Source organism: Neobacillus nitrireducens, assembly GCF_030915405.1.
Lineage (GTDB): Bacteria > Bacillota > Bacilli > Bacillales > Cytobacillaceae > Neobacillus.
On sequence record NZ_CP133262.1, the window covers coordinates 115,344 to 173,014 of the forward strand.

56 protein-coding genes, 2 pseudogenes and 2 riboswitches (2 of these 60 cut by a window edge) are annotated in these 57,671 nt (G+C 38.4%); of the genes and pseudogenes, 40 read left to right on the forward strand and 18 right to left on the reverse strand.

Features of this window, described 5'->3' with window-relative positions; all coding sequences use genetic code 11:
* From RCG22_RS00600 to RCG22_RS00630, 7 genes are all read left to right on the forward strand, one after another.
* A protein-coding gene (locus RCG22_RS00600; RefSeq protein ID WP_308105255.1) for an amidohydrolase crosses the window boundary here: on the forward strand, nt 1–677 show its 3' portion. Its footprint begins 460 nt before the window's first position; the window shows 677 of its 1,137 coding nt (coding positions 461–1,137); its start codon lies beyond the left edge, outside the window; its stop codon occupies nt 675–677.
* A 19-nt stretch (nt 678–696) separates the two neighbouring features.
* Nucleotides 697–1,485: a transporter substrate-binding domain-containing protein gene (locus tag RCG22_RS00605; RefSeq protein WP_308105256.1), complete on the forward strand. Its 789-nt coding sequence runs from the start codon at nt 697–699 to the stop codon at nt 1,483–1,485.
* Between the two features lie 12 nt (nt 1,486–1,497).
* A complete protein-coding gene (locus tag RCG22_RS00610; RefSeq protein ID WP_308105257.1) occupies nt 1,498–2,154 on the forward strand; it encodes an amino acid ABC transporter permease in 657 nt (218 codons plus the stop codon).
* Between the two features lie 50 nt (nt 2,155–2,204).
* Entirely contained in the window at nt 2,205–2,927 is a 723-nt protein-coding gene (locus RCG22_RS00615; protein WP_308107056.1) for an amino acid ABC transporter ATP-binding protein, read from the forward strand.
* Nucleotides 2,928–2,955: 28 nt separating this feature from the next.
* Nucleotides 2,956–3,795 carry a GNAT family N-acetyltransferase gene (locus tag RCG22_RS00620; RefSeq protein WP_308105258.1) on the forward strand — a complete coding sequence of 280 codons (840 nt, stop codon included), beginning with the start codon at nt 2,956–2,958 and terminating at the stop codon, nt 3,793–3,795.
* 1 nt (nt 3,796) lies between these two features.
* Nucleotides 3,797–4,906: an o-succinylbenzoate synthase gene (gene menC / locus RCG22_RS00625; protein ID WP_308105259.1), complete on the forward strand. Its 1,110-nt coding sequence runs from the start codon at nt 3,797–3,799 to the stop codon at nt 4,904–4,906.
* 246 nt (nt 4,907–5,152) lie between these two features.
* Nucleotides 5,153–5,854, forward strand: a complete 702-nt coding sequence (locus RCG22_RS00630; protein ID WP_308105260.1) for a YoaK family protein — start codon at nt 5,153–5,155, stop codon at nt 5,852–5,854.
* 99 nt (nt 5,855–5,953) lie between these two features.
* Here RCG22_RS00630 and RCG22_RS00635 read toward each other — a convergent pair whose 3' ends face one another.
* Nucleotides 5,954–6,394: an Rrf2 family transcriptional regulator gene (locus RCG22_RS00635; RefSeq protein ID WP_308105261.1), complete on the reverse strand. Its 441-nt coding sequence runs from the start codon at nt 6,392–6,394 to the stop codon at nt 5,954–5,956.
* A gap of 264 nt (nt 6,395–6,658) precedes the next feature.
* Here RCG22_RS00635 and RCG22_RS00640 point away from each other — a divergent pair, with 264 nt between their 5' ends.
* Nucleotides 6,659–7,531, forward strand: coding sequence for an SDR family oxidoreductase (locus RCG22_RS00640; RefSeq protein WP_308105262.1), 873 nt, complete (start codon nt 6,659–6,661; stop codon nt 7,529–7,531).
* A 287-nt stretch (nt 7,532–7,818) separates the two neighbouring features.
* Here the strand turns inward: RCG22_RS00640 and RCG22_RS00645 are convergent, their stop codons facing one another.
* Nucleotides 7,819–8,244 (reverse strand): cupredoxin domain-containing protein, encoded by a 426-nt coding sequence (locus RCG22_RS00645; RefSeq protein ID WP_098261890.1) that lies wholly within the window; start codon nt 8,242–8,244, stop codon nt 7,819–7,821.
* Nucleotides 8,245–8,926: 682 nt separating this feature from the next.
* Here RCG22_RS00645 and helD point away from each other — a divergent pair.
* The 9 genes from helD to RCG22_RS00690 all read left to right on the forward strand — a co-directional run bounded on the left by helD (nt 8,927) and on the right by RCG22_RS00690 (nt 18,213).
* Entirely contained in the window at nt 8,927–11,236 is a 2,310-nt protein-coding gene (gene helD, locus RCG22_RS00650; protein ID WP_308105263.1) for an RNA polymerase recycling motor HelD, read from the forward strand.
* A gap of 129 nt (nt 11,237–11,365) precedes the next feature.
* On the forward strand, nt 11,366–11,686 hold the full coding sequence (locus RCG22_RS00655; RefSeq protein ID WP_088088275.1) for a YbjQ family protein: 321 nt from the start codon (nt 11,366–11,368) through the stop codon (nt 11,684–11,686).
* Entirely contained in the window at nt 11,686–11,922 is a 237-nt protein-coding gene (locus RCG22_RS00660; protein WP_308105264.1) for a hypothetical protein, read from the forward strand. Before RCG22_RS00655 ends, RCG22_RS00660 begins: the two co-directional genes overlap by 1 nt.
* A gap of 86 nt (nt 11,923–12,008) precedes the next feature.
* Nucleotides 12,009–12,785, forward strand: a complete 777-nt coding sequence (locus RCG22_RS00665) for an arylamine N-acetyltransferase family protein (RefSeq protein ID WP_308105265.1) — start codon at nt 12,009–12,011, stop codon at nt 12,783–12,785.
* A 158-nt stretch (nt 12,786–12,943) separates the two neighbouring features.
* Complete coding sequence (locus RCG22_RS00670; RefSeq protein WP_308105266.1) at nt 12,944–13,381, forward strand: universal stress protein; 438 nt, start codon at nt 12,944–12,946, stop codon at nt 13,379–13,381.
* 291 nt (nt 13,382–13,672) lie between these two features.
* Nucleotides 13,673–14,284, forward strand: coding sequence for a thermonuclease family protein (locus RCG22_RS00675; RefSeq protein WP_308105267.1), 612 nt, complete (start codon nt 13,673–13,675; stop codon nt 14,282–14,284).
* Between the two features lie 155 nt (nt 14,285–14,439).
* Nucleotides 14,440–15,471: a S66 family peptidase gene (locus RCG22_RS00680; RefSeq protein WP_308105268.1), complete on the forward strand. Its 1,032-nt coding sequence runs from the start codon at nt 14,440–14,442 to the stop codon at nt 15,469–15,471.
* A 63-nt stretch (nt 15,472–15,534) separates the two neighbouring features.
* Nucleotides 15,535–16,245, forward strand: a complete 711-nt coding sequence (locus tag RCG22_RS00685; RefSeq protein WP_308105269.1) for a DNA alkylation repair protein — start codon at nt 15,535–15,537, stop codon at nt 16,243–16,245.
* Between the two features lie 432 nt (nt 16,246–16,677).
* Nucleotides 16,678–18,213 (forward strand): NCS1 family nucleobase:cation symporter-1, encoded by a 1,536-nt coding sequence (locus RCG22_RS00690; RefSeq protein WP_308105270.1) that lies wholly within the window; start codon nt 16,678–16,680, stop codon nt 18,211–18,213.
* 68 nt (nt 18,214–18,281) lie between these two features.
* Here the strand turns inward: RCG22_RS00690 and RCG22_RS00695 are convergent, their stop codons facing one another.
* Nucleotides 18,282–18,764 carry a DUF2231 domain-containing protein gene (locus tag RCG22_RS00695; protein WP_308105271.1) on the reverse strand — a complete coding sequence of 161 codons (483 nt, stop codon included), beginning with the start codon at nt 18,762–18,764 and terminating at the stop codon, nt 18,282–18,284.
* 328 nt (nt 18,765–19,092) lie between these two features.
* Here RCG22_RS00695 and RCG22_RS00700 point away from each other — a divergent pair, with 328 nt between their 5' ends.
* The 8 genes from RCG22_RS00700 to RCG22_RS00735 all read left to right on the forward strand — a co-directional run bounded on the left by RCG22_RS00700 (nt 19,093) and on the right by RCG22_RS00735 (nt 31,810).
* The gene (locus RCG22_RS00700; protein ID WP_308105272.1) at nt 19,093–21,024 is read left to right on the forward strand and encodes a fructose-1,6-bisphosphatase; all 1,932 of its coding nucleotides are present in this window, start codon (nt 19,093–19,095) and stop codon (nt 21,022–21,024) included.
* A gap of 72 nt (nt 21,025–21,096) precedes the next feature.
* Nucleotides 21,097–22,467: a dipeptidase gene (locus RCG22_RS00705; protein ID WP_308105273.1), complete on the forward strand. Its 1,371-nt coding sequence runs from the start codon at nt 21,097–21,099 to the stop codon at nt 22,465–22,467.
* Between the two features lie 63 nt (nt 22,468–22,530).
* The gene (locus RCG22_RS00710; protein WP_308105274.1) at nt 22,531–23,283 is read left to right on the forward strand and encodes an NADPH-dependent oxidoreductase; all 753 of its coding nucleotides are present in this window, start codon (nt 22,531–22,533) and stop codon (nt 23,281–23,283) included.
* Nucleotides 23,284–23,343: 60 nt separating this feature from the next.
* On the forward strand, nt 23,344–23,892 hold the full coding sequence (locus RCG22_RS00715) for a GNAT family N-acetyltransferase (RefSeq protein WP_308105275.1): 549 nt from the start codon (nt 23,344–23,346) through the stop codon (nt 23,890–23,892).
* A 342-nt stretch (nt 23,893–24,234) separates the two neighbouring features.
* Nucleotides 24,235–25,140 carry a hypothetical protein gene (locus tag RCG22_RS00720; protein ID WP_308105276.1) on the forward strand — a complete coding sequence of 302 codons (906 nt, stop codon included), beginning with the start codon at nt 24,235–24,237 and terminating at the stop codon, nt 25,138–25,140.
* 345 nt (nt 25,141–25,485) lie between these two features.
* Complete coding sequence (locus tag RCG22_RS00725; RefSeq protein WP_308105277.1) at nt 25,486–26,970, forward strand: S8 family serine peptidase; 1,485 nt, start codon at nt 25,486–25,488, stop codon at nt 26,968–26,970.
* Between the two features lie 282 nt (nt 26,971–27,252).
* The gene (locus RCG22_RS00730; RefSeq protein WP_308105278.1) at nt 27,253–31,041 is read left to right on the forward strand and encodes a DEAD/DEAH box helicase; all 3,789 of its coding nucleotides are present in this window, start codon (nt 27,253–27,255) and stop codon (nt 31,039–31,041) included.
* Nucleotide 31,042: 1 nt separating this feature from the next.
* Nucleotides 31,043–31,810 (forward strand): hypothetical protein, encoded by a 768-nt coding sequence (locus RCG22_RS00735; RefSeq protein WP_308105279.1) that lies wholly within the window; start codon nt 31,043–31,045, stop codon nt 31,808–31,810.
* Nucleotides 31,811–31,886: 76 nt separating this feature from the next.
* Here the strand turns inward: RCG22_RS00735 and RCG22_RS00740 are convergent, their stop codons facing one another.
* The 9 genes and pseudogenes from RCG22_RS00740 to RCG22_RS00780 all read right to left on the reverse strand — a co-directional run bounded on the left by RCG22_RS00740 (nt 31,887) and on the right by RCG22_RS00780 (nt 38,567).
* Nucleotides 31,887–32,408 carry a cupin domain-containing protein gene (locus RCG22_RS00740; protein WP_308105280.1) on the reverse strand — a complete coding sequence of 174 codons (522 nt, stop codon included), beginning with the start codon at nt 32,406–32,408 and terminating at the stop codon, nt 31,887–31,889.
* A 169-nt stretch (nt 32,409–32,577) separates the two neighbouring features.
* A pseudogene (locus tag RCG22_RS00745) lies at nt 32,578–32,685 on the reverse strand (nitronate monooxygenase); the annotation flags it as partial.
* Entirely contained in the window at nt 32,686–33,624 is a 939-nt protein-coding gene (locus RCG22_RS00750) for a COX15/CtaA family protein (RefSeq protein WP_308105281.1), read from the reverse strand.
* A gap of 209 nt (nt 33,625–33,833) precedes the next feature.
* On the reverse strand, nt 33,834–34,736 hold the full coding sequence (locus tag RCG22_RS00755; RefSeq protein WP_308105282.1) for a formate/nitrite transporter family protein: 903 nt from the start codon (nt 34,734–34,736) through the stop codon (nt 33,834–33,836).
* 53 nt (nt 34,737–34,789) lie between these two features.
* Nucleotides 34,790–35,350, reverse strand: a complete 561-nt coding sequence (locus RCG22_RS00760; RefSeq protein ID WP_308105283.1) for a hypothetical protein — start codon at nt 35,348–35,350, stop codon at nt 34,790–34,792.
* A gap of 12 nt (nt 35,351–35,362) precedes the next feature.
* Nucleotides 35,363–35,974, reverse strand: a complete 612-nt coding sequence (locus tag RCG22_RS00765; RefSeq protein ID WP_308105284.1) for an SCO family protein — start codon at nt 35,972–35,974, stop codon at nt 35,363–35,365.
* Nucleotides 35,967–37,454, reverse strand: coding sequence for a cbb3-type cytochrome c oxidase subunit I (locus tag RCG22_RS00770; RefSeq protein WP_308105285.1), 1,488 nt, complete (start codon nt 37,452–37,454; stop codon nt 35,967–35,969). The genes RCG22_RS00765 and RCG22_RS00770 overlap by 8 nt, the downstream gene beginning before the upstream one ends.
* Nucleotides 37,455–37,477: 23 nt before the next feature.
* Nucleotides 37,478–37,996: a cupredoxin domain-containing protein gene (locus tag RCG22_RS00775; protein ID WP_308105286.1), complete on the reverse strand. Its 519-nt coding sequence runs from the start codon at nt 37,994–37,996 to the stop codon at nt 37,478–37,480.
* Nucleotides 37,997–38,261: 265 nt separating this feature from the next.
* Nucleotides 38,262–38,567, reverse strand: coding sequence for a hypothetical protein (locus RCG22_RS00780; protein WP_308105287.1), 306 nt, complete (start codon nt 38,565–38,567; stop codon nt 38,262–38,264).
* 221 nt (nt 38,568–38,788) lie between these two features.
* A riboswitch (TPP riboswitch) is annotated at nt 38,789–38,897 on the forward strand.
* A 159-nt stretch (nt 38,898–39,056) separates the two neighbouring features.
* Between RCG22_RS00780 and RCG22_RS00785 the strand changes: the two genes are divergently transcribed.
* From RCG22_RS00785 to RCG22_RS00815, 7 genes are all read left to right on the forward strand, one after another.
* A complete protein-coding gene (locus RCG22_RS00785) occupies nt 39,057–39,647 on the forward strand; it encodes a thiamine phosphate synthase (RefSeq protein ID WP_308105288.1) in 591 nt (196 codons plus the stop codon).
* Complete coding sequence (gene thiO / locus RCG22_RS00790; protein ID WP_308105289.1) at nt 39,631–40,761, forward strand: glycine oxidase ThiO; 1,131 nt, start codon at nt 39,631–39,633, stop codon at nt 40,759–40,761. Before RCG22_RS00785 ends, thiO begins: the two co-directional genes overlap by 17 nt.
* Nucleotides 40,762–40,771: 10 nt before the next feature.
* A complete protein-coding gene (thiS, locus tag RCG22_RS00795; protein ID WP_308105290.1) occupies nt 40,772–40,975 on the forward strand; it encodes a sulfur carrier protein ThiS in 204 nt (67 codons plus the stop codon).
* Between the two features lies 1 nt (nt 40,976).
* Nucleotides 40,977–41,744, forward strand: a complete 768-nt coding sequence (locus RCG22_RS00800) for a thiazole synthase (RefSeq protein WP_308105291.1) — start codon at nt 40,977–40,979, stop codon at nt 41,742–41,744.
* Complete coding sequence (locus RCG22_RS00805; protein ID WP_308105292.1) at nt 41,741–42,760, forward strand: thiazole biosynthesis adenylyltransferase ThiF; 1,020 nt, start codon at nt 41,741–41,743, stop codon at nt 42,758–42,760. The genes RCG22_RS00800 and RCG22_RS00805 overlap by 4 nt, the downstream gene beginning before the upstream one ends.
* Nucleotides 42,761–42,785: 25 nt before the next feature.
* Nucleotides 42,786–42,900: riboswitch (TPP riboswitch) on the forward strand.
* Between the two features lie 144 nt (nt 42,901–43,044).
* The gene (gene thiC, locus RCG22_RS00810) at nt 43,045–44,829 is read left to right on the forward strand and encodes a phosphomethylpyrimidine synthase ThiC (RefSeq protein ID WP_308105293.1); all 1,785 of its coding nucleotides are present in this window, start codon (nt 43,045–43,047) and stop codon (nt 44,827–44,829) included.
* Between the two features lie 21 nt (nt 44,830–44,850).
* Nucleotides 44,851–45,018, forward strand: a complete 168-nt coding sequence (locus RCG22_RS00815; protein ID WP_308105294.1) for a serine protease — start codon at nt 44,851–44,853, stop codon at nt 45,016–45,018.
* Nucleotides 45,019–45,093: 75 nt separating this feature from the next.
* Here the strand turns inward: RCG22_RS00815 and guaC are convergent, their stop codons facing one another.
* The 4 genes from guaC to lspA form a co-directional block, all read right to left on the reverse strand.
* Nucleotides 45,094–46,077 carry a GMP reductase gene (guaC, locus tag RCG22_RS00820; RefSeq protein ID WP_308105295.1) on the reverse strand — a complete coding sequence of 328 codons (984 nt, stop codon included), beginning with the start codon at nt 46,075–46,077 and terminating at the stop codon, nt 45,094–45,096.
* 182 nt (nt 46,078–46,259) lie between these two features.
* Nucleotides 46,260–46,496, reverse strand: coding sequence for a DUF1450 domain-containing protein (locus RCG22_RS00825; RefSeq protein ID WP_098263697.1), 237 nt, complete (start codon nt 46,494–46,496; stop codon nt 46,260–46,262).
* A gap of 30 nt (nt 46,497–46,526) precedes the next feature.
* Nucleotides 46,527–47,495 (reverse strand): cupin domain-containing protein, encoded by a 969-nt coding sequence (locus tag RCG22_RS00830; RefSeq protein ID WP_308105296.1) that lies wholly within the window; start codon nt 47,493–47,495, stop codon nt 46,527–46,529.
* Between the two features lie 122 nt (nt 47,496–47,617).
* Nucleotides 47,618–48,055, reverse strand: a complete 438-nt coding sequence (gene lspA / locus RCG22_RS00835; protein ID WP_308105297.1) for a signal peptidase II — start codon at nt 48,053–48,055, stop codon at nt 47,618–47,620.
* A 517-nt stretch (nt 48,056–48,572) separates the two neighbouring features.
* On the opposite strand from lspA, the gene RCG22_RS00840 reads away from it, so the two are divergent.
* From RCG22_RS00840 to RCG22_RS00870, 7 genes and pseudogenes are all read left to right on the forward strand, one after another.
* Nucleotides 48,573–48,902: a UPF0175 family protein gene (locus RCG22_RS00840; RefSeq protein ID WP_308105298.1), complete on the forward strand. Its 330-nt coding sequence runs from the start codon at nt 48,573–48,575 to the stop codon at nt 48,900–48,902.
* Nucleotides 48,877–49,383 carry a PIN domain-containing protein gene (locus tag RCG22_RS00845; RefSeq protein WP_308105299.1) on the forward strand — a complete coding sequence of 169 codons (507 nt, stop codon included), beginning with the start codon at nt 48,877–48,879 and terminating at the stop codon, nt 49,381–49,383. The genes RCG22_RS00840 and RCG22_RS00845 overlap by 26 nt, the downstream gene beginning before the upstream one ends.
* A gap of 435 nt (nt 49,384–49,818) precedes the next feature.
* Complete coding sequence (locus tag RCG22_RS00850; protein ID WP_308105300.1) at nt 49,819–50,802, forward strand: DnaD domain-containing protein; 984 nt, start codon at nt 49,819–49,821, stop codon at nt 50,800–50,802.
* Between the two features lie 85 nt (nt 50,803–50,887).
* On the forward strand, nt 50,888–51,409 hold the full coding sequence (locus tag RCG22_RS00855) for an ECF transporter S component (RefSeq protein ID WP_098263701.1): 522 nt from the start codon (nt 50,888–50,890) through the stop codon (nt 51,407–51,409).
* A 180-nt stretch (nt 51,410–51,589) separates the two neighbouring features.
* A complete protein-coding gene (locus tag RCG22_RS00860; protein ID WP_308105302.1) occupies nt 51,590–52,096 on the forward strand; it encodes a hemerythrin domain-containing protein in 507 nt (168 codons plus the stop codon).
* A gap of 424 nt (nt 52,097–52,520) precedes the next feature.
* A complete protein-coding gene (locus RCG22_RS00865; protein WP_308105303.1) occupies nt 52,521–52,682 on the forward strand; it encodes a hypothetical protein in 162 nt (53 codons plus the stop codon).
* A gap of 290 nt (nt 52,683–52,972) precedes the next feature.
* Nucleotides 52,973–53,597, forward strand: a pseudogene (locus RCG22_RS00870) (DegV family protein).
* 124 nt (nt 53,598–53,721) lie between these two features.
* On the opposite strand, the gene RCG22_RS00875 reads toward RCG22_RS00870, so the two are convergent.
* Both RCG22_RS00875 and RCG22_RS00880 read right to left on the reverse strand, forming a co-directional pair.
* Nucleotides 53,722–54,459 (reverse strand): response regulator transcription factor, encoded by a 738-nt coding sequence (locus tag RCG22_RS00875; protein WP_308107057.1) that lies wholly within the window; start codon nt 54,457–54,459, stop codon nt 53,722–53,724.
* Complete coding sequence (locus tag RCG22_RS00880; RefSeq protein WP_308105304.1) at nt 54,443–56,221, reverse strand: sensor histidine kinase; 1,779 nt, start codon at nt 56,219–56,221, stop codon at nt 54,443–54,445. Before RCG22_RS00880 ends, RCG22_RS00875 begins: the two co-directional genes overlap by 17 nt.
* 248 nt (nt 56,222–56,469) lie before the next feature.
* On the opposite strand from RCG22_RS00880, the gene RCG22_RS00885 reads away from it, so the two are divergent.
* Nucleotides 56,470–57,671, forward strand: the 5' portion of a protein-coding gene (locus RCG22_RS00885; protein ID WP_308105305.1) for an ABC transporter substrate-binding protein. It continues 163 nt past the right edge of the window; only the first 1,202 of its 1,365 coding nucleotides appear in the window; its start codon is at nt 56,470–56,472; its stop codon lies off the right edge, out of view.

A 57,671-nucleotide genomic window follows, 5' to 3' on the forward strand; every position in this document is an offset into this window, starting at 1 on the left:
ACCTTCGTCCGTGGATGGAAGTTCCGATGGGGAAAGTAGCTCCAGCCATCATTCATAGTTCGTGTGCTACCATTTATGGGGCTATTATAGGGAAGCAAGCACATGCTTCAAGACCCCAAGATGGCAATAATCCAATCGAAGCTGCGTCCTATTTAATCCAGGCCCTGCAAAACATTCGCTTAAAAAATCCAGCTTCTTTTTCGATTAAAATGACAAGTTTACAGGCTGGTGGAGATTCCTCGAATGTCATTCCAGAAACTGCAAATTTTATTTTGGACTTACGGGCAAAAACAAATGAAGCAATGGATGAGCTCCAGTCTAGAACAATGGATTTACTAGGGAAGGTAGGTGCCTTGACTGGGACACGTATTAACGGAACCGTAAAAGAATTTGTTCCAGCAGCTAGATTAAATCGGGAAGCTATTAATCTAGCAAAGAGAACCGCGGTCACAGTTCTTGGAGAAGAAAATGTAGTCGACAACTGTATTTCACAAGGGGGCGAAGATTTTCATTTCTATACCCTGCAAAATCCTGATGTAAAGGCGACCATGATTGGTTTAGGCTGTGACTTGCGTCCTGGACTTCACGACCCGGACATGCACTTTAATCAAGAGGCGCTTTTATATGGAACGAAATTATTAGCATGTCTACTCCTTGAGGCCGCTTCAAAAAAATAAAAAATAAGGGGGATTCTGTATGAAAAAATTTATGGTGAGATTGTTTATTGTAAGTCTAGTCTTGGTCATGTCAGCGTGTGGTGGGAGTAAAGAAACGAGTGGTTCATCAAACGGTGATACGCTTCAATCCATCAAAGATAAGGGTGAAATGAAGATTGCTTTAGAAGGGGCTTATCCTCCATACAACTTCATTAACAAAAGCAATGAGTTAGAAGGTTTTGATGCAGATATTGCCCAAGAAGTGGCCAAAAGACTCGGTGTTAAAGCGGTTTTAGTAGCTAACCCTTGGGATAGTATGATCCCTGCATTAACAGGTAAAAAGTTTGATATCATCATTTCCGATATGGCGATTACGGAGGAAAGGAAGAAGAAAGTATCATTTAGCGAGCCTTATTTTACGACAGGTAATCAGTTGTTTGTTCCAAAAGAATCTTCCATTAAAGAACCAAAAGACATGAAGGGTAAAAAAATTGGTGTGACGATTTCAACGACTGCTGCCGAAGCAGTTACCAAGGCTGGGGCCGATGTAAAACTTTATAAAAATGATTTTCTTGCCTTTGAGGACTTAGTAAATGGCCGTTTAGACGGTGTATCCACAGACCAAGGTGTTGGAGCCAAAATTATTCTTGATCAGAATTACAGTTTAGTTGCTGTAGACGGATTGTTGAACACAGAATTAGCAGGTATGACGATTCGAAAAGAAGATAAGGATTTCCGCAAAGAAATCAATAAGATTATTGCCGAAATGCAAAAAGACGGTAAATATGAAGAAATTAGTAAAAAATGGTTTGGAAAAGACATCCGATAAGGAGCTAAAAATATGTTAGACTTTTCTCTCGTAACTGAATACATTCCATTTTTACTCAAGGCATCAATATTGACCCTTGAAATTTCGATTCTTTCCTTGGTACTAGGGTTAATTTTGGAAATAATCATTGTGATTATGAAAATTTCAAAGTTTAAGATTTTGTCATTGTTCGCAGACTTTTATATTTGGGTCCTTAGAGGGACCCCCCTTTTGGTCCAATTATTCCTTGTCTACTTTGGACTGCCGCAAATCGGAATTGAATTAGATCCCTTTACTGCCTCTGTGCTTGCGCTAGGGATAAATGCCGGAGCCTATATTGCCGAAATATTAAGAGGAGGGATTTTGTCAATCCCGAAAGGTCAAATGGAAGCAGCACAGTCACTTGGATTGAGCTATCCAACCATCATGCGAAGAATTATTCTCCCGCAGGCCTTAAGAGTAAGCATCCCTGCGATTGGCAATGAGTCTATTACACTCTTAAAAGATTCATCACTCGCTTCGCTAGTTACCGTTTCAGAATTGATGATGACTTCACAAAGATTTGCTTCGACGAACTATGCATTTATCGAATTCTATATTACTGCTGCCATTCTTTACTTAGTAATGACTACAATTTTTTCATTATTCTTAAAAAAGATAGAATTTAAGTTGTCGATTAGCGAACGTTAGTCAAGGGAGGACCTACCGTGTCAAACAAAGTGAAAGATCATCTTCACCCTATTATTGAGATAGAAAATGTTCATAAAAGCTTTAACCAGCTGGAAGTGTTAAAAGGGATTAATTTACAGGTGTATCCTGGCGAGGTAGTTGCCCTAATTGGTTCAAGTGGTTCGGGGAAAAGTACTCTCCTTCGCTGTCTGAATGGACTCGAAACCCTATCATCTGGCCGGATCTCCATTGATGGAACGGAATTAAACCATTCGCCAAGGAGTATTCAACAAATTAGGCGGGAAGTGGGGATGGTATTTCAACAGTTTAACTTATTCCCGCACTTGACCGTTTTACAAAACATTATCGAAGCGCCTATTCAAGCATTAAAGAAGTCGAAAGCAGAAGCCGTCGAAAAGGCAATAGTTCTTCTCGAAAGGGTGGGCCTTAAAGATAAAAAGGATGTGTACCCACGGAAACTTTCCGGAGGTCAACAACAGCGTGTCGCGATTGCTCGGGCAATGGCGATGAATCCAAAAATTATGCTGTTTGATGAACCGACTTCCGCATTAGATCCAGAACTGGTAAGTGAAGTTCTCAACGTTATGAAGGGATTGGCAGAAGAGGGAATGACGATGCTGATTGTGACTCATGAGATGAAGTTTGCAAGAGAGGTGGCCGATCGTGTCATTTATATGTGTGACGGCATCATCGAAGAACAGGGAGCTCCAGCCCAACTGTTTAGCAATCCTACTAGTAATCGTTTAAAAAGCTTTCTTAAAAATGTTATCTAATCAAGTGGCAGGAGGATCGTTACTCAAAATGAATTTTCAAGAATCGATTACAATACGTATGTTATATTCAGCAGAGGAATTGACTGCTGTGAAAGACTTAGAAAGTTTGATTTGGGCCGATGAGGATCCGGTCCCCGTGAATCATAGCGTTGCTGTGGTTAAAAATGGCGGGATGGTAATTGGCGCTTTTTCTGGGGCGCGTTTAATTGGATTTCAATATAGCTTTCCAGGATTTGATGGGACAAATGTGTACCTATGTTCACATAGTATGGGAATCGACCCAGATTTTCGAAAAATGGGGATTGGAGAAAAATTAAAATTAGCGCAGCGAGAAGAAGCGCTAAAAATGGGCTATCGACGAATCGAGTGGACGTATGATCCACTGGAAACTGTCAATGGATATCTCAATTTAAGTAAATTAGGCGGAGTTTGTACGAAGTATATTGAGAACTGCTACGGCGAAATGCCTGATATTCTTAATGCTGGTTTGCCATCTGATCGATTTTTAGTGGAATGGAATATTGCTGAAGAAACGTCCCGGTTGAGGTCAGAATCTATGGTTATCCATGAAATTCCGCATTTGATTGATGTCGAGGAGGATGTTGAGGGCTTGCCGGTGGCGAAGAATGTTTATCTTAATTACGAGGAGAAGGCAAATTTCCTCTATGTTCCTGTTCCTAATCAATTCCAGATGATTAAATCAAAAAATTTGGAGGTCGCATTAGAATGGAGACTGAAAACACGTGAAGTTTTTACCCATTATTTAAGCAAAGGGTGGGCGGTTACGTCAGTAAAGAAGAGTGACCATCCTACTCTTCATCATTATGTATTAACAAGAAACTTTCATAACGGAGTGAAGGAGAATTAGCATGGAAATCGAACGAATCGTGTTAAGACATATGAAAATGGATCTTTTACATCCCTTTACAACAGCTGTAGGGACTGAATATGATAAAGATTTTATCCTGGTCGAGGTCAAAACGAAGGATGGAATGACAGGCTGGGCAGAATCTGTGGCCGCCATTGATGCTACATATAAAGAAGAAACGGTCAAAACCAATTGGCATATGATGGAGGATTTTCTGATTCCTCTACTTCTGAAGGAGCCAATTTCTCATCCAGATGAGGTCTCTGAACTTTTTTCTCATGTCCGAGGGAATTACATGGCAAAGGCTGCCCTAGAAGGAGCGATTTGGGATGCTTACGCAAAACAGCAAGGAGTAAGTCTTGCGAGTGCGCTCGGGGGAACATTAGAAAAGATTGAGGTTGGGGTTAGCATTGGAATCCAGGATACAGTCGAAGAATTGTTGGCATTGATTGAGGGTCATTTACAAGAGGGTTACAAACGCATTAAAGTGAAAATTCAACCGGGTTGGGACTTAAATATTTTAGCAGAGATACGAAAACACTATCCAGATATTCCATTAATGGCTGATGCCAATACAGCTTATACCCTAGAAGATATTGATACACTCAAGGCAATGGACCAATTTAATTTAACGATGATTGAGCAGCCATTAGGCTTTGATGACATCGTCGATCATGCACAGCTTCAAGCACAAATGGAGACACCGATTTGTTTGGATGAAAGTATCCATAGTGTGGAAGATGTGAGAAAGGCGATTCAACTAGGCAGTTGTAAAATCATTAATATTAAAATTGGCCGTGTTGGAGGGTTAACAGAATCTAAAAAAATCCATGATTTATGTGAGGCAAACGGGATTTCTGTCTGGTGTGGAGGCATGCTTGAGTCCGGAGTGGGAAGGGCACATAATATTGCGATTACTAGTCTTTCTAATTTTACACTACCGGGTGACACAGCAGCGTCTGCCCATTACTGGAAGGAAGATATCATTGATCCCGAGGTAATCGTCGAAGATGGAATGATAACAATTCCAAAGCATCCAGGTATCGGGTATGAACCGAACCGAGACCGGATTGACAAGTACACGCTGTCCAGTCGTACTTTTCATTTATAATTAAGGTTAATCACCGTTAATTTAACACGTAAATATAGCCTTTATCAAAAAAATCCAATCAGTAAATAAAACCTACCTTTCTTTGAATCATTTAGAAGGGTAGGTCATTTTTATTTACAGACCATCATTTCTGTGGAATGATATAATTTTGACGATTCCTATGAAACAACCACACTTAGATTAGTTTTCTTGTTTCTTCTTGGAAATAATAATCACGTGAATAAACAGAATCAAGGAGATAACAAAATGAAAGATAAAATTCCCTCGTTATCGTCCAACTCCATTTATTTGGGTAGTTTGTTAGCCATAGTTGGCGGGTTTTTAGATGCTTATACGTTTATTAGCCGTGATGGAGTGTTTGCCAATGCGCAAACGGGAAATATGGTATTACTGGCTGTTAAAGCAGCAAGCAAAGATTGGAGAGGCACTTTGCTATTTATTCCACCTATTATAGCCTTCATTTTGGGTGTTTTGGTTTCAGAAATAGTAAAGATTCCTCATGTGCGCGAATTATTACATAGCTATCGAAGATCGATTCTTATCATAGAATGTTTGGTTTTAATTACAGTTGGTCTGTTGCCAGGAAACGTGCCTAACATCATAGTCACGGTGTGTATAGCATTTGTATCTTCCATGCAAATTTCAACGTTCAATAAATTGGATAAGTGGGCCTACAACTCAACCATGACAACAGGTAATCTTCGAACGGCAACTAAAGCCGCCTACTTGGCAATAAAAGAACGAAATCTGGAAGCAAAAAAGCAATTCATAGAGTTTTTTTTGATCATACTTTCTTTTTCATTTGGGGCATTGACAGGGACATTTTCAACCATAATTATAGGGAACACCTCTATATTTATAGCATCAGGAATATTAGTCATTGCTATTATTTTGTATCATAGGGATAGAGGCTACTTGAGCAAAACCATTAAGTTGAAACTAAAATAATTTCGAGGGTAGGTTTTTTTACAATATAGGAAATTCCAGCAGGCGAGAAAAATTGGATCTTAAATATAAAAAAACGACATTCAGAAAAGATGTCGTCCGCTATATACTATTCAATTTTTCTTTTTTAGAAATATCACTTACTACATCCGCAATGGTTACATTTTCAAGAGCTTTCTCCATTGCCTTCTCAGCACTTGAAAACAGTGGACCAATCGCATCTTGAATATTTCTACCGACGGGGCACTCAGGATTGGGGCTTTCATGGATGCTAAACAATTCTTTCTCTTGAACTACATTAACAGCTTTATAAACATCCAACAAGGTAATCATAGATAAATCCCTTGCTAGGTCAGCACCAGCAATACCAGGTCGTATATTTATTAACCCTGATTTTTTTAACATGCCCATTATTTTTCTTATGACGGCTGGATTTGTATTTACACTTCCCGCAATAAACTCGGATGAGTTTACTCCGCCTTTATTTACCTCAAGGAGTGTTAATATATGAACTCCAACCGCAAAACGGCTGCTTATCGACATCTTTCTTCACCTTCCTTATTGTTATACACTTTAATATCACCAAATAATTGAAATGTAATCAATTTGATTACAAGTGTATTATACCAAATTTACGAACAAAATATATAATGCGTTTTTTAGTTGACAAAAGATTAACATGTTATTAAAATGATTACAGGTAATCAAATTAGTTACAAGTAAGTGTGGGACTGTTTTTGTGATTGTCACTAACTCACAAAAAGAACCATCCTAATGGTATAGAACAAGAAAGAGGAGGAATTTAATATGAAAATGTTAGTTACAGGTGCAACAGGTAAATTGGGATCAAAAGTGGTCGAGAAGTTATTACAAAGTGTACCAGCGAATCAATTGGCTGTCAGTGTCCGCAATCCCGAAAAAGCAGCGGGATTAGTTTCTCGCGGGGTAGAAGTTCGCCAGGGTGATTTTGACCAGCCGCAAAGCTTAGTTACGGCTTTTGCCGGGATTGATCGTCTATTAATTATTTCTGCGGATGGTGACAATGAAACAAGAATTCGTCAGCATACAGATGCAGTTGCAGCAGCTGAACGGGCGGGAGTGAAATTTATTGCTTATACAAGTTTGGCAAATGCAACAGAAAGCACAAATATAATGGCGCCGCCTCATGTTGCGACAGAAGCAGCAATCATTAAAACTGGAATTCCATATACTTTCTTGCGTAACAATTGGTATTTGGAAAATGAAATTGGGGGCATTCAAGGTGCGATGGCAGGTGCTCCGTGGGTAACTTCCGCTGGAACAGGTAAAGTAGGCTGGGCCCTGCAACAAGATTATGCAGAGGCAGCAGCAGCTGTGCTTTTAGGAAACGGTCACGAAAATAAGGTATATGAACTTTCTGCACCTCTATTAACTCAAGAAGAATTAGTAGCTGCTCTTAGCACTGTATTGAGTAAAGAAATACCTGTACAGCAAGTATCAGACGAGACGTATGCCGAAATCATGAAAGGTTTAGGCTTACCGGATTTTGTCATTCCGATTGTTGTTGGAATTCAAGAGAGTATTCGAAATGGCTCACTTGCAGTGGAAAGTAATGATTTTGAAAAGGTTCTCGGACGTCCAGTTACGCCAATCAAAGAGGCATTAACCCAAATTGTTAAAGAAATTTCGCAAACAAAATAAATTTCTGCAAATTTTACTAGTTTATGGATTCGTTTTGTGGTCCAATGGGTAAGTTTTATGGCTCAATGAGCGAATTCTACGGTTCAATGAGCGGATTCGGCGGTTCAATGAGCGGATTCTACGGTTCAATGAGCGAATTTTGCGACTCAATGAGCGAATCCAAAAATCAGCTATCTTCAATTTGAACAGCAGCAGGAAACTTCAATCGATGAGTATATGAAATGAATTAGAAAACCAGAAGTCTCCTCCTGAAACAAGGGAGGAGACTTCTGGTTTTAATTAAGACCTTAGTCGATTATTTTTAGTGAAATTTTCATTCCTTCGTGGTCTTCAGTAGCACCACAAACTGTTGAACAAGTTAATTCGTATTCTCCTGTTGTATCTGCTGTAAATTCAGCAGGTGCGTCGGCTTTAAGATCAATTCCTAATTTTTCGTTACTAATTGAATGTGCTCCTTCTTTGTTAACCAGAGTCAATTTGACTTTCGATCCCTTTTTAATAATCAACTCTTTATCTGGAGTGAATTTCCAGTTAGAAGCTGTGATAGTGAACGCTTCCACATCTGATGCTGTTGTACTAGAAGTCTCTGCTGATTGAGCAGTTGTCTTTTCACTAGCATTGGACGTCTTGTTTCCTTCATCTGAATCTCCGCAAGCAGCTAAGCCTAATACTAAAAGACCCGTTAATAAAAATAACCCGAGATTTTTTTTCATGGTAAATAGCCTCCTATATAGTAAACAAATTTTTTGAAACCGCTAATCAAGGTTAGCTTATGTATGCTTAACTCCTTTCAGATTTACTACATTTAGTTTAATGAATCGATTTTTTAATTACCTTGACATAAATCAAGGTAAATGAGGAAAACCATGGGAGACGGTTCGTCGCTTTTTTTGGGGTGAAGGAATAATTCAAACCAACCTAAAATATTTATATAAAAAACAAGAGTAAGTTCGTCCATAAAGTGTCCCTGTAGAGCTTCTAGGAGGGAGCCAATTCTTTGAATCGAAATCGGAATAAAAATGTACAGCTAACCATTTTTTTACTTTTTTGTATACTGATCATTCTTATTATCCATGCCCTTCTTAATATTCGAATTTATTTTGTATACAGTACGGGCCTTGGTCCTATTTTCTTAATAGGATTGATTATTTTCCTCATTGCTTTACTCTTTTTCAAAGGGTGAGGACACAGGGGCGGTTCTAGTGGTCGGTAGAGCGTAATTCAAAAAAGAATAAGAAACGTCCCTCTGTTTCTAAAAGTGTTGATTAAACATTTATCAAATGGTAAAATATAACTCCAATCTTAAGTATAGCATCTACTAAAAACGGTAGATGTTTCTTTTTGTGCCGGTTCCATCCTTATAAAACTCAAATTGAGAGGTGACGGATTAAGAGTATGAGCCCGAAAAAACAAAAATCAATTCGTGACCATAAAGATTATCAATCAGAAGTGGAGCGCCTGGAGTTTACTAAGGAATATATTAAAAGTGTTTTGGAAATGTCGAAGGGAAATAAGGAACAGTTCGTTGAGAACTTAAAAGAGGCCTTTGCAGATCTGGACACATCAGACAGTAGTTTAAGTTACATGAACTTACTGACGAATGCGCAGTATTTAGAATTGGCCGAGAGTGAATTGGAACGGCTATCAAGCGTTATCGGCAAACCTTACTTTTCTAGAATCAATTTTACAAGCAGTGGTGACACCAACGAAGAGATTTTATATATTGGCAAAGCCTCACTGTTTGACCGTGTCAATCAGATTCCGATTATCGTTGATTGGCGGTCTCCAATTGCCAATGTTTACTATGATGGACGGCTTGGGGATGTGACCTATGACGCTTACGGGGAAACGCAAAGTGGTTATTTATCGTTAAAGCGACAGTATGAGATCGAGAATGGATTTTTAAAAGATATTAGAGATATCGACTTAACCACACATGATGAGTTATTACAGAAATCCTTAGCAGGAAAAGCAGATAATCGCTTAACAGAAATTGTCGCAACCATCCAAAATGAGCAAAATGAAGTCATTCGAGCTTCACTGAAACACCCCATTATCGTCCAAGGAGCGGCTGGAAGTGGAAAAACGACCATTGCGCTCCATCGAATTTCCTACTTTCTCTACTCTTCTGGATATCGATTTCCTCCAGAAAAATTAATGATCCTAGCACCTAATAAATTATTTATCGATTATATTTCCGCCGTTCTGCCTGATTTAGGGGTTAATAAGATAAAACAAACGACCTATATTGAATTTATGAGAAGTTGTTTAGGGAAGAAATTAACATTAATATCGCCGAATTCAAAATTAATGGCGCTTATTAACGGAAATGAAAAATCAAAAACAATCCAATGGGTTTCAAGTTTTAAAGGATCGCTGGACTTTAAAGAGTTAATCGACCACTATTTAAAAGAAATTGAGTATAATTTGGCCCCTTCCGAGGATTTTATGATTGAAAAATCACGCCTGTTGAGAGGGGCGAAACTTAAAAAACTATTTATAAATGAATTTCAATACTTACCTATCTATAAAAGACTGGATAAAATTAAAAATTTATTAGCCAATGATTTAAGATTAAAAAAATCACTGATTCTTTCTAAACTTAATAGCAAATATGACGATGCGTTAGAAAAGCTCCTTTTTAGCAACAGGCCGGAGTCCGAAAAAAGAAAGGAAAAAGTAGTCAGCTTCATGGATTCGAAAGAAAAAAGAATCAGCTCGGTGGAGAAAGAGTCGAAAGTTGCAATAAAAAATTATATGGCTGCTTTTGTTAAAAAAGATATCTTTACGCTTTATAAGGAACTAATGACGTCCCCTGAGTTGTTACAAAAATATTCTCGGACGCTTTCCGAGGCAGACTGCAAGAGGTTAAGTAACTATTGTCAAAGGATTTTTGCTAAAAAGGCGCTCGAGCTCGAGGATTTAGCACCGTTATTTTATATGAAGGCGAAGCTGGAAGGGATCGAAGAACCTTATAAAATGAAAAGTATTTTCATTGATGAGGCCCAGGACTATAGTTATTTCCAATTTGCCGCACTGAAAGAAGGTTTTGAAACAGACTTGTTTACGATTGTTGGAGATCTAGCCCAAGGAATTCATTCTTATCGAGGGTTGAATAGTTGGGAACCGTTAATAAACGATATTTTTCCGAATGCAAATTATCAAACGTTACAAAAGAGTTATCGAACGACAGTCGAGATTATGCACTTAGCAAACGACATTCTTTCCATCATGGAAAAAGACTTGCCAAAAGTAGAACCCGTCATTCGTCATGGGGACAAACCCCGTTTTACAAAAATCGACCCTGCCAATTTGGATCAGGTGAAAGCGATCCTTGAACAGGATATTCATTTACTCAAAAAGGACGAGCTTAACTCGATTGCGATTATTGGAAGAACTGACAAAGAGTGCTCACGAATACATAAAATGCTTGAAAATAGCAAACTTCCAATTCAACTCCTAGAAGAAAAAGAAGATATGAAAAAGGGCAGTGTTGTGATCTTACCTTCGTACCTTTCAAAAGGATTGGAATTTGATGCCGTACTAATTCTTAACTTAGAAGAGTCATACAATGAGGAAGAGTTAGACATCAAATTGTTGTATGTAGCCATGACTAGACCGATGCATCGGTTGTATTTATATGCGAGTGAGGCATCGGATTTATTATTAAATAGGGTTTCATTTGTCCATTTTGATATGAAGTAAACGAATAAAAGTGGAGTACACAATTGAATGGTGCCTGACACTTTTTTAATGGTATAATAAGGAATAATGGGTACTCAATAATGTAGAGTGTACATATATATTTTACTAATGTTTGATAGGGGTGAGTGTATGTTAGTAGTAACAACAGAAAATATCCAAGGTTACAAGGTAGTTGAAGTAAAAGGACCTGTTTTTGGTTTAATTGTAAGAAGCCGCGGCTTGGGTGCAGATATTATGGCAAGCTTAAAAGGGTTGGTAGGCGGAGAAATTAAACAATATACCGTGATGCTGGAGGATTCGAGAAAAGAGGCCATGGACCGGATGATCAAGAATGCTAATGCGATGGGGGCCAATGCAATAGTCATGACTCGGTTCGACTCAGGGGAAGCCGGAAAAAATATGACTGAAATCTTTGCTTACGGTACGGCAGTAGTAGTCGAGAAAATGTAATGAACGGACTTTGGATAATTATTGCCTATTACGGCTTGCAAGCCATCGCAGTTATTGTTTTTATTTTATTAGGAGTGTTTATTTATGACAAACGTTTCAAAGGTCGACAGGGTGAAAAAGTGCCCGCCGGATTTGAAAAAACCGATGAAATAAACATTGATCCTATCACCAATGAGAAATCAAGAGTGTACTTTAACCCCCAAACAGGGGATCGTTTTTATAAAAAGGAAAAATAATAACCTTAAAATGTAAAAAAGTGACTCAAATTGTCTGCCAATTTGTAGTCATTTTTTTTAGCAACAATAAGCTTGGAGGAATAAAAATGCAAACACTGACGTCTTTATTTCATCAAAGAATAGGTTTACCAATGAACCAAACCATTACTTTTGAAAATTTAGATGTGGTTCTTGAAAAAACAGCACAAAATATCCCGTTTGAAAATTTAACAATCATTGAAAACAAAACAGTTGAAATTACAAAGGAAAACTTAATGAACAAAATCATCGAAAGAAATGAGGGCGGTATTTGTTACGAACTTAATCCACTTTTTTATTTCTACCTATTAGAAAATGGCTTTAACGCAGCCTTAACAAACGGTGTTGTCTATAATCATGCTGCCGAAGAGTACCATCAACTTGGTAGGACGCATGTAACGATTCTGATCAATCACGAGGACCAAATGTATTTAATAGACACGGGCTTTGGAGGAAATTTACCGCTAAAACCTGTTCCTTTATCCGGTGAGCCCATTTCTTCCTATAATGGGGAGTTCCGAATTAAAAAAGTAAATCATCCATATGGGGACTATTGTTTAGAAATGCAACTAAAGCATAAAGATACAGTTTGGAAAATTGGCTATGCATTTGATACCAAGAAGTCTATTGAAGATCTATCGAAGCTAAATGAAATCCAAACAATTATTATCGAGCACCCGAAATCTTCATTTAACAAACATCCCTTAATAACCCGACTTACCAATAACGGGAATATCACCTTAACGGATACCACATTTACCCAATGGGCTGACGGGATTCTTACGAAAGAGAATATTGATAACGTGAAATTTAAAGAGCTGGCAAAACAACATTTTGGCCTTTAAAAGCTGGCAAACAGTGACTGTCACTGTTCGCCAGCTTTTATTTTTTTGATTACTCTTCATATTTAACACAATATTGTCAATATCTTCAATCCGTGATTAAAATGACAGACGTATAATAAAAGTAGGAAGGAAAGTTTAATAATGGGGAGATGAGAATAATGTTAACGAATTATTCGCGAATTGTTGTTGCATATGACCATTCTGACTTAAGCAAAAAAGCCTTGAAGATGGCAATGAATATGGCACAAGAGGATCAACAAATTCAATTGTTTGTCGTAATGGTCATGCAACCGGAAAAGCCCATTCCATACGCTGCCGGTTATGGAGTTGTTGCAATCTTAGAGTCTCAGCTTGAGAAAGCCAATGCCGTGCGTAATGAAATTGAACAAGAATTAAAGTCACTTCCAAATAAAACAAAAGCACTTTTATTACAAGGTAACCCAGGATTCATGATAGTAGAATATGCGAAGCAAAATGATGCAGACCTTGTTGTTATGGGAAGCAGAGGATTAAGTGGACTGAAGGAACTTTTCTTGGGAAGTGTTAGCCATTATGTTGTACAAAAGGCACATTGCCCAGTTTTAATTGTAAAATAATAATAGATAACATGCATGCTTTTACTAGAAGTTGATTAAAATTTAAAAAATATAACACTCTCAAATGTTGGTATATCAATGTTTGTGGGTGTTTTTTGTTTTGGAGAAAGGTAGAATCGGTACCACAGAATTTGTTTGTCATTAAATTTCCATACTTTTTTCGAAAAACATGGTGTCCGTTTTCTTCCTTAAACTATATATCTTCTATGAATGGGATTTTACTTGAGAACTTGGATTCAATAAGCAATACGGAGAGTTTGTGTATAGATTGAGAGGAAAGAGGGAGTATGGATGCATAAAAAATTAATGGGAGTTGGTCTACTGGCTGCATCAACGGTATTTGCATTTTATCCCATCGAACGGTTGGATGAGGTAAATCAAGCAAAGGTTGGTATCCAGAAAGATGTGGACCAAAACAATGGTTCTCTAGTGGGAGATGAGTCAAAATTGCCTATTCATCGGATGCCAATCACCTTAGTAGAGACTATTGATGGAGACACGATTAAAGCTAAAGTAAAGGGGAGTATTGAAACCATCCGCTATTTGTTGGTGGATACCCCAGAATCGAAGAATCCTAGAATGTGTGTCCAACCTTATGCCAAGGAGGCTTTCCAAAGGAATTACGAACTGGTGCGTGAAGGCGGCTTAACACTGGAATTGGAACAGGGAGAAACAAGAGATTCGTATGGACGACTGTTAGCCTATGTTTATGTTGATGGAAAGTCTGTTCAAGAAACGCTGCTCACAGAAGGCTACGCGCGAGTAGCTTACATCATGAATCCTCCATATAAATATTTACCACAATATACGACAGATGAGAGTTTGGCAAAGAGAAGAGGAGTAAACATCTGGAGTCGGACGGGATTTGTGACTAATTGGGGGTTTAAAGGGTGTGTGCCTTAAAAACAGTGTCTGTCTGCATAAAAGAACGGGCATCTTTAACGAATTAAAGCAGGTATTTTTCTAATTCTGTAGAAATTAAAGCCATGGGATATCCTCTAAAATTAAGAGGCATCTATATTCTTAGCCAATCGAATGATACAAGGGTGGGAGTAAATATGTTAAAAAAGCCAAAGAAATTACAAGCAGGAGATTGTGTTGCTACAGTAAGTCCGTCTTGGGGAGGTGCTGGTGATCCAGGACTGAGATGGCGGTATGAACAAGGGGTAAGGAGGTTAGTAGAAGTTTTTGGACTAAAGGTTATCCCTATGCCGAATAGTTTAAAAGGGAGCGATTATCTTTATCAAAATCCACAAGCTCGTGCGGAAGATATGATGACAGCATTTAAGGATAATAGCATTAAAGGTATCTTTGCAAATATAGGCGGAGAAGATAGTATTCGTTTACTTCCCTATATTGATTTTGATGTGATTCGCGAAAACCCGAAAATATTTATGGGCTACTCCGATGTGACCGTTTCACATTTATTTTGTCATAAAGCAGGAATTTCTTCTTTTTATGGTCCGGCCATTTTAACTGATTTTGCTGAAAACGTTGAGATGGATCCATATACGATTGACATGGTGAAGCGAACGCTCTTTTCAAATGAGATGATCGGCGAAATTCAACCGGCCGAACAATGGACGAGTGAACGGTTAGAATGGATCGAAGAGAATAAGAACCGCCGACGGGCAATGCAGCAAAATGTAGGTTTCGAGTTACTTCAAGGCTCAGGTGTAGCACAGGGACATTTGATTGGCGGCTGTATAGAGGTACTAGAGTTTGCGAAAGGAACCGTGCTCTGGCCCGAAGAGAAATATTGGCATGAAAGTATTCTATTCTTTGAAACCTCAGAAGAAAAGCCGGAACCAAATCATATTAAGTATTGGCTGCGAAATTATGCCGTACAAGGAATTCTACAAAAGGCCAATGGAATCATATTTGGTAAACCGCAGGACGAGAAATATTACCATGAATATAAAGTGGAAATTCAAAAAGTCATGAAGGAATTTAATTTGGAGGATTTGCCGATTCTCTATAATCTCAATTTTGGTCATACAGAACCGAAAATCATATTACCATATGGAGTAAGGGCGGAAATTAATTGTGATAAAAAGACATTCACGATATTAGAAAGTGGCGTGGAATAACTAATTGCTTGATAATAATTACGATGCAGTGGAAATGATTATAATGGAAGGAAGTGCAAAACGATGGATTTTGAGATGGTTATGCAGGAACTGGAAGCGCTCAGTAGTGAGCGAATTAAAAAGACGTACATAAGCAATGGGGCACACGAGCCTCTATTTGGCGTGGCTACAGGAAAAATGAAGCCAATGTCAAAGATAATCAAGAAAAATCAGCCTTTGGCCGAGCAACTCTACGCCACTGGGAACTATGATGCCATGTATTTTGCCGGCATCATTGCAGACCCGAAGATAATGACGGAGGCGGATTTTGAGCGTTGGATCGATGCGGCATATTTTTATATGCTATCCGATCATGTGGTGTCCGTAACTTTGGCTGAAACTGATATTGCGCAAGCGGTTGCTGATAAATGGATCGCAAGCGGCGATGAACTTAGAATGTCGGCAGGCTGGAGCTGTTATTGCTGGCTTTTGGGGAATCGGAAAGACGCTGAATTTAGCGCCAGCAAGATTGCCAGTATGCTTGATCTGGTGGAAAATACGATTTACGATTCTCCTGATCGAACGAAATCCGCAATGAATAATTTTATGTATACTGTCGCAATTTCATATTTACCACTCCATGATAAGGCAGTTGAAACCGCTAAGGCAGTGGGACCAGTCGAAATCAAGCGGGACAAGAAAAAAAGCAGCATCCTGCTTGCAGCAGAAAATATCCAAAAGGATTTAGATAGAGGGAGGAAACTTGGTTTCAAACGCAAATATGTAAGGTGTTAATATAGATTATCGGATAAAAATAAGTTACGGACACCTTCAATGGAATAGGGGGTGTCCGTCACTTGTTTTCTATTACAACAAATCTTACATAACATAAAAAAATTGATAGAAATCATTGAACTATTTGTCCAATGACAGGATGTTTTGATGATATATAATTTAGGATAGGTAGGTGGGTTTTGTTTTCGTGGTTTTGGCTATTACAAAAGGGAGGGAGGGCAATGGAACCTTGCTGCGGGGGTAGTAAGACATTAGGGTGGTGACTCGATGTAAAATCATGAAAAACTAGTTTGAGTTTTTTAAATATTCACTCAAAATAGATTTGTGCTAAGATGAGTTTCTTGCACTAATTGAAGTTGAAATCTCTCTGCCATTTCCATGAATATGTTCACTTGAAGAGCACGTCAAATAACAAAACAAGGGGGAAATTTGTTGAAAACGCAAATTGAACAAAATGGAATTGTTACCCTGACACCTGAAGTAGCCAATGGATTAAGTAACAGTGAAATGTGGAATGATGACCTGCGCCCAACGACACTGAAGGAACATTCCTGGAAGGGAATGAACTTTGCCACTTTATGGATAGGTATGTGTTTGTGTATTCCGTCCTACACGATGGCAAGTGGCTTGATTTCATTGGGAATGAATTGGTGGCAAGCCATTGGAACTATTTTTCTTGGGAATGTCATAGTCCTTATCCCTATTCTATTAAACTCACATGCTGGTACTAAATTTGGAATTCCCTATCCAGTGTTTGCAAGATTATGGTTTGGCTCAAAAGGAGCACACATCCCAGCTTTAGCAAGAGCCATTGTTGCGGCTGGCTGGTTCGGGATCAACACTTGGATTGGTACGGGTGCAATTGATACACTTTTATCGGCTTCATTTCCTGCTTGGAGAAACTTAAGTGGACATACGGCTATAATATTTGCCTTGTTTTGGGGGTTAAATGTCGTCGTCGCCTATAAGGGACCTCAAGCAATGAAAGTCCTTGGCTTAATCGCCACACCGATTGTCGGTATCGCTTCGATCATCCTTCTTATTTGGGCATATACAAATGCTGGAGGCTGGGGCCCTATCTTGGACACACCTTCAAAATTCACCACAACAGGGGCGTTTTTAAAAGTATTTTTCCCAGCATTAACAGGTGTCATTGCTTTCTGGGCAACCCTAGCCTTGAATATTCCAGACTTCTGTCGATATGCAAAAAGTCAAAAATCACAAATGCTTGCTCAAAGCTTTTCTCTTCCACTTACAATGAGTATCTTCTCCTTTATTGGAATCGCCGTCACCTCTGCAACAGTGGTGATTTTCGGAACAGCCCTTTGGGATCCAGTTCAACTGCTTGCGAAATTCCCGCCATACATTATCTTTTTGGGCACGTTGATCATTGTCATTGCATCCTTAACCATTAATGTCGGTGCAAATATCGTTGCACCAGCCCGTGCGATTGAAAATCTAAATCCAAGACGAATTACTTTCGGACTAGGGGCGCTAATTACTGGAATCTTTGCAATCTTAATGCAGCCATGGTACATCATGGAGAACTTTGGAAATTATATTTTTGGCTGGTTGGGAACATATGGAGCGTTACTTGGACCGATTGATGGGATTGCGATTGCAGATTACTGGCTTGTTCGCAAGCGACAAATGGCACTAAATGAACTATATGATGTAAACGGCCGGTATAGTTATACATCTGGTTTTAATAAAAATGGTGTATATGCCCTGATTATTGGTGTGGCTATTCCTGTACTTGGTCTTTTCATTCCTGGACTTCATTTTTTATGGGATAATGCGTGGACATTTGGATTGTTTATCTCCATTATCGCCTACACCTATTTAATGAGAGGAGATAAGAGCGTACTAAAACCAGGAGAATATGAGAAAATTACAAGCTTTAAAACCTCCACTTCTGATATTAAGACAGACGCAGTGACGGGGAATGAAACAGAGTTCTTTTATTAAAATTTGATAAATAAACAAAAAGCTTGGATTATTATTATTCCAAGCTTTTTAATGTGTTAGTAAGGCGGTTAATCATTGGGATGGAATGCTTCTGTTTTTGGAGGATTAACATATTTGCCATCCATTTTGACGCCCACACCCTGGTCATAGACCATTTTCCCTCCAAAATATCCCACCGCAAGGATGCTAGCAGAACAGATTAAGGTAAGAAGACAATACATGACTAGAGAAATCTTATGAAATTCTTTCTTTTTAAAAATAAAGAAAGCACGGAATGCGACAACCAGAAAGGCAAGGACGGTGGCAATATCAGCCAGACTTTCGTGATATTCGAATACATTAGTATTTCCTCTCGCATCATGCTCGGGTCCAGTGCCAATTGCTACCCAAGCACTAATAAATGCAATGGCCCACAGCCAAAAACCTCGCTTCGGTGAAAACCTTCGTTTTGTAACCATCCAAAATAAATCATAACACGTCGCAATAATGATTAAAGCAATTGGAAAATGCACCATAATAGGGTGAATATGAGAAATTAGTTCTTCAAACATTGCCTTTCCTCCTCTATTTAAAAGATGATCGATGAGTTTAAGAGACTGCTCTACTACCTAAATTTTACAATAGAAATATGAAAATTGCCTGAAAATTACAGCTAAAACCAATCTGTTTATTTTAGCGGTCACAAAAATTTCTTTTTCTTAAAAAGGACTAGAGAACTCGCTAACAGCGAAAAAAGTGTCAAGCACCTTCAGGAAAATTGGATGGTGATTGACACTTTTTTTGATTTTTATAAAATATATCCTATTAATCATTTATAATATCATTAAGGAATGTGTTAATAAGTGCAACGCAGTCAATTCTGAAAGGGGATACATTTTCTTGAACGAGAAATTTCTAGATTTACTAGCCCAAAAATATGATAGTGCAGAAAAAGTCGCAACAGAAATTATTAATCTCGAAGCCATCCTAAATCTACCAAAAGGAACTGAACATTTTGTCAGTGATTTACATGGAGAGTATCAAGCTTTTCAACATGTATTAAGAAATGGTTCAGGGAATGTAAAAGAGAAGATTAATGACTTGTTTCAAGATACGCTTTCTGAAAACGATAGGAATGAATTTGCCACATTAATTTATTACCCAGAAGAAAAACTGAAGTTAATAAAAAGTCATTTTGGGAATGAACTTGAATTAAACCAATGGTATACAGAAATCATTGAACGAATGTTAAAGCTCATTTCTTACGCCTCCTCCAAATACACACGCTCTAAGTTGCGTAAAGCTTTGCCGAAACCGTTTGTGTATATTATTGAAGAGTTACTCTACAAAAAAGATGATTCCACAAATAAGGATGATTATTATTCAAAAATTGTCCAGCAGATCATCTCCTTAGCTCAGGCTGATCAACTGATCATCGGTCTTGCCTATACGACACAAAGATTAGTTGTTGACCATCTTCATGTAGTAGGAGATATTTACGACCGGGGCCCCGAGCCTGATAAAATTATCGAAACACTAATCGGTTACCATTCGGTTGATATTCAATGGGGAAACCATGATGTCCTATGGCTGGGTGCCTTTGCGGGATCTAAGGTTTGTCTGGCAAATATTATTCGTATTTGTGCAAGATACAACAATTTGGATATTATTGAAGACGTATATGGAATCAATCTAAGACCATTACTTACTCTAGCGGAAAAGTACTATGAAGACAATCCAGCTTTTAGACCTAAGGTCCAGTCCGAAAAGAAACTGTCAGATTATGAACAACTGCAAATTACGAAAATTCACCAAGCAATCGCGATGATTCAATTTAAACTAGAAATCCCGATCATCAAGAGGCGCCCGTATTTTAATATGTCAGAAAGGCGGTTGCTTGAGAAAATCGATTATGAAACGAAAGAAATAACGATTTATGGGAAAACCTACCCTCTAGAAAATAGTTGCTATGCTACTGTTAATCCAATGCAGCCAGACCAATTATTAGAGGAAGAACAACAAGTGATCGAAAAATTGTTGTTTTCTGTTCAGCATTCCGAAAAGCTGGCTAGACATATGAATTTCCTTATGAAAAAGGGAAGCCTATATTTGAAATATAACGGAAACTTGTTAATTCATGGCTGTATTCCTTTAGATGAAGAAGGAAATATGGAAAAAATGACAATTGAAAACAAAACGTATGCAGGCCGTGAATTACTTGATAGGTTTGAATCTTATTTACGATATTCGTTTGAACACCCGGAAATGACAGATGACCTTGCAACGGATATGGTTTGGTATTTATGGACTGGAGAATATTCATCCCTTTTTGGTAAAAGAGAGATGACCACCTTTGAACGGTACTTTATTAAGGAGAAGGAGACTCATAAGGAGGGAAAGAACCCTTATTATTATTTGCGTGAGAAGGAAGAAATTTGCCAAAAAATCCTGGCTGAATTTGATCTCCACCCCGAGCAGGGCCATATTATCAACGGTCATACTCCAGTAAAAGAAATTGATGGAGAGAATCCCATCAAAGCGAATGGACGAATGCTTGTCATCGATGGCGGGTTCTCAAAACCTTATCAATCGGTTACAGGTATAGCAGGATACACCTTACTATATAATTCCTATGGTATGCAGTTGGTGGCTCATAAACAGTTTCATTCCAAAGAAGATGTTTTAGGTGATACAACGGATGTATTATCAGTCAAAAGGTTAGTGGATAAAGAACTGGTGCGAAAAAAGGTAAGAGAAACGAATATTGGGAAAGAACTATTACAGGAAATTTCCGTTTTGAATAGTTTGAGGGAATATCGATATATGAATTAGAGCAGATTGTAGCTTTTCTCCTTTCTTTTTGTATAAAATAAGAAAGGAAAATAAATTAGAAAAGGTGAGAACATGAGTAAATTATCCGAGTTGTTATCCAATCAACATAATCAAAATGTTGAGGAATTAAAAGAATTGCTCCGGATTCCAAGCATCAGCTCCTTATCAGATCATAAAGAGGACATTCAAAAGGCAGCTTCATGGATTGCCAACAAATTAGAAAGCATAGGACTGGAACATGTTGAAATCGTTCAAACAAAAGGGCATCCGATTATATATGCAGATTGGCTTCATCAGGAAAACGCCCCAACAGTCTTAGTATACGGCCATTATGACGTACAGCCCGTTGATCCTTTGCATTTATGGGAAACGCCTCCATTTGAGCCAACGATTCGTGATGAAAAGATCTTTGCTAGAGGGGCAACCGACGACAAAGGGCAGACGTTCTTACATATCAAAGCAGTGGAAACATTATTGAAGGTAGAAGGGAAATTACCGGTAAACGTAAAATTCTGTATCGAAGGAGAAGAAGAAATCGGAAGTCCTCATCTGCCGCCATACTTATCTGAGAATAAAGAGAAATTAGCCTGTGATGTGGTCGTTATTTCCGATTCTGATATGTGGGACAGAGGAGTCCCAGCGATTACTTATTCCTTAAGAGGTCTGTGTGCATTAGAACTTTCCCTTAAAACCGCAAATTCTGATTTGCACTCAGGCATGTTTGGCGGAGGAGTTCAAAACGCCAACCATCTATTGGTACAGCTACTTTCGACCCTTCATGATTCAAATGGTAAAGTCAATGTTGACCATTTTTATGATGATGTCGTCGAACTTACAGAATTTGAAAAAGAACAAATTAAAGCACTAGGCTTTGATGAAGAAAAGTTGAAAAAATCGTTAGGGTTAACCGATTTAACGGGCGGGGAAACTAACAATTTTCCTTACGCTGAGAGAATTAGTTCCCGGCCAACGCTAGAAATAAACGGCCTATGGGGCGGATTTCAGGGAGAAGGAACAAAAACGGTCATCCCGAACGAGGCACATGCCAAAATCACCTGCCGACTAGTTCACAATCAAAACCCTGAAAAGATTCAAGGATTGATTAAAAACCATCTGGAGGAACAGGCACCAAAGGGATGCACGGTGAAAGTGTCTTTACAAGATACAGGAAATCCCTTCTTAACGCCGATCGACAGTCCGATGATTCAAAAAGCGGCCGAAGCGTATGAAACCGTTTATGGGAAAGCGCCTGTTTACAAAAGAGAAGGCGGCTCGATTCCAATTGTTTCGGACTTCAATCATTCTCTCAATGCACCAGTCGTCTTAATGGGATTCGGTTTGCCAGATGAAAATCTTCACGCTCCAAACGAACACTTTAACCTAGAAAACTTCGATAAAGGGATCTTAACGATTTGTTCCTTTTTAGAACTTGTGAATAAGTAAAAAAAGTGCCTGGTGTTTGAATTTGAAGCTGCGTGTGTAGTATCGTATACACGAGGTGATAGTATGAACGAAACGATTCAATTATTAAAAAATCATCGCTCAGTTAGGGACTTCGATACTGAAAAAGAGGTAAGCGAAGCCCAGATCCAAGCGATTATTGAAGCGGCTATGGCTGGTCCCAATTGGATTAATGGTCAGCAAGTGACCGTAATCGAGGTCAGGAAGCCTGAAAGGAAAGCGGCATTGGCGAAAGCGGCAGGCAACCAAAGATGGGTTGAAGAAGCTCCAGTTTTTCTTGTGTTTTGTATCGATTTTTATCGGGCGAAACTGGCAGCTGATAAAAATGGTACGGGGTTTAAAATCATCGAGGACTTAGAAGCCATTATAGTCGGTTCAACCGATGTAGGAATCGCTCTGGGAAGTGCAGTGATAGCGGCTGAATCAATGGGACTCGGGATCGTTCCAATCGGAGGATTACGGAGAAATCCCCAAACCTTTGTGGATCTATTGAATCTTCCGGAATATGTTTTCCCAGTCTCTGGTCTGGTCGTCGGATATCCAAAATCTATCCCCGCTCAAAAACCAAGGCTGCCAATCAAGGCAACCCTCCAGAAAGAACAGTATGATGCGAAAATTCAAAAGGAAATCATGGACCAATACGATCAAACAATATCATCCTATATGTCTGAACGGACGAGCGGACAAGATACCAGCGACTGGTCAAGTAAGATTGCTCAATTTTATGATACAGGCTTTGCCCAATACGCAAAAAATTCCAGTCCTACAGTAAAAAATCAGAGGTTTCGATATAAGTAAATATTCATATCTTAACTTAGAGCCCAAAATATATTTTTTTAAATGTTGGGAGGGGATTTGGTGATTATCAATCCACAAGATTTTAATGTTAAAGATTTAACCTATACTATTAGAACTGCTACTACTAATGACGCAAAAAATTTGTCTGAAATAAGATTACAGATTGATGGAGAAACCGAAAATATGGACAGAGAAAAGGGAGAGGACTTCATAGACCCAACAGGATTTGAAAAAATAATTGAAATTGATACGAACCATCAAAGAAACCTATTTTTAGTTGCTGAAACGTATGGTAAGATCATCGGTTATACAAGATGTGTAGGCAATGATTTAAAAAGATTCTTACATAAAGCTGAATTTGGATTAGGTGTTTTGAAAGATTTCTGGGGATATGGAATTGGAAAAAATCTTATGAAAGAAACAATTTCCTGGGCTGATGTTAACGGTATTAAAAAAATAGTATTATATGTTCTTGAAACAAATGAACGAGGCATTGAACTGTATAAAAGACTTGGTTTTGAAATAGAAGGTTTATTGAAAAAAGATAGAATCCTCTCAGATGGAAAATACTATAACACTTATATGATGGCAAGATATAATGAGTCTTAAGAGAAGAAGGTTTTGACTAAATCGTAAAAATTCATATATCTTAACTCAAAAAAGAGCAATGGAGAAGTTTAATAAGCCGTTCTCTTTTGGAGTGCCCGCATAGGAAAAGGCATATATAAAACAAGTATAAAAGCAGTGGATTTCTCACCAGAAATCACACTGCTTTTAGCATTTTAATGAGTAATTATATGGTAAAATTGTAAAAAAGCTTATTGTATTAATGGGGCAGATTTGTTTAAGAAGAAAATAAAATAAAAAAACACGAATATTATATTTAGGCTTGCTTGGCTTAGCTTACTGATTTTCAACAAATAGGCGTATTCCCACCAGATGGAGGTAAAAATGGCATCTATTGTTTACACAGTAATATTACTTGTTAGTTTCTTATTTTTAGTGTGGAAAAAGGACGATACAGAATCTTATTTTCCGTTAAAAATAATTGGATACTTTGTATTAGGTTCATTTGCATTTAATTTCAATCAAATTTCACTTCCACTTGGGTTTATAGCGTATCTGTTGTTTTTTCGACCCAAATTAAATGTACATGTAAAAAGAATAGCTGCTATCTTAGGTGTTCTTGCATTTATACTTATCCATTGGATTTTACCATCTGCCATTAATGAATGGGAAAGTCGCCCAATATTCATCGAACATGAACTTGGTTCAGTATATACGATGAACTTTCAAAATGAATATGAACTGATTAAGCAAGAATTAAATCTAGAGAACAACAGTTTGAGGCTTGAGGATTTTGAAGTGGACTATGTTGAAGATGGTAGAATTACAGACTTAAGATGGCAACTACTAGTGCAAAATGGCAATAGCTATAATCTCTATCAAATTCAATATGATGTTAGTAAGAGTAGGTATCGAGTTATGTATAGGCAGCTTGATACATGGCTCCAATACAATCGGTTAATTGATACTGACCATTTCTTTGAAATTCTTAATGTACTTAATATTAAAGATATTACTCATGTTAAGAATGACTTTTCTTCCTATGTTATACAAAGTTCAGGGGAACGGGTCAATTATGCAATAGAAAATCAAACTCATTTTATTGTATCAAATGGAAAAATACAATTATTAGATGTTGAGCAGCTACCAGTTGAAGCTTATTATATTTCAACCTTTGCGATGGAGAAAACAGGAGAAGAAAGAGATAAAAAAGGAAATATCACACAAGAAAGCTTCGAAGGTAACGAAGCCTCTGATTATCTATTTGATGTAAAGTTTGGTGAGAAATAAAATTATAGTAGATAATCTATTAAGCTAAATTTCAACTAACTAAGTGTTCATTAAAAAGCACCAATTTTGGGGTCAGTCCCCCGATGCGTTAAAGCTTTAGTTTAACGGGGGATTGACCCCGTATTATGGTAGTGCTATTTTACTATTTTTTTGACAAAATAAGTTTATTTTCAATATATTGGATTTTTATAGTTTGATTATTAATCTTTTTTACAATGATACTACAAAATTAGCTAATCTCTTCAGAAGCATGTCGTTTTGAAGCGAGAAGTATCTATTTTCTTTCAAATATAATCAACCTAAAATTAGAATGTTAAGAAAAATTAATAGGGGAGGTTTTTATTCATGAAGAATAAAAAAAGGGGAATGGCGATGGTAGCTAGCAGTGTTTTGGCCATGTCTCTATTATCTTTTCCAACTAGCATTCACACATCGGCAAAAACACAGACGGTAAGCAAAAACTATTTGATTGCTTATAAGCAGTCATTGCCAAAGAACTATCAAACGGAAATCAATAATGCAGGTGGAGAGGTAGTAAAAGCCATTCCAGAACTAGGGGCTGTTGAGGTAAGCTCTACCAACCCTAATTTTCTCACCAAGCTGAATACGACTTCCATAGTGGCAGCAAATGTAGAGAAATCGTTTAAACTGGAAGATAGCAACCCAGAGGGGGCGGATGGCCAGCCTGTTACCCTTAATCCGGACCCAAATGGTACATATTGGAGTTCGCAATGGGATATTCGTCATCTAACAAATGAAGGGAAATCCTATGCAATTGAATCCGGTGGTACCAAAAAAACCAGCGGCGGTGTGGAACATAAGGCGGTTGTCGGTATCATCGACTCAGGTATCGATGCAGGACATCCAGATTTAAAAGCAAACTTTATCGGTGGTAAAAACTTTGTTCCTGCCGGCGGCTATTATGGAGATGTTCCGGCAGAGAAGGGGATTCAAAGCGATGTAACTGATACGAACGGTCACGGAACACATGTAGCCGGTTCGATCGCCGGCAATGGAAAAGTTAAAGGTGTCGGTCCGGACTTGGGAATCCGTGCCTACCGGATTTTTGATGCTAGCGGTAGTGCTCCAACTGGACCAATCGTCGCTGCGATTGTTCAAGCAGCCAACGACGGGGTGGATGTTATTAACATGTCCATTGGTGGATTTGATAGTTTGAAATATTACTATGAAGGTACTCGTTATAGTGATATTGCAGATGTTCTCCTTTGGAAACGGGCCGTTCAATATGCCGTGAAAAAAAATGTAACAGTTGTGGCTTCGGCAGGCAATGATTCTCTCAATTACGCTGATAAAAAGTCACTTACAGACTATATGAACGCTTCCTATGCAGATTTGGGAATTCAATTTAGCGGCGTAACAATTGAGGTGCCTGGCAGTACTCCTGGAGTAATTAATGTGTCGTCCTCTAATAAATGGTCAAGCAATAAGCTCGCATTTTATTCCAACTATGGAAATGGATTTATTGATGTAGCAGCCCCTGGAGGAGATAACGGACCAGTATATGCTTCCACACTAGATTTAAATCAACGTGATTTTACCTATCGAGCACTTTCCACATGGCCACGGTACCTGGAAGCTTATTTCACGATGCAAAAAAATGAAGGCTATGCCTACTTACATGGAACATCTATGGCAGCGCCAAAAGTAGCCGGAATCGCAGGAGTCATTAAGGCGGCCCATCCAGATTATACTCCATCTCAAGTGGAAGCTCTTATCGAAAAAACAGCACTTGATTATGGAAAAACAGGCCATGATGAATTGTATGGATCAGGTGAAGCTAATGCGTTTACGGCTTTAACAGGTAAATAATTAATATTGCCTTTGCCAAATGGTGCCTGACACCAAAATAAAAAGGAAGTCACCTTCGTAAAATGAATGGGACTTCCTTTTTTTGTATCTTAATCAAACTTAAAGTGAGAAAAAATCTACTTGGAAATGACTGGTGCTTTTCCACAAGCACAAAAACAGTATGATATAATTTAGTTATAAATAATTTATATTTTTAATTCTCAAATTAAATAGGATAAAATAATAGATTAATAATAACCATTCAAAAACGTTTTTGTGTTTTTAAAAGCAGGTGGATACAAAGTGAAGAAACAGAATACAACGAAATATCGTTGTCCGATAACTTTGACTAAGACGGCAAAGGAAAAGATGAGGGAGCTCGGGTTGGATGAGCGATCGTTTTTTTTATTGGAGAAATCGTTTCACGTTTATATAGAAAAGTATCCACAGGCAGCAGATCGCACAGTTTCAGTTGCATTGTTTTTTGACAATAAGGCAAACGTAAGGCTGGCAGATATGTGCAAAGGGCTTGTGGTGGTACTGCATTGTGTAGTCAAACAGGATCGATTTCTTGCGACGAATGTGACGACCAGAGCTGCGCATATCCCATTGCAGTCTAATTGGCGCCGCCCAGTAGACCTCACGTTTGATCTGAACGTGCAGATTAATCAACAGGTATCGATTGAATTGCTGAACTTAATTCACAACATGCCGGTTGCGCAGGAAAGCTCAATGTACGTGAAAAAGCGTATAGCGAGTTGGGGAGGCTACTTGAAAATCCAGGAACGGTCTGCGGATATTCCTGATATGACATCTCGCTATTCGAGGCTAATATACAATGATGATTTCAGCCGAGTCACGATTATGGGGTGCCAGCTGAATGAAAAGGAATGGAAGTCTCTCAAGGATTTGAGTGTTAAGCTCAAGGGAATGGACCAGGATATTGGTAAGGTGCTAAAAGCGAATCGTTCTGCTTCAACGGTTGAAGTGGAATTACACGGTTATATGGAGGAACAGGCTCGCGGTCAGCGGCTTGACATTCAGCCAAAAGAAGTTACCTTTAGTAATTTTGCTACCTTAAGCCAGGTGAAAAGATTAAGGCAAGGGTTTAAGCAATTAGAAAAAGGCATGGCTGCGAATCCGGAACTTGAACGCCTTTTATTTGAAAACAAGCCACCGGTCAAAACAGTGAAGAAGCGAGCAACGCTGCAATTTCATAATCGATTGAATCAGTTCCAGCAAGAAGCAGTTATAGGCGCTATGTCTGCTGAAGACTTATACGTTATTCAAGGACCGCCTGGAACAGGAAAAACAACGGTTATTTCTGAAATTTGCCTGCAAAATGCCAAGGCGGGGCTGCGCACCTTGGTTGCTTCTCAGTCAAATTTAGCGGTCGACAATGCCCTTGGTCGATTGCTAGCAAATAAAGACATTCGGATTCTTCGGGTCGGACGGACGGAAAGCATTGAAGAAGAAGGCAAAAAGTTCATAGAAGAAAATGTAGGACAATATTGGAAAGATCATACGTTGCATGAAGTTTCTGCCCAATTTGATGCTCGTAAAAAACGAGAAGTAGAAATAGAAGCGGAATGGGTGGCGAATGAACAGGAACAAGGGCAACTCCAGCAAGTGCTTGAACGAGTAGAGGCGGAGCTCAAAGCGAAAAAGAAAGCAGAACAGCAATATAACGAAATTCAGTATATCCTTGATAAGTATAAAAAGGACGTTTTTTGTGCTGAAAAGGAGCAGCAATCAGCACAGCAATATTTGCAGGATATCGGGCAGTCACTACGCCAGTTGAATGACATCATTGAAAAAGACAAAACGTTTCTAGCTGGTGAGCCTGACAGTGGCGTGATTCAAAAAGAGTGGGATGCTCATCAACAAGCGATGGTGCGACTACAAAATAGCGTTGCCCTTCAAGAGCTTGAAGACGAGATTCATGACAAAAAGCAAACCATGGAACAGGCTTTTGCAGAATGTGAAAAATGGAACGACGCAGTGAAGCGGACGGGTGCTTTAACAGTAAGAATAACAAATGCCCCAAAAATTGATAACTTAAAATGGATTATTCTGGAACAGAATATTAATCGGTCTGTACGAGTTCAGCAGTTAATCGAAGAGCTCGAGGGAATCCGCAGAGTAATGGGTCAGTGGATAAAATTAAAAGAATATAATGACACATTAAACCGCGCGATTTTCTTTGTTGAACAGCTTTTGGAGCGGCAGCACATATCAATCGGCCAGCTACAGCAACGAATGTTACATGGGATTTCCGTTTCTACTAACGCAGTGGAAATTGATCAATTTTTAGACCAACTAAGAAGTGAATTTAAGGGAAATTCAAAAATTTACCCGCAGAGACTTGTAACCTATCTTGAAGGATTATACGGTAGGAGACACTTTGTTTGGCAAAAAACGAAACGCTTAAAGCAGTATGATATGTATAAAAAAATGGCACAAGAGGCCATTAGGCTATTGAAACAGGAAATGATCGAGCAAGTTCAGTCTATGGTGCAAGAAAATAAACTGATGCACCAAAAGTGGCAAAGGGAGTTAGGGGAGCAGAGCACCAAGCTTACTATTTTACAAAACAAGCATAAAGAAATGATGGCAGTCGCAGAAATTATTCCCAACGTAAAAGAATTGCTTCATCAAAAAGAAGCAATAGTGCTAGATTTGCAGAAAAAGAAAGAGCAATATGAGCAAGCTAAGCTTCGGGTTGAAAGGAATGGTCAAAAACAAGTAAAAGGAGTCCTGCAGCTACAAGAAGCGGAGCAGGAACGGACACAAATCGAAGGCCGTCTTGCACAACTGTACAGTATGCTTAAAGAAAAGGAAGAAGAACGGGCACCTCTACATGAAATCTTGTCTACAGATCCGGAACAGGAGCATGAAAAGGTATTACGGAAATTGGCGAGTAATTCTTTTACACGCGATTCGTTAAAGCTGGAAAAGCAAAAGCTACCGTTATTCCAGTCCATCCAGGGGATGTGGCTTTCCTTGTTGGAAGAAGCAAGTGATCATGACCTGAATGAAATACGAAAACTTTATGTGCAGCATGCAAATGTGATTGGAACCACATGTGTGGCTTCCGCACGTAAAGATTTTATTGAAAGCTACCCTGTTTTTGATGTGGTTATCATTGATGAAGTATCAAAAGCAACCCCTCCAGAGCTGCTCTTGCCGATGCTAAAAGGGAAGAAAATCATTTTAGTTGGTGATCATCACCAACTGCCACCACTGTTAGGAAACGATACGCTGGAGGAAACGCTCCAGGAAATGGCAGAAGAAAGTGAAGACTTTGAAGGAAAAGCTGAATTAAAAAATCTGTTAAAAGAGTCGCTGTTTGAACGGTTATTTAAAAACCTACCGAAAAGCAATAAAACCATGCTTGCCATTCAATATCGGATGCATGAAAACATTATGGCAACGATCACCCAGTTTTATAATCAAGAAAACGAACGACTCCAATGTGGCTTGAAGAACTCTGAGTTGGAACGGGACCACAAGCTTGAATCAACGCTCATTCAGCGGAACAATCATCTTCTCTGGCTAGATATGCCGAATGAGCCTGCGTTTTTTGAAGAAAGAATGAAAGGCGGAAAAAGCCTGTATAACCCGGCCGAATTAAAGAGGATTGGTTCCTTGCTGAAGGAATTGGACGTGGCGGCGGCACAGGCGAAGCAAGAAGGAAGAATGGAAGCTAATGAGAAAAAAAGCATTGGTGTGATTAGTTTTTATGGAGAACAAGTGAAACGGATTGATCGCATGATTCATCAAGAGCTTCACTTGCCCCACTTAACCATTCGCACCGGGACGGTAGACAGGTTTCAAGGCATGGAAATGGACGTAATTCTGTTAAGCATGGTGCGCAATCACGATAATAAAGAGGATGACATCGGCTTTGCTAAAGATTATCGAAGGTTAAATGTAGCCTTGTCGAGAGCAAGAGAGCTGCTTGTGTTAATTGGTAGTACTAAGATGTTTACCGAGCGGACGAAACATAAGGATACTAAACAGATGTACATGCACGTATTAGAAGCCTCAAAAAAACAACAAGGCCTGCGGACGCTTGAAGAGGTGAGATGACATGAATAAATTAAATAGGCAGTTACGCTCGATCTTACTTGAAAATCCAGCGGTCCAGATCAAGAAGTCCGTTTTGTGGCATTTGCAGGTAAGAACCTATAATGTGTCTTTTAAGCCGGTTAAGCGGTCTAAAATGGACATTCTCATGAAAATGATGCTTCTCACTTTTGGGCAGACCGAAATCCGGCGAGCAGCCAATTTGTCTGAACTGCTACTAGTAGAGGAGCTGTTCATTGCAGATTTACTTAAAAAAATGCAGCGAATGGGCTTGATTCGACTGGAAAAGGAAAGCTTCAAACTCACATCAAAAGGGCAGGACCAGGTAAAGACAGGAATCATTTTAGAGGAAATGGAAGAAGAGTCGACGGTGCTTTCATACAGTCCGGTTCATGATGAGTTTTGGCCAGAGATGACTGAACCTTTGCCTGAAACAACCGAAGAATTGCCGCTTTTTCGGTATGCAAATAATCAGGACCCTATCAATGTGGGCCGAATTTTGCAAGTTCTCGCCGAGAGGGAAAACAGGCTGGACGAAGACGGCTTTCAAACAGTCGTGGCGGATGTAAATAGCTTCGACCTACAGAAGGTGGAACACATTCCATGCTTGGAATTTCAAATATACAATAAAGAACAAGATATTTTCTACGCGCGCGTCTGGAATACATGGCGCGGGCGTTGGGATGATACACTCGAAAAACAAATAGAAGAGAAGGAACGGCTGGAATGGCGGGAAAAATGGATGGCAAAAGATGAGGTTCTGATTAAATAGAATGAGTTCAGTCCCCGGTAAACTAAAGCTTTAATGAACCGGGGGATTGAACCCATTTTCACATTTTCTATAGCATTCAATTTGGTAAATCTTTGTACGCTAATTTCATAATAATCTCTTCGTGTTGGGGATATTTAAGTAAAAGGTCATTTTGAGTAAACAATTCAAAGTCTTGGAATTCAAAGCCAGGAGATACCATACAACCCACTAAAGAGTAAGTATCTTTTTCCATTACGGACGACCCAAAGATTGAATTCTTAGGAACGAACGCTTGTGGAGTTTCTCCATTTTCCAGATTCATTCCTAACTTTAATTCCTCATATTCTCCATTATCATGTATAACATGGACTGTTAATGGGCTGCCAGCATGAAAATACCACAATTCATCAGATTTTAATCGATGAAAATGGGATACATCATCCGAAGTCAATAGAAAGTAAATACTCGTATAAAGCTTTCGCTGTCCTTCAAAATCTACCTCTAATTCATTGTCTGAAATTATTTCCTTAGATGTATAGGTACTTTTGTAATACCCGCCTTCCGGATGGGAAACAAGTCCAAGATTCGAAATTAATGATTGTATTTCAATTTTGCTCATGTCATAATCCTTTCTCAATTGCTTTCTTATTGCATTGCAACAGAAGAAAAATCAATTATCATCATACGATACATGATAGGATTAATCAAAGCTGGGATTAATCTTTGGAGCATCCAGTTACATAAGATTTTAACTTAGATTCCTTATGAAATCCCAAATCGGTACAATATTACATACAAGCTTCAAATTCTCTCATAATGTTGTTGATGATTGTTTTCACAGGCAGGATTTCTTTGATTTCATGCACTCTTGCACCGGCACATACGAGACCATTGTCTTAAACCTCTGTTTTGTTAGGAAGGTTATGGTTAGTTAGTATGCTTAACTTCGTTTTCAAAAAGGCAGCACTGCCTAAATATACCCGTGTCTCAGCTACAAGGGCGAACAAGAGCGTGCCTGCTGCCAGGTGAAGCATGGCCCATGAGATATCAATAGACGAAGTGATCGTCAGGACTCCCAATCCTACTTGAATGAGAACCGTTATAGCTGAAAGAATAAGTCGCTTCTGAATTTTCCCATCCCATCCCTTTTTTAAAGACAAAAAGACAAGGAAGAGGATGTACAATGCTAAAATGAATGCTAAGCCTCTATGAATAGTTTGGATGATTTCTGGCCCCGTCATGGGTAGAAACGAATTTCTACACTGAAAAGAACCACATATCATTCCCAATGATTCATGCTTTACATATGCCCCAAATCCAAAAAGCAATAGTAAAAGAACGAGTACGATATTGAAGTGTCCTTTTATCCGTTGTTGTTGGTCAGAACGGTCGGATGGATATGTCTGAATGTCCGCTTTCTCTTCTGCTCGCCGCCAGATCCAGATGAGACTTGCTAGAAAGAGCATGGCAATAATTAAGTGAATGGCAATGACACTAGTTGGTAAATCTTTTAACACGACTAGTGCGCCTAAAAGCACCTGAATGATAAGCAAAAAAAGCATCCAATATCCAACCGCACGAACGGAAGGACTTACTTCGGTACGTAGAATTTTGGCGAATAGCACAAAAGAAATGATTCCTAGAATAGCCCCAATCACTCGATGTGTGAATTCAATCAACGTTTCTCCATGGAAAGCTGGAACAATTTCACCATTACATAAGGGCCATTCAGGTCCACATCCCATCCCAGACTTTGAAGAAGCCACATAGCCCCCAAAGACAATTAATACATATGTAAGTAAAACGGTTAACAACGCTAAGCGCTTGATTGTCACGCTCACCCCTCCTTAAAAGTAGCTTATTACGAAAACATCCCCATGTTCCGTACTACTATTTTTTCCAAAAATTCCTATTGTGAAGAAGATAATTATGAACATTTTGTGAACTAATTTTTATAGAGATACGAATAAGAATAGAGTAGTGGATAGAAGTAAAAGGGGAGTATATCCTCCTTTGGAAGATATACTCTTTATAAATCTACATCTTATTTTGGCACTTGAGTGTTCGTAACAATGCTAAGATTGTTTTCTGTCCTGCTCTTGTTTTTATGGACCAAATGTAGGGATAATCCAGTAAATAGAAAACCACCGATAAAGTTGCCAATGGTTACAGGGATTTGATTCCAAACCCACCAGTCCGTAACCGTGAAATCTGCTCCCATGAGAATCGCAGTAGGCAGAACAAACATATTTACCACTGCATGCTCAAAGCCGTGTGCAAAAAATATAAATACCGGAAGCCACATAGCCGCAATTTTTCCGATAACAGAGCTGGAAGCAAAGGCCATAAAGGCACCTAAGGTAACCATCCAGTTACACAAGATTGCTTTTGTTACCGATAAGATCATTCCATCACTGCCTAAGCTTTTATAAGCGATTGTTTTTCCTTCTCCTACAGCAATGATTTTTTCAATCATCACTCCTTCCGTCACATGCCCAAGCTTGGTTACAGTCATATAAAATAAGATTCCATAAAAAAAACTACCTAATAGATTTCCAATAAATGCCCAGTAGAAGTTATAAAACACGTCCTTACAAGTAATTAATCCTCTTAACCTCGCAAGTGGCAGCATAGCAAAATTTCCTGTCACCAGTTCAAGTCCTAACAATAAAATCAGGACAAATCCAACTGGAAATACAAAAGCACCGACAATCCCAAGCTTTGTCTCCGTTGCAGCTGTAAAGGCAAGTGTGGTTGCAAATCCTAAATATGCCCCAGCCAGTCCTCCCTTTATTAATAACTCTTTAATAGACAAGGATGATTTAAAGGCACCTGTTTTTGCAACATCCTCCACCAACTGCCCAGGTTTAATATAGTCCAAGCAAATCACCTCAATTTTTTTTGTAAGTAAGCCTATGTCATAAGCAGAGACCGCTCCAAAGTCCATTAAGTGTTTTTTATAAGGGGGTTTGAGAAGCTGCCATGTTGAAAAAATCAGGGTTACTGACTATTTTTGATTCCGATGAAAAAGAATTTGCAAAAAAATGAGATGAGTAAAAATACGGAGATGAGCATGAACGAATTTCCTAGCCGAAGCTGCTGCTCTGTTAAATAATTATTGCACAACCGAATCGGTGAATTGGCATAAAACCACCCCATGACGAAAAACATCGAAATCACATTTGCCCAAACAAACCCCTTGACCGTTAAATGAAGGCTTCCCCAGCTTAAGGCAAGTGGAAAACCAATCAATAAAGGGACGGTTATAAACTTTATCGTTTCAAAAAAGGCATGATTTAGTGATGCATCAATCGACCGCGGCAGGAGCCAATAAATGTTAGCAAAAGTAACAATTAGTAACCCAGGGATGCCATATTGATTGTACCTGGACAAAAGGGGGGACATTCGCTTTCTAAGTCCGATTCCAAGAATATAGCCAGCCAAAGCTAACAAAGGAATTTGGATAAGCATTTGTCCAATCATCGATTCTTCTAAACCATGTCTAATTGGCGGAATACTTAAAACCAAAACCAATCCCAAGCTTATAATCATTCTTTTCATTCGGTTTCTCCTTTAAAAAGAAAGGATTTGTTTAAGTTCATTGACAACTTGATTGGGAGAATTATAATCAAATATTTTGATTAATTGACCTTCAGGATTAATTAAATAAAAGGCGGCATTATGCTCAAACTCATTCCCAACTGGAATCACAATGACACCTGATTGCTCTAATAATAAATCTAATTCCTGTTGATCAGGGACACGGGCCATTCTCCAATGGATGCCATCAGCTTGAAACAACTTTCGGTGATGTTCTAAGTGATGAGGAGTATCTCTTACTGTGTCAAAGCTAATACTTAATAGCTGTAGTTGATCATCTAAAATGTTCGCAGGCAGCTGAGAATAAATGCTTTGAAAGTTCATTTCAACTACCGGGCATACATCTCCACAGCTTGTGTAAATGTACGTAGCTAAAATGTATTTTCCATGAAAATCAGAAAAGGTAAAGGTTTCGCTCTTACTATCCTCAAACGTTACAGTTGGGACGGAGGGTGTATTGGTTAATACATCAATCCTTCGGGCTTGTTCTGCCGTAAAAGCTTGGAAATGATCGGTGCTGAAAAAAAGTATCACTGTGCCGAGAATGGCCATTCCAATCACCGTACAAATGCTTTTTCTATCCATGAGTGGACGGCCTAATATCATCGGATTGGTTTATTTTCGAACCAATATTGCTGGAATAGGAGATAAACCGAACCAGAAACAAGAGGAAGGTAATCGTTACAAAGATTCCAAAGAAAGCAGCAACCACATCTGCAGGAATCCATTCCGGAAAATGCTCAGCCCAACGCCTAGGGGCACTAGACTTTCCAGAGAATAAGAAGGAACCCGATAATCCTAGGAAAGCAAGGATATAGAGCCATAATGTTAGAAAGTCTAGCTTATTATCGATTCGTCCGCCATCCATTCTTGTCAGATAAAACATGAATCCTAAAATCATCGCACATGCGCCTAAGCCCATGTACATATGAAAATGCCCAGGGACCCATTTCGTATTGTGCATCACATGATTAATAACGATGGTAGCATCGATAATTGCCGGGACAACGCCGATGACCCAGCCAAACATGGAGAGGTAGAGGAAGCTTGAGGCAACGTCCCACTTAATCCCCGAACGGTAGACAATCATCAAAGCTCCAAATGCTGTTACCACTAAAACAGGTAGTCCATTCATATAGGAAAGCACTTGGCCCATGACGATCATCCACTTCGGCATAACAAAGTCCATGAGCAAATGGTGAGGGTAAACAATAAGGGTAAATAGTGTGGACATATTCCAAGCGATTAAAAAGATTTTATTGGCCTTCCATGGACGCCCAGTGTATCTAGGAAGTAATTCATAGACCACAATGACCCCCATGTAAATAATCGAGTTGGCAAAAACATGTCCGAATGCGTAAGTTAAGTTTTTCGCAAGAAGCGGATCAATTGTAAAACTCGGTACAAAGACGTTGAGCAAGCTCATGGATAAGAGGGCAGCACCAGTAATTAGGGCGATAATATCAACAATGCATACCATTGTACTTGCGACAACAGTAGGCGGTGGGCCGAAGCCTTTTTCTTTCCCAAGTATTTGTGGCCAGCCGAGCGAAGTGGAAAGGCTTCCATATTGCTTAATGATCGCGCGGGCTGCTTCTAAAAGAAGAATCAAAAATCCAGTTCCAATCACAAGCATTCCGCCAAGATATAGCGCAGCACCTGTTTTCCCCCACATTCCTCCAGAATGGGCGGGTAGGGGGTATAGAAATGTCCATGCACCTGCAAAATCATAAGAAAATATTCCCACTAACACCATGGCCACGCCGACTAGAAATAAGAAAACATTCAAACGAAAAACCGCTGTATTTAAAGGAACATACTGTTTAAGAAAATACCATATGATACATGTCCCAGCTAAGGCAGAAACTCCAATCATTCCTGTACCATGAATCGTCATTACTTTATAGAACATAACTGGATTCAGCTCAATCAGTTTTCCCTGTCCAAGAAGCATCACAACGCCAAAAATCATCATGAATAGCAGGATGACACCAGAGAAGACTAGTGGAAAAACAACGGCCTTTTTCGTTTTAGAATCGATTGCTACATGTAACGTAGTAGTCATCAGAATTCCCCCCCAATATTCCATTATTCAGTAACGGTAATCTCACGTTTCATAAGATGATGGGCCATTCCGCAATACTCCATACACAGAATGGTGTAGGTTCCAGGCTTAGTGAATTTATAATACACAGTGTTTGTGTATTCAGGCATTGCTTGGGTTTGAGCAACAATAGTCAATTGGTCATCATATAAACCGAAACCATGGTTCACATCTTTACTGGTTACATGAAAAGCAACATAATCCCCAACTTTCAAGGTGTCCAAAGATACATCAAATCCGAACTGTATTGCCGTTACCTGTACGTCGACAGGAGTTTCTTCTGCTTCAGCCCTCTCAAAAGGCAGGTCCTGAAGTGTAAAATAAGTGGCTGCCAACATCACTGAAAATACAACGACAAACCAGACACTTCGAATAAAATACCCCTTTTTTTGAACTTCTCCATAATCGACTCGTTTTCCTGACTTCAACAATACGCTGGCAAAGATGAGAATTACAAAAACACTAAAAAGTAAAGTGATCATCCAGGATGCCTGTTGATACATAAACCAAACCCCCTTGTTAGAATTCAAATTGATGCCTGAACAAGAAAGAGAAAAAAAGATTCTCCTTTACATTAAGCGAAAATAAAAATCATTACCGTTAAATAAATCACGTTTTAAAAGAAAATTCAGAAAATACAAAATTTAAGTAAACAACCTCCCCGGTAATATTGGGGAGGTTGTTGGTTTTCAAGACCGGATTTTTTTAAATTGGAAAAAAGAAAAGAAGGTGAATTTCACCTTCTTAAAACGTTTAGTTCATTAAATTTTAAGCCCGCTGAATGGTAGAAGTTGAGAAGTTTTTAACCATTTTTTGCAGATTTCTATGACCTTCTCTTAATTTTATTGTTTCTTCGATAATTTTTTGGAATCCTTCCAAATCTCTATCAGATGCATTTAATAACGACTTCGGTAGACCTTCGACGATTTGTTGTAGGGATAAATCCATACTCAAGGAAAAATAACCACCTTTCAACTTATTCGTTAGACACTGTGTCGCCTTCATTAATATTTTTCTAACGAGACGATTTTTTCCTGCTAAAACGTTATAAAACTTATCTACATTAATCTCCATTCTATATTGAGAATAGTAAAATTTTTTCTTTATCCTACAAATAACGACAGTAAACCAATAGATGATTTTGTTCTATATAGAAAAATATTAAATTTAATAACTTGGAACGAACTTTTTCTTCTTAAAAATAACGTAAAATAAGATTTATTAATTATTGACATTTCTAATCGAAGTGTTAACATTATCCATGCAGGGTAATCATTACAATTTAATATGTGAAGCAAATCCGCTAGAGGTGCCTTTTTAAAAGGCTGAGATTGAAGTGCAACTTCAGGACTCTATGAACCTGATCTGGGTTATACCAGCGTAGGGAAGTGGAACCTGGATATTTGAAGAACAAATGTGTCTATTTCAAATTTTCGACCACTTTCTTAACAAAAGGAAGTGGTTTTTTTGTTTTTCACTTGATCTTATAAGCGGAATCTTCTTAAAGGGGTGACTTGAATTTTAACTAGTGTTAACGAGTTACATATTATCTCCAATGGGAAAATGCCGATCGAGCAGTTAGGTGAGATTGTAAGGGACATTCACCCATATGTAACCGCGATTCATTTACGAGAAAAACAAAAAACTGCAAGGGAACTTTTTCTAGCAGTCCAACTTTTAACCAATGCAAACATCCCGCTATCAAAGATTATTATTAATGACCGGGTGGATGTTGCCTTAGTTACAAGGGCTAGAGGAGTTCAATTAGCCTTTCATAGTTTAGGTGCAGCGATTGTAAAAGAAAATTTTCCTCAGCTTATGCTTGGGAGTTCCATCCACTCCTACGAGGATGGACAAAAAGCAAAAGAGAATGGTGCTGATTACGTGCTATTCGGCCATGTCTTTCCTTCGCAATCAAAACTAGGTATGAAACCTAAAGGGCTTGAGGAATTAGCAAGGCTAACAAAAATAGGCATTCCGGTTATTGCCATTGGCGGCATAACACCTGAGAATACGGGGCAGGTACTCGATGCAGGGGCAAAAGGTATTGCTGTCATGTCAGGTGTTTTAGAAGCTCGAGATCCATTAGTAGCAGTAAAGGCTTATATTAATGTTTTAAAAGATGGAGATGGATATAATGGAAAATTCATTTGATGTTGCCATAATTGGAGGAGGAATTAACGGAACCTCTATTGCCTATCAGCTATCAAAAATGGGAAGAAAAGTAATCATTATTGAGAAAGAACGATTGGCTTGCCAAGCTTCAAGTGCGGCTGCCGGAATGCTAGCTGCGCAAGCGGAGATTGAACAAGACGGTCCCTTATTCCAGTTAGCTTTAAAAGGTCAGGCGATGTTTTCTGCTCTCTCAAATGAGTTGTTTGAATATACTGGAATCGATATTGAGTATGTGAATAAAGGAATGTTAAAAATTGCGGAAACAGAAGAAATAGCAGAAGAAGTAAAAAAACAGGTCGCCTATCAAAGAAATTGGGATCCCACTATAAAATGGCTTGATTCAAAGGAATTACGAGAAATGGAACCGGCACTATCACCAAGTGTATCAGGAGGGATGTATCTCCCTAGCGATGGGCATGTGCAACCCTCAAAATTAACACAAGCGTTTGCTACAGCAGCCGTCTATTTTGGAGCGGAAATACGTGAAAATACGGAAGTCTTGTCTTTTATTTATGAAAACGGTCAGGTTAAAGGGGTTAAAACCACGAATGGCATTATAAATAGTGATCAAGTTGTCGTTGCCACAGGAGCTTGGGCTGCGAAATTAATGAGTGAATCGGGACTGGACCTTCGTGTCTATCCTGTTAAAGGAGAATGTTTTTCCATTCGAACGGAAAGTCCGATGATAAACACGACCATTTTTTCAGATAAACGTTGTTATCTCGTACCAAAACGAAATGGGGAAATTTATATTGGTGCTACCATGATTGAAGATACATTTGATAACAAGGTAACACCTGAAGGAATTGCCACATTAATAGTAAGAGCAACTCAACTAGTTCCTCAGATTAAGGAAGCAGTATGGGAGCGAGTGTGGTCTGGAATTAGACCCCAGACCGGTGATGGACTCCCTTACCTTGGTGAGCATCCAAGATGGAAGGGATTATTCGTTGCAGCAGGGCATTTTCGAAATGGGATTTTATTAAGTCCTATTACTGGGAAGCTAGTAGCTGACCTATTAGCAGGTAGACTGCTAGATGAGGAACTTCTTTCAGCTTTTCTGCTAGAAAGACACAAAGAAACAGTTCGATAGGAGGTATAACGTGAGGGTAGTATTAAATGGCGAGGTTATCCAATTACCAGAGCATGTCCTATTTGTTTCAGATATTCTTAAACAGTATGAAATCCATCAAAGGTGCGTTGTCGTCGAAGTAAACGGTGAAATAATATCCAGAGTAGAACACCAAAGTACTAGATTAGTAGATAAAGATCGAATTGAAATAGTCCATTTTGTAGGAGGCGGCTAATATGTTAAAAATAGGTTCATTATCCTTTCAATCTCGTTTATTACTTGGAACGGGAAAGTATCCAAGCTTAGAAATCCAAAAGGAAGCAGTGGAAGTTTCTGAAGCAGAAATCCTCACGTTTGCAGTTAGACGGATGAATATTTTTGAATCGAGCCAGCCGAATTTTCTAGAGCAGCTAGATACCAATAAATATACGCTTCTGCCAAATACAGCGGGAGCGAAAACAGCAGCAGAGGCTGTCCGTATCGCAAAATTAGCGAAAGCTTCAAGCCTTTGCGATATGATCAAAGTGGAAGTGATTGGCTGTGATAAATCATTACTTCCTGACCCGATTGAAACCCTAAAGGCCACGGAGGAATTAGTAAAGGAAGGATTTATTGTCCTGCCGTATACTTCAGATGATGTAGTTTTAGCTAGGAAACTACAAGAAGCAGGCTGCCATGCTATCATGCCAGGGGCCTCGCCAATTGGTTCTGGTCAAGGGATCATCAATCCCGTAAACCTTACCTTTATTATCGAGCAAGCCGTCGTTCCTGTTATTGTTGATGCTGGTATTGGTTCACCCGCCGATGCTGCTTTGGCGATGGAATTAGGAGCAGATGGTGTGTTATTAAATACAGCTGTGTCAGCAGCAAACGATCCGGTAAAAATGGCAAAAGCAATGAGATTAGCGGTTGAAGCTGGACGATTAGGCTTTGAGGCCGGTCGAATCGATAAAAAGAGATATGCCACAGCAAGCAGTCCAAAGGAAGGAATGAGTATCGGGTGAATAATCGGTACTCACGACAAGAACTATTTTCATCCATTGGAAAAGATGGGCAACAACGGATTTCCAATAAGCATGTACTAATAATCGGAGTGGGGGCACTTGGATCAGGAAGTGCCGAAGCACTCGTCCGCGCTGGAATTGGTAAACTAACCATTGTAGATCGTGATTATGTGGAATGGAGCAATTTACAGCGCCAGCAATTATATTCAGAAGAAGATGCCAAAAACAGGCTACCAAAAGTAATTGCGGCCAAAAAGCGCTTATCAGCGGTTAACTCTTCAGTGGCTATAGAGGCCATTATTGCGGATGCCTCTGTTTCAGAGCTGGAAGATTGGGCTAAAAATGTTGATCTTATTATAGATGCAACGGATAATTTCGAAACAAGAATGATTATTAACGATGTATCACAAATGTATGGTGTCCCATGGATATACGGTGCTTGCGTTGGAAGCTACGGAATATCCTACACGATTATTCCTGAAAAAACACCTTGCCTTTCTTGTATATTAGAAACCGTTCCTTTAGGAGGACTAACCTGTGATACAGCTGGAATCATTAGTCCAGCTGTTAACATGGTCGTTTCTTATCAAATAAGTGAAGCATTAAAAATTTTGGTGGGTGATTTCGAGTCATTGCGAAACAAACTCGTTTCTTTTGATTTATGGAAAAACCAATTTAGTGCCATCCAAGTAGATAAATTGAAAAATGAGGATTGTTCTTCTTGTGGGAAAGAAAGATTATACCCCTATTTATCATTTGAAAATCAAACAAAGACAGCTGTACTGTGTGGCAGAGATTCTGTTCAGATTCGTCCTTCCATTCCAACCGTCCGAGATTTGGAAGCTTTAGAACAACTTTTGGCGAAGCAAGGGGGGACGGTCCAGCGAAATCCTTTTCTTTTATCTTATAGCTTACCTTCGCACCGGTTAGTCCTTTTTAAAGATGGAAGGGTTTTAGTACACGGAACGAAGGATATATCGGAAGCAAAGGCACTATACCATCGGTTCTTAGGTTAATTAGAATGAAACAACTTAACTGAATATAAATAACTAGGGGTGCCCAATAAGTTGGGCTGAGAAAGAAACACGATGAAGTTTCTTGACTCTTGGGACCTGATCTGGATCATACCAGCGTGGGGAAGTTAGAATAGACATTCTTCAATGCACCTCTACTTCTGCCTACATATTAGCCGGGTCCAACCATTTATGGTCCCGGCTTTTTGATGTACATTTATACGCTTTTCCACTGGTTATGTTCTGTATCTCGTCCTTTATATTCAAAAAAAAGGGAGAGATTAATTATGTCAACGACTTCATTAAACGAACAAAATATTTCCATCATGTCTAGTTTTCCAGGAAGTAAAAAAGTATATGTAACTGGTTCGAGACCCGATATTAAAGTACCCATGCGTGAAATTGAGTTAAGCCCGACAACAGGAACGTTTGGTGAAGAGGAAAACCTTCCAGTTCGCATCTATGATACCAGCGGTCCTTATACGGATCTTAATTATTCTGTTGATATTTCAAAAGGTCTTCCTGCTATTCGAAGCCCATGGATTCATGAACGAGCAGATGTAGAAGAATATGAAGGTCGAGAAATTAAACCTGAAGATAATGGGTATAACGATCAAAAGGATCCTCGTGCCAATCATCATGTGTTTCCTGGTTTAAAGCGCAAACCATTACGCGCAAAAAAAGGGGAGAATGTCACACAGCTTCATTATGCTAAAAAGGGAATTATTACTCCTGAAATGGAGTTTATCGCCATAAGGGAAAATATGAAACCTGAATTTGTACGCGATGAAGTGGCAAAAGGTCGAGCGATTATTCCATCTAATATTAACCATCCAGAGTCAGAACCTATGATAATAGGGCGTAATTTTCATGTTAAAATCAATGCGAATATCGGTAACTCTGCTGTGTCATCATCCATCGAACAAGAGGTTGAAAAAATGACATGGGCCTCGCGTTGGGGTGCTGATAATATTATGGATCTATCTACAGGTAAAAACATTCATACAACAAGGGAATGGATTATTCGAAACTCGGCAGTTCCTGTCGGCACCGTCCCTATTTATCAAGCACTTGAAAAAGTTAATGGTGTTGCTGAAGATCTTACATGGGAGGTTTACCGTGATACCTTGATTGAACAAGCAGAGCAAGGTGTAGATTACTTCACCATTCATGCTGGTGTTCTTTTGCGATATGTTCCGTTAACAGCAAAACGGTTAACAGGTATTGTATCCCGGGGTGGATCTATCATGGCACAATGGTGTCTACACCACCATAAAGAAAGTTTTTTATATACTCACTTTGAAGAAATCTGCGAAATAATGAAAGCTTATGATGTTGCATTCTCTTTAGGGGATGGTTTACGTCCTGGGTCTATTGCAGATGCGAATGATGAAGCGCAGTTTGCAGAATTAGAGACTCTTGGTGAGCTTACAAAAATTGCTTGGGAACATGATGTACAGGTGATGGTCGAAGGACCTGGACATGTACCCATGCACCTAATTAAAGAAAATATGGATAAACAACTAGAAGTGTGTAAGGAAGCACCATTCTACACACTTGGACCTCTTACGACTGATATAGCACCTGGTTATGATCACATTACATCTGCGATTGGGGCAGCCATGATCGGGTGGTATGGAACAGCTATGCTTTGTTATGTAACGCCTAAAGAACATTTAGGTTTACCGAATAAGGAGGATGTTCGTGTTGGGGTTATAACCTATAAAATTGCAGCCCATGCGGCTGATTTGGCAAAAGGGCATCCAGGAGCACAAAAAAGAGACGATGCCTTATCAAAAGCTCGTTTTGAATTCCGTTGGAGAGATCAGTTTAATTTATCGTTAGATCCTGAACGAGCAATAGAATATCATGATGAAACTTTACCTGCTGAAGGTGCAAAAACAGCACATTTCTGTTCAATGTGTGGACCAAAATTTTGCAGCATGAGAATCTCTCAAGATATTCGTAATTATGCGAAGGAAAACAAACTTGATACGAAGGAAGCTATTGAAACAGGTATGAAGGAAAAAGTTAAAGAGTTTAAGCAATTTGGGGGCAGAATATATCAGTAACTTTCTTGGGAGGGTATACGGATGAATGTTCAAAAGATTAAAGAGGAAATTACACAAATGAAAACTAGCCTTGCTTTTTTAGAGGATCGTTTAAAGGAAATTCAGCAAAATTGTGATCATCATTTTGCTGGAGACCCCTATTATGAAAAATGTTTGAAGTGTAATAAGGTAAATGTATTATATTATTAATAAAAAAAGGTTCCCTAGTTTGAATTATGCGGGGAACCTTTTTTGTAATATTAATGTAGGACAGTCAGCTAATTTTTAATATACTTTATCACCATTAAAGATGGAATTCTTCACGACAACATAGTCTACCGTACGGATGTCTTTTAACTTGTTACCTCCGGCATAGGAAATAGCAGACTGAAGGTCTTGTTCCATTTCAATCAATGTATCGATTAAACGGCCCTTGTGTTCCACGTACATTTTTTTACCTTCGACATTTTTTCGTTCGCCTTTTTGGAATTCTGAAGCCGAACCGAAGTATTCCTTCACACACTTTCCGTCCTTCTCAATCGTTTCCCCAGGAGATTCTTCATGACCTGCAAATAAAGAACCAATCATGACCATGGATGCCCCAAATCTAACGGATTTCGCGATATCACCATGTGTGCGAATGCCACCGTCAGCAATAATTGGTTTGCTTGCAGCTTTGGCACACCATCTTAGTGCAGCTAACTGCCAGCCGCCTGTTCCAAATCCAGTCTTAATTTTCGTAATACATACTTTCCCCGGTCCAATCCCTACTTTCGTTGCGTCGGCACCGGCATGCTCTAATTCTCTAACAGCTTCTGGAGTTCCGACATTTCCGGCAATGACAAAGCTAGTTGGTAGTTGTTTCTTAATATGCTTAATCATTTCGATGACGGCATTGGAATGACCATGGGCAATATCAATGGTAATAAATTCAGGTGTTAGCTTTTCATCAGCCAGCTGGTTGATGAAATCGTACTCTCCTTCTTTTACACCGACACTAATAGAGGCAATAAGCCCACGTGCCTGCATGTCCTTTACGAAGGCAACCCGCTTTTCAGGCTGGAAACGGTGCATTATATAGAAATAACCATTTTGCGCAAAGAAAACTGCCAGCTTTTCGTCGATAATTGTCTGCATATTTGCAGGGACGACTGGCAATTTAAATGTATATCCACCAAATGTGACACTCGTATCACACTCAGAACGGCTGTTAACAATAGATCTAGCAGGAATCAGTTGAATATCTTCATAATCAAATACAGTATCCATAAATTACACTCCCAAACACGAATATTCTAGTGAAATTAAATAATATTGTTCGTACATTTGTTAATTTACAGTATATTTGTTATTTTGTCAAAACATTTTATAATTATGTACAGAAAATAAAAGTGCCTTTCTCCTGCTACTCTATTGCCTTTGAGTAGTAGGGGATAGGCACTTTTTCTTAATTACGGAAATGGTTTAACTGTCTGAAGTATTTTTTCTATCAAGCTTCCAGCATTATCTGCCTCGAGGGTCGTTAATTGAATCCGGCAAAACGGCCTGACTCTACATTCTAAACACCTGTGAAAGCAATCTACAATACGAACATCTACATCCTTTTGATAATGGAGGCGAAGATGGTCAATGACTTTGTCAGCATCAGTTACTTTAATGTTTCGCTCACAAAATTTAGCCACTCTCATTCTACTTTTTCCTCTTTAAATTGAATGCTTCTATTCCTCATCATAATGGATAAATTGAATATCCAAAGTACGAAGATAGGTTTGCAGACCTGCATCTTGGATGGGGATAATGAATGCGGGTTCCCCTGATTCATTATGGTGAGAGTGCCACAGCCCTGGCGGGGTAACGAAGGCTTTTCCAGTTACCCAGTCAATCCGAATCGGATCAATGATTTGTTTGGTCTGAGGGTCTACTTTATCCCCAACTAATGTATAGGTCCCAGGTGCAGCGTAGGCTACAAAGTCAAGTGCAACTGATTTATGACTATGGGGAGCTTGGTTTGCGCCTGCGGGTACAATGCCAAACATAGCCCATAATACATGTGTAATCGTTAAAGTTTGTTCGAAGTTTTGATTATTTAACAAAATGGAGATACGGTTTTTTAAATGTGCATCGGGTGCATTAGCTACCTCATCTAATTTTGCTTTCGCCCGTTCCGCTGAATAAAGCGTCGGTTTAAAACGCGCCTCTGTGGCTTTCGCTCCCAAGTAGTCAAGAAGTGGAGTGTCCAAAATGTAGTAGATGGTTGAATCCTCTGCTGCTAGATGACGACTAACTGATCCAGCGGGAAGTGTTAAAAAGTCACCTTTTTTCCAACGGATGGTTTGACCATTTACTTCGGTAGTGCCATCTCCCGAAATTATATAATATAATTCACTAGTTGCATTTGGTTGTGTTTGGATCGAATCTCCTGCCTTAATTCGAATAAATTGAGCAAGGAGGGAGGGACTCGTTGCTGGATAGTTGGTTTTCAGCTCATTAGATAAATCCAGTGATACCATACGAGTTTCTCCTGAATTATATAGTTCAGGTGCAAATTCTTTAGGCGGGATCGGACTGGTAATCCCACTGCCGATTGGATCAGCAGCCGTGCTATACTCGTAAAAAAGGGCATCCTCGGTCCAGTTTTCTTCCACAGTTCCAATATAAAATTCCCCTGGTTGAACATTATTTGACATAGGTAAACCTCCTTTTATATGAAAAAATTTATCATGTATATTGTAATACAGTTTTGGGTAAAATGGTAAATTTTTCTTACTATTTTTCCTTTACCTCTTCCCGAAGAAACAGTATAAAATGGCTAGTCCTTATTTTTAAACCAGTTAACGACTCCGAAAATAATAAGCAGTAACCCGCCGATCTCGATCGCATGATCGGCCAAGTTTAGAATTCCACCAGAGCGAATGATAAAATCTGTTACCTGCCCAAACACAAGTCGATCAATGCCATTTCCAAGTGCTCCTCCGACTAGGAATCCAAAACTACTATCAATGAGAGCTCCTTTCATTTCTTCATTTCTGCGAAAATATAAAACAACCATCACAAATAACACGGCCCCGACTCCGAAGAGCCGCGCATAGCCTTGAAATAAACCTCCTGCCATCCCGCTATTTTCGATATGTGTGAGTGGAATTCCCCACATAGTTACTGTCTCATTGATTTCGATGCAGGTCCGAATTAGATATTTAGAAAGCTGGTCCATCACAATAACAAGAATTGCAATCACATAAAATAGCATAAATAGACCTTCTTTCTCTCAGAATCATTTGTATCCTAATCATCAGTATAATTGAAAGATTTTTTCTATTCTATTTTGGCGCTTTTATATGTATATTTGATGTTGTTAAAATACCTAGCTTAATAAAAATAGTCTTATTATTCTCCCATATCGCCTCAGAATTGATACCACATAATTCATTCTCACTCAATTTTAAATAAATATAAAATAATGGGATTGTTGGAACCGGTGGGTGAGGTTAAATTGAAAGGAAATGAATAAATACAGCCAGGATAAATGTCTGGCTGTTTTATTTATTAACATAATTCTCCTTCAATCAACAACACGCAGGTAAGATAAGCAAGTTTGATTTTAAACCACTTTTGCTAATAATTTACCATTATCTTTCTGAATGGTATTATCAGATTAACGGATATAGATTCATTTCATAATCAATAATCATTCTGTGGAGCTTTGATAGTTAATTGAAATTTAGCCATAAATTACGAATGTATTTTTTCGAAACAACAACACTAAAATGGACGGAGTGAAAAAAATGGCAATGGGTGAGTATAAACTTGATTTACCAGATGATGTTATCCAATTAATTAATGAACTTGGAAAGGGTACCACAGTTGTTGATTCTATTAAGACTTCCATCGCAATTAGCTTATTTGTCGCAAAATCAGTTTCACTCGCTAGAGCAGCAGAGATTGCCAATTTATCAATAAATGATTTTATATATGTCCTTCAAATAAAAAAAATACCTTGGTCCGAATATACGGAAGAGAGTCTGAATAACGATACAGAAACGATAGCCGATTTATTAAGAGAAAAGAAAAATGATTATGACAAAAATAGTTTGTAATTCAAGTCCAATTATTGCACTGTCTATGATTAATCAATTGCATTTAATTTGGGAATTATTTGATGAAGTGATTATTCCAAATGAAGTTTATCATGAGATTACTCATGGAAATCAATATAAAACTATTGGAATAGATGAATTAGAACATGCAATAAGAGAAGAAAAAATACTTTTATATAAAGTTCACCAGATTGAATTGGTGGAAGAATTATATGGTCGATTACATAAAGGTGAATTAGAAGTAATTATAGCAGCAAAAGAATTGAATATTTCTAGAGTAATTATTGATGATAGATCAGCAAGAAAATTTGCTGAAACACTAATGCTTAAAACAATAGGGGTAGTCGGAATACTAATTGCTGCTAAAAAAATAGGTTTATTACCCGAAATTAAGCCATATTTAGACCAACTAATAACTAATGGCTACCGTATCAGTAAAAATATTTACAATGATACACTTTTATTAGTCAATGAGACTTAGGCTTTATTACCACAGTTTTTACTGAGCCTATTAAATACGTTAGGCTCTCCTATTTGTATTAGAGTAGAATTATTTGGGGTTTCGTTGGAAGGTATTTAACCTAAGAAAGATTAAATGCCTTCACAAAAAAAAGACTAAAAAATCACCGAAATGGCAAAAAACGCCTTCAAAAATCACTTTTGAAGGTGTTTTTTGACGTTTTCGCTCTAAAATAGGCCTCAAAAGTGAAAAATGGCTGTTCGCCATCCTCAACTAATCTCGATATGGTAGAAGGGTCGAAGAGGAGGGCTTTCAGATACTGCCCCCTCATAGGAAATGGTGATGGAAGGGTGTCATAAATTTTTAAAAGTTTAAAGAAAACTCTATGACCTTTTTGTTCATATCTTTCTATATAAAAGATGAAGGTATTTTTCAAGAGAAGGGCAGTGGTTGAGGATGGCAAAGTTTAGAAAAGTGCGTGTTGATTTTTGGATGGATCCAATGGTCTCAGAGGAAATGACACCAGAGGACAGATACTTTTATTTATATCTTTTAACGAATCAGCGTAGTACTCATATTGGAATCTATCAAATTACGAGAAACCAGATGGCCTTTGATATGGGCTATTCCATTGAAAGTGTTCATTCATTAATGGACCGATTCATCACCCATCACCAGCTGATTCGTTATAATCCTGAAACAAGAGAGCTTGCCATTAAAAACTGGGGGGGAAATAACTTTGATAAGGCTGGCAAACCAATGGTGGATTGTATTTGTTCCGAACTAAGGGCGGTCAAGGATGCCTCCTTAATTAAGTATGTTTCAGAGTTGATTCCAAAACAAGAATTCCGCAGTCTATATGAATCTTTTTGTAAAAAAGAAGAGTTTATCTTAAGTGGCCAGAATGTTAATCTTGCCGACCAAACTCCTGAATGGGAAGAAATTGACGATACGGTGACCAATCGTCTTACGATACGTGGACAAGAAGAAGATAAAGAAGAAGATAAAGAAGAAGATAAAGAAGAAGATAAAGAAGAAGATAAAGAAAAACAACAACAACAACAAACAGATCTTAATCCCATATTCGCATACAAACAAGATAAGGTGCCTCCTTTAAACAATAATCAAGAAGAGGTTGTTGTTAAAGAAATTGTTGAGTTTTGGGACAACAATGGATTTGGTTTCACAAACATCAATGCGAAACAGCAGCTGTTATCTTGGTTAGATGATTCTAGCTTCTTACAGCCCGGAGAGATCATCTTAAAAGCCATGAATATTGCCAGTGCCAATAACAAGCGAAGGTTGAACTATGTGGTTGGGATACTGAAAAACTGGGAAAATGAAAATTTATTGACCGTAGAAGAAATAGATTCCTATCAAGAGAAGCAAAGGCCAGTACAAAGGCAATCAACCTCTTCCTGCGATAGCGGGGTATTTTGAGAGGGAGAAGTGAGGGATTTATTTATCTTAATTTTCCGTGTATAATAAAAAAAGTTATTATTCTAAAAAAGAAGAGGTTATCAAAATGAATTCAACATTCACACCAACAAGAACAACCAACACAAGAACCATCGTCATCAATGCACTTTTTATTGCCTTAACCTTAGTCGTCACGATGTTTATTCAAATCAGGCTCCCATTGATGGGGAACGGAGGCCTCATCCATCTGGGGAACGTGCCTCTCTTTATCGCAGCCTTGGTTTACGGCAAAAAAACTGGAGCAATCGCAGGTGCCTTCGGAATGGGTCTCTTCGATATTATCTCCGGCTGGACACTTTGGGCACCATTTACCTTTATCATCGTAGGTACAATGGGATTCGTAGTCGGACTTATTTCCGAAAAAGTACCCGGCAAAAGAGCCCTTGTTAACACACTGGCAATCGCAACTGCACTAATCATAAAAGTTGTAGGTTACTATTTTACAGAAGTCATCCTTTATGGCAACTGGATCCAGCCATTCGGCTCCGTACCCGGAAATATTATGCAGATCGTCATTGCGGGTATCGTTGTAATACCTCTTGTCGGACGTTTAAAGAAAAGAGTTTAAAAGCTTCAGTAGTAGCGTGCACTAGTTAAGAAGAATAACCTTCGTATTGGAAGTCTAAATTATGATTCTCATCACACAAGAATCGACACTTTTGGCGTATGCTTGAAAAAGAGTGCAGAGCCATCAGCGATGAGAGGAATCTCGGCTGATTGGTGATGGCAGGATGAGGGGGATTATCCGATGAAGGCTTCGAACGTTGTATTTAGTGCTCCACTGCAACAATTAATGGACGAGCATATGTCGCTCCGAAAAGATATGGATCTTATCTATGAGATCACAGAAGACATAGAATGTGATTCGGGTCCTGAAGTGATACAACTGTTTGCGAAATTGTACGAGCAGGTTTCTGCTTTCAATAATATGCTGAAGGCCCATTCCAAACGCGAGGAAGAAGGTTTGTTCCCGATGATTACACGCCATCTTGGAGCAAATGATCGAACCATCGAAGAGATGGAATCGGAACATGAGAAGGCCGAGCAGCATCTAGAGGATTTTCTAACGGAAGCTGAAAAGGCGGGAGTGGACATTGATGAAGATGCTGCGGGATGGATTGCTGTGTATGCTGTCCAAGCTCTTGCAACGTTAACACAACACTTTGCGAAAGAAGAAAAAATGCTGTTTCCGCTGGCGGAGAGCTTGCTATCAGTTGACGAGAAAGAGGAACTTGAACGACTATTTCAGAATTGAAGAGTAACACTTAAAGTACCTTTCTATCTACTTATAAACACTCGCAAAGGGGTTCAATCAACCTTTGTGGGTGTTTTTTTTGAATTCAATATTGCTGCGCCGGTAGTAGTAGCGGGCTTCTAGAAGAACATTGTAAAAGAGATGGAAATTAGGATAATATGGAAGGAGTATTTATATTGGTTGAATATGTTAATAAATTGAGGTGTATTGTATATTGGAGATCCCTTATTTGGATGATAATCATCGCATGTTTTGTTTTTAGTTTCGTTGGATTGATTTATCCAATAATTCCTTCGGTTTTAGTGAGTTTGGGCTGGAGTAGGTTTATATCAATTCGGTATTAATTCTCATGAACTTTCATGGATTTCTTGGACTTTACTGGTGATTTTGACCATTCGCTGTTATTGTCCTAATTTTATTAGGAGTGTTTGTTTTTGACAAACGTTTCAAAAGTAGGCAAGACGAAAAGGTGCCAGCCGGATTTAAAAAAACAGAAGAAATAAACATTGACCCTGTGACCAATGAGAAAACAAGAGTGTACTATAACTACCAAACAGGGGAGCGTTTTTATAAAAAGGAAAAATAAAGACAAATCACTCTCCATAATCACAAGAGGCATCATCTATTAAGATGATGCCTTTACCTATAGATCAAGGAGGAAGGTATTTTAATCGAAGGAAGGCCATGGTCGAATAAAATTAAGAATAGAATCAGTGTGGAAAGATTTCTGGGAAAAATCTGGTAGTAACTAAGGGCAATTTAATTGAGATTACTACATCAATTATTTTCCTATTCAGGTATAGTTAAAATAAATATAAAATGCAGAATGAATGGCAGCGGTTTTAAATATAGAAGTGGAGGATATCGATGAGGTGAATGATTTTATCGACAGAGAGTGGTGCAGATTTACCCAAAGATTTAGCGGACAAACATAATATTCAAGTGGTCCCGATGCACGTCATCATGGGTGGGTAGGATTATTAGATGGTTCGTTACCTGTAGAGGATATTTATGATTATTATGAGCGCTCAAAAAAAATACCATCGACTACGTCCACAAATTCCCATGAATATCATGAATTTTTTATGAAGATAAAAAGTGATTTTCCTGATTGTATTATTGTCCATATTGTTTATACCTCAAAGGCATCTTCATCCTTCCAAAATGCAATCATCGCATCGGAAGAATTGGCTGATATTTTTCTAATTGACGCTTTAAATGTTACAGGCGGATTAACTGCCATTGTGATGTATGCGGTTAACTTGTTAGAGAAAGAACCTACGATTGAACCCGGAAGTTTAGTAGGGAAAATTGAATCCATGGTTCCTAAATCAAGACTGGCCTCCTATACTCAATTGGACTTGATGAAAGGATTAAGGCGCGGATGGATGAACTGGCAAAAGAAGCTGGTTTCAAAAATGTAAAATGGATACAGGCTGGTGCAATGATATCTACACATGCAGGACCTGGCGGCTTCGGCATGGCAGGCTTAGAAGTTTAGGAACGTGCAAAACCGGGGAAAAACGTGCCTGAATGTTGGTGCTTGATCCCTGGTACGAATTAAAATGACAGACTGTCTCATTTTTCAAGAAGACAGACTGTCACTTTTTAGATTTACAAATCGTTTATTTATTAAAAACCTGTTTTCTATATTCTTTTGGGGTTAGGTCATACATTTTTTGAAACATTTTAGTAAAGTATTTGGGGTCATTATAGCCAATTTGCTGACTAATTTCGTAGTATTTAAGGTTTGGGTTTTTTAATAATTGACAGGCCTTTTCCAATCTAACCCTGGTTAGAAAATGAATGAAGGATTCACTGGTCGTTGATTTGAAAATTTGGCCAAAGTAATGCTCTGTTAGGTGAACACGCTTTGATACATCCTTTAAGGTGATTGGATTCATATAATTAGCATTTATGTAGGATTTGGCACTTAGCACTAATCTTTCATGGTAAGTAGATGATTTATCTTCAATTGAAGGGAGATCTTGCTTTGGGATCACAGATTCCTTTAAAATTTTATCAATAACTTCAAATAACTCAATCGTATCAATGGGTTTTAAAATGTAACCCTTTGCATTATATTTTAGTGCATTTTGTGCATATGAAAATTCTTCATATCCACTCATAATAATGACTTGGATTCTCGGTGAATGTTCGTAGATATATTTGGTTAATTCAATTCCATCCATATGGGGCATACGAATATCAGTTAAAATGATGTCGATTTTCTCATTTTCCATCCAATACAATGCTTCATTTCCATTTTCTGCTGTACCGATGACATCAATATTTCGCTCATTCCATTCATCCATTGACATTAAACTGTTGGAAATTAACCAGTCATCATCCACAATTAACATTTTTTTCAATGACATCACACACCTCAATCGGAATTTTAATGGTGACAGTTGTACCCCTGTTGATTTTGCTATCTATACTGATTCCATAATTATCTCCATAATGTAATAGAATCCTAGTTTGAACATTGTATAAACCTATTTTATTTTTGTATTTTGATAAATCCTCAGCGTTATTTTTCAAACGGTCACGTATTTGTTCAAGTTGCTCAGGATCTATTCCTTTCCCATTGTCTTTAATCGTAAAGATTATGAATCCCTCTAATAACCTTCCTTCAATTATAATCCTACCAGAAGATCTTAAAGGGTCGATTCCGTGAATAACCGCATTCTCCACAATTGGCTGCAGGATTAACTTTACTGTCAGGCAATCTTTAATTCCATCATCTAGAAGAATTGAATAGTCAAGAGGGTCTCTCATTCTGACCTTTTGAATTTCTAAATAACTTTCTATATACATAACCTCCTGATTAATAGGTATTTTTTCCTCAAAGGAGCTGATACTTAATCGTAATAATCGGCCTAATAATACGATTAAGTGGCTTATTTCATATTCTTTTTTTATCCGTGCTAATGAGTTAATCGATTCAAGGGTATTGTACAGGAAATGAGGATTAATTTGGAGCTGAAGGGCCGTAATTTCTGCTGCCTTTTTTAATTTCTCCTCTTTGGATACAGATTTAATTAATTTGTTTATTTGAACAAGCATTTCATTAAACCCTCGGCCAAGTTCGCCAATTTCATCCTTAGAATTAATATTGAATTTCTGGTTGAGGTTACCATTTTTTACATTCGTCATCACTTGCTGCAGTCTCTTAATTGGCTGGGAGATTCTGAGTGAAATAAACATTGCTGCTAATAAACAAACGATTACACTAACTATCGTAACTAACCAAGCAATTAATTTTATATCGTTTATAGGCTTGGAAAACTCATCCACTTCAAAATATTCGGCTACAAACCATTTGGTATTCGGATTATATTGTTTAAACAATAGGTAGTTCATATCAACATTTGTATGGATGGCCGACCCATTTTTTTGATTTTTAACGGAGTCAAACGAAATACGTGCTGTCTTTTTGGGTGGTAAAACAAAACTATTTTGGCTATAGATAAATGTCCCAGAAGAATTGGATGAATCAAGTTCATTATTTAATATGCTTTGGAGTAATTCGGGTTTAAAATCGATAACGATATAGCCAAAACTCCTAAGTCTTTTATCCCAAACCTTTTGAACATAAGAATAGACCTTTTGATCTTTATCCAGGTTGGAGTATTCTCTGGTATGGATATTTGTAATGAGTGGATTCAGGTTATTTTTCTCTATCTCTTGTAACCATGAAAGTTTATTAAAGTTATCTTTTGTGAAGTTCATATTAAGAGAATAACCGTAATTGTATACGAATCCATTATTGCTAATAATAGTAATTCCAACGGTTTCAGGGCGGATCGTTTGGATACTTTCCATTAGCGCATCAAGTTTTAAATAAAACTGAGGGTGTAAAGTGGGATCTTGATTTGCTAGATATTGAGAAAATACAGTACTGCTCTTTAATCCGGATTGCATTCTTTCTAGGTCAAACAAAAAAGTATTAAGTGCTTTCATTTTCTGACTTAAGATGTAATTTGCGTGGTATTCTAATTTTTCAAAAAGATTTTGTGAATATTTATCATAAGTAATCCAACCGACGAATGAAAGTGGAATAATTGAAATGAGTATAAATGAAATCAGAAGTTTAAAGAAGATTGAGTTTGCAAATCTCATTAATTAGCTAACTCCTCACGTTTTAATAGTGTTTGATCCAAGCCTTTTTTGTAATCCACGAAATGTCACCTTTTTCCTACCATTTGCCCCGTTGTTATATTATTTATAAAATTTATAATTATCAGTAAGTTATAAATTATTATTTTAAGAATATCGAAGGGAGGATAAAAAGTAAATTACTTTTTATTAGGTCTAATAGTTTTCCTGTAAAAAATTTCATTGAAGAAAAAGTACTGGGAGGGTCATGAGTGAGAAAGTATCGTCGTTATTTTGCATTGGCACTAACATTGGTTATCGTGTTAACAATGATTGTCGGTTGTCAGTCTCCAACAGCTAGTTCCAGCGAAAAGAAAGGAAATAATAAGGAAAGAAGCAAAAGTGAGAGTGCAAACGGTGAGAAAGAAAAGACACTTGATCTATATATTCCAAATTATTTTAACGATATAGAAAAACAACAATGGGCAAAGGTTGTTGATAAATTTAAAGAACTCAATCCTGGTGTTAATGTAAATGTTGCGAATGGTGATGTCCAAGTAGAATCTGGAAAGTTACCAACTCTCTTACAATCAGGCGTTAATCCCCCTGATGCTATTCTAATGAATGCAGGTCCCGGAAGAGTTTCTGTATTATCCGATGTAAATTTAATTCAACCGTTAAATAAATTGTATGAGGAAAATAATTGGAAAGATCAATTGCGTCCATTTGCTTATGATCTTATATCTGGTGAGGAAAACATCTATGAATTACCACATATGCTTGATGCGATAGGATTTTTCTATAATAAAGATATTTATGAACAAAATGGAATTAAGGTTCCAACAACAAAAGATGAATTTTTGAAAGCGCTTCAAAGGTTAAAGGATGCTGGTGTTTCACCAATTACCGTAGGAGCACGAAATGGGTATGCGATTGGCTGGCTATTTGGTGTCATGCTAGAGTCAGTTGCAGGTACTGAAAAGGTTGAAGATCTTATCTATGGAAACGGTAAATGGAATGATCCGGAAGTTGTAAAAGTAGCTGAAATGATGGCTGATTGGGTAAAAAAGGGATACATCACCAAAGAGTCTGTAACCCAAACGCAACCCGATTCTAAGTTTAGATTTTTAAGTAAAAAGGCTGCAATGGAGGCGGAGGGAACCTACTTAATTACCGACATTGTGGATCAAAAGTTACAAAACAGTGTGAATTCGTTTATGATGCCTTCCTTTATTGAAGGTAAAACAGCCAAACCAGTTGGAGGGATTGGGTTGACATGGGTCATTCCAACAAAAGCAAAAGATGTCGATTTAGCAGAGAAGTGGTTTAATTTTATCATTTCAAAAGATTATAGCAATATTGTGTTAAATTTACCTGATTACAATTTTGTCCCTGCTTCAAAAGCATCGGTTGGCATGGTGCCAGCAGGTGAGGTGTTAAAAACCTCTATGAAGGATATTGAGAATGGATCAGG

Coding starts and splice junctions, on each gene's coding strand:
- RCG22_RS00605 (WP_308105256.1), top strand. CDS start 697: ATGAAAAAATTTATGGTGAGATTGTTTATTGTAAGTCTAGTCTTGGTC.
- RCG22_RS00610 (WP_308105257.1), top strand. CDS start 1,498: ATGTTAGACTTTTCTCTCGTAACTGAATACATTCCATTTTTACTCAAG.
- RCG22_RS00620 (WP_308105258.1), top strand. CDS start 2,956: ATGAATTTTCAAGAATCGATTACAATACGTATGTTATATTCAGCAGAG.
- menC (WP_308105259.1), top strand. CDS start 3,797: ATGGAAATCGAACGAATCGTGTTAAGACATATGAAAATGGATCTTTTA.
- RCG22_RS00630 (WP_308105260.1), top strand. CDS start 5,153: ATGAAAGATAAAATTCCCTCGTTATCGTCCAACTCCATTTATTTGGGT.
- RCG22_RS00635 (WP_308105261.1), bottom strand. CDS start 6,394: ATGTCGATAAGCAGCCGTTTTGCGGTTGGAGTTCATATATTAACACTC.
- RCG22_RS00640 (WP_308105262.1), top strand. CDS start 6,659: ATGAAAATGTTAGTTACAGGTGCAACAGGTAAATTGGGATCAAAAGTG.
- RCG22_RS00645 (WP_098261890.1), bottom strand. CDS start 8,244: ATGAAAAAAAATCTCGGGTTATTTTTATTAACGGGTCTTTTAGTATTA.
- helD (WP_308105263.1), top strand. CDS start 8,927: ATGAGCCCGAAAAAACAAAAATCAATTCGTGACCATAAAGATTATCAA.
- RCG22_RS00655 (WP_088088275.1), top strand. CDS start 11,366: ATGTTAGTAGTAACAACAGAAAATATCCAAGGTTACAAGGTAGTTGAA.
- RCG22_RS00660 (WP_308105264.1), top strand. CDS start 11,686: ATGAACGGACTTTGGATAATTATTGCCTATTACGGCTTGCAAGCCATC.
- RCG22_RS00665 (WP_308105265.1), top strand. CDS start 12,009: ATGCAAACACTGACGTCTTTATTTCATCAAAGAATAGGTTTACCAATG.
- RCG22_RS00670 (WP_308105266.1), top strand. CDS start 12,944: ATGTTAACGAATTATTCGCGAATTGTTGTTGCATATGACCATTCTGAC.
- RCG22_RS00675 (WP_308105267.1), top strand. CDS start 13,673: ATGCATAAAAAATTAATGGGAGTTGGTCTACTGGCTGCATCAACGGTA.
- RCG22_RS00680 (WP_308105268.1), top strand. CDS start 14,440: ATGTTAAAAAAGCCAAAGAAATTACAAGCAGGAGATTGTGTTGCTACA.
- RCG22_RS00685 (WP_308105269.1), top strand. CDS start 15,535: ATGGATTTTGAGATGGTTATGCAGGAACTGGAAGCGCTCAGTAGTGAG.
- RCG22_RS00695 (WP_308105271.1), bottom strand. CDS start 18,764: ATGTTTGAAGAACTAATTTCTCATATTCACCCTATTATGGTGCATTTT.
- RCG22_RS00705 (WP_308105273.1), top strand. CDS start 21,097: ATGAGTAAATTATCCGAGTTGTTATCCAATCAACATAATCAAAATGTT.
- RCG22_RS00710 (WP_308105274.1), top strand. CDS start 22,531: ATGAACGAAACGATTCAATTATTAAAAAATCATCGCTCAGTTAGGGAC.
- RCG22_RS00720 (WP_308105276.1), top strand. CDS start 24,235: ATGGCATCTATTGTTTACACAGTAATATTACTTGTTAGTTTCTTATTT.
- RCG22_RS00725 (WP_308105277.1), top strand. CDS start 25,486: ATGAAGAATAAAAAAAGGGGAATGGCGATGGTAGCTAGCAGTGTTTTG.
- RCG22_RS00735 (WP_308105279.1), top strand. CDS start 31,043: ATGAATAAATTAAATAGGCAGTTACGCTCGATCTTACTTGAAAATCCA.
- RCG22_RS00740 (WP_308105280.1), bottom strand. CDS start 32,408: ATGAGCAAAATTGAAATACAATCATTAATTTCGAATCTTGGACTTGTT.
- RCG22_RS00755 (WP_308105282.1), bottom strand. CDS start 34,736: ATGGACTTTGGAGCGGTCTCTGCTTATGACATAGGCTTACTTACAAAA.
- RCG22_RS00760 (WP_308105283.1), bottom strand. CDS start 35,350: ATGAAAAGAATGATTATAAGCTTGGGATTGGTTTTGGTTTTAAGTATT.
- RCG22_RS00765 (WP_308105284.1), bottom strand. CDS start 35,974: ATGGATAGAAAAAGCATTTGTACGGTGATTGGAATGGCCATTCTCGGC.
- RCG22_RS00770 (WP_308105285.1), bottom strand. CDS start 37,454: ATGACTACTACGTTACATGTAGCAATCGATTCTAAAACGAAAAAGGCC.
- RCG22_RS00775 (WP_308105286.1), bottom strand. CDS start 37,996: ATGTATCAACAGGCATCCTGGATGATCACTTTACTTTTTAGTGTTTTT.
- RCG22_RS00780 (WP_308105287.1), bottom strand. CDS start 38,567: ATGGAGATTAATGTAGATAAGTTTTATAACGTTTTAGCAGGAAAAAAT.
- RCG22_RS00785 (WP_308105288.1), top strand. CDS start 39,057: ATGCCGATCGAGCAGTTAGGTGAGATTGTAAGGGACATTCACCCATAT.
- thiO (WP_308105289.1), top strand. CDS start 39,631: ATGGAAAATTCATTTGATGTTGCCATAATTGGAGGAGGAATTAACGGA.
- RCG22_RS00800 (WP_308105291.1), top strand. CDS start 40,977: ATGTTAAAAATAGGTTCATTATCCTTTCAATCTCGTTTATTACTTGGA.
- thiC (WP_308105293.1), top strand. CDS start 43,045: ATGTCAACGACTTCATTAAACGAACAAAATATTTCCATCATGTCTAGT.
- RCG22_RS00815 (WP_308105294.1), top strand. CDS start 44,851: ATGAATGTTCAAAAGATTAAAGAGGAAATTACACAAATGAAAACTAGC.
- guaC (WP_308105295.1), bottom strand. CDS start 46,077: ATGGATACTGTATTTGATTATGAAGATATTCAACTGATTCCTGCTAGA.
- RCG22_RS00825 (WP_098263697.1), bottom strand. CDS start 46,496: ATGAGAGTGGCTAAATTTTGTGAGCGAAACATTAAAGTAACTGATGCT.
- RCG22_RS00830 (WP_308105296.1), bottom strand. CDS start 47,495: ATGTCAAATAATGTTCAACCAGGGGAATTTTATATTGGAACTGTGGAA.
- lspA (WP_308105297.1), bottom strand. CDS start 48,055: ATGCTATTTTATGTGATTGCAATTCTTGTTATTGTGATGGACCAGCTT.
- RCG22_RS00840 (WP_308105298.1), top strand. CDS start 48,573: ATGGACGGAGTGAAAAAAATGGCAATGGGTGAGTATAAACTTGATTTA.
- RCG22_RS00845 (WP_308105299.1), top strand. CDS start 48,877: ATGATTATGACAAAAATAGTTTGTAATTCAAGTCCAATTATTGCACTG.
- RCG22_RS00850 (WP_308105300.1), top strand. CDS start 49,819: ATGGCAAAGTTTAGAAAAGTGCGTGTTGATTTTTGGATGGATCCAATG.
- RCG22_RS00855 (WP_098263701.1), top strand. CDS start 50,888: ATGAATTCAACATTCACACCAACAAGAACAACCAACACAAGAACCATC.
- RCG22_RS00860 (WP_308105302.1), top strand. CDS start 51,590: ATGAAGGCTTCGAACGTTGTATTTAGTGCTCCACTGCAACAATTAATG.
- RCG22_RS00875 (WP_308107057.1), bottom strand. CDS start 54,459: ATGTTAATTGTGGATGATGACTGGTTAATTTCCAACAGTTTAATGTCA.
- RCG22_RS00880 (WP_308105304.1), bottom strand. CDS start 56,221: ATGAGATTTGCAAACTCAATCTTCTTTAAACTTCTGATTTCATTTATA.